Source organism: Edaphobacter modestus, from assembly GCF_004217555.1.
Lineage (GTDB): Bacteria > Acidobacteriota > Terriglobia > Terriglobales > Acidobacteriaceae > Edaphobacter > Edaphobacter modestus.
In genome coordinates this window covers 2,422,208-2,479,878 of sequence record NZ_SHKW01000001.1, presented here as the reverse complement: position 1 = coordinate 2,479,878, position 57,671 = coordinate 2,422,208, and the positions used below count along the sequence as shown (strand labels likewise).

General features: G+C 59.0%; 48 protein-coding genes (2 of these 48 running past the window's edge). 22 read left to right on the top strand and 26 right to left on the bottom strand.

Features of this window, described 5'->3' with window-relative positions:
* On the bottom strand, nt 1-1,977 hold the 5' portion of the coding sequence (locus BDD14_RS10465; protein WP_130418755.1) for a TonB-dependent receptor. The gene continues 1,335 nt to the left of window position 1, outside the view; only the first 1,977 of its 3,312 coding nucleotides appear in the window; the start codon lies at nt 1,975-1,977; its stop codon lies off the left edge, out of view.
* Nucleotides 1,978-2,191: 214 nt separating this feature from the next.
* On the opposite strand from BDD14_RS10465, the gene BDD14_RS10460 reads away from it, so the two are divergent.
* Nucleotides 2,192-3,034, top strand: coding sequence for a FadR/GntR family transcriptional regulator (locus tag BDD14_RS10460; RefSeq protein WP_130418754.1), 843 nt, complete (start codon nt 2,192-2,194; stop codon nt 3,032-3,034).
* A gap of 25 nt (nt 3,035-3,059) precedes the next feature.
* Nucleotides 3,060-3,275, top strand: a complete 216-nt coding sequence (locus BDD14_RS10455) for a hypothetical protein (RefSeq protein ID WP_130418753.1) — start codon at nt 3,060-3,062, stop codon at nt 3,273-3,275.
* 368 nt (nt 3,276-3,643) lie between these two features.
* On the opposite strand, the gene BDD14_RS10450 is transcribed toward BDD14_RS10455, so the two are convergent.
* Nucleotides 3,644-3,994: a transporter substrate-binding domain-containing protein gene (locus tag BDD14_RS10450; protein ID WP_130418752.1), complete on the bottom strand. Its 351-nt coding sequence runs from the start codon at nt 3,992-3,994 to the stop codon at nt 3,644-3,646.
* A gap of 121 nt (nt 3,995-4,115) precedes the next feature.
* Nucleotides 4,116-4,313, bottom strand: a complete 198-nt coding sequence (locus BDD14_RS10445) for an acyltransferase family protein (protein WP_130418751.1) — start codon at nt 4,311-4,313, stop codon at nt 4,116-4,118.
* 559 nt (nt 4,314-4,872) lie between these two features.
* Here BDD14_RS10445 and BDD14_RS10440 point away from each other — a divergent pair.
* Nucleotides 4,873-7,908 (top strand): TonB-dependent receptor, encoded by a 3,036-nt coding sequence (locus BDD14_RS10440; protein ID WP_242617872.1) that lies wholly within the window; start codon nt 4,873-4,875, stop codon nt 7,906-7,908.
* A gap of 294 nt (nt 7,909-8,202) precedes the next feature.
* On the opposite strand, the gene BDD14_RS10435 is transcribed toward BDD14_RS10440, so the two are convergent.
* Nucleotides 8,203-9,030 carry a hypothetical protein gene (locus BDD14_RS10435; protein WP_130418750.1) on the bottom strand — a complete coding sequence of 276 codons (828 nt, stop codon included), beginning with the start codon at nt 9,028-9,030 and terminating at the stop codon, nt 8,203-8,205.
* Nucleotides 9,031-9,592: 562 nt separating this feature from the next.
* Here BDD14_RS10435 and BDD14_RS10430 point away from each other — a divergent pair.
* The 4 genes from BDD14_RS10430 to BDD14_RS10415 all read left to right on the top strand — a co-directional run bounded on the left by BDD14_RS10430 (nt 9,593) and on the right by BDD14_RS10415 (nt 13,277).
* Nucleotides 9,593-10,483, top strand: coding sequence for a LysR substrate-binding domain-containing protein (locus BDD14_RS10430; RefSeq protein ID WP_130418749.1), 891 nt, complete (start codon nt 9,593-9,595; stop codon nt 10,481-10,483).
* 217 nt (nt 10,484-10,700) lie between these two features.
* Nucleotides 10,701-11,972: a cupin domain-containing protein gene (locus BDD14_RS10425; protein ID WP_130418748.1), complete on the top strand. Its 1,272-nt coding sequence runs from the start codon at nt 10,701-10,703 to the stop codon at nt 11,970-11,972.
* Between the two features lie 79 nt (nt 11,973-12,051).
* Complete coding sequence (locus tag BDD14_RS10420) at nt 12,052-12,888, top strand: sulfite exporter TauE/SafE family protein (protein ID WP_130418747.1); 837 nt, start codon at nt 12,052-12,054, stop codon at nt 12,886-12,888.
* On the top strand, nt 12,885-13,277 hold the full coding sequence (locus tag BDD14_RS10415) for a DUF1634 domain-containing protein (protein ID WP_130418746.1): 393 nt from the start codon (nt 12,885-12,887) through the stop codon (nt 13,275-13,277). Before BDD14_RS10420 ends, BDD14_RS10415 begins: the two co-directional genes overlap by 4 nt.
* 176 nt (nt 13,278-13,453) lie before the next feature.
* Here BDD14_RS10415 and BDD14_RS10410 read toward each other — a convergent pair whose 3' ends face one another.
* From BDD14_RS10410 to BDD14_RS33710, 3 genes are all read right to left on the bottom strand, one after another.
* Nucleotides 13,454-13,930 (bottom strand): DUF4188 domain-containing protein, encoded by a 477-nt coding sequence (locus BDD14_RS10410; protein ID WP_130418745.1) that lies wholly within the window; start codon nt 13,928-13,930, stop codon nt 13,454-13,456.
* Nucleotides 13,931-15,105: 1,175 nt separating this feature from the next.
* A complete protein-coding gene (locus tag BDD14_RS10405) occupies nt 15,106-15,513 on the bottom strand; it encodes a hypothetical protein (RefSeq protein WP_130418744.1) in 408 nt (135 codons plus the stop codon).
* Between the two features lie 69 nt (nt 15,514-15,582).
* Complete coding sequence (locus BDD14_RS33710; RefSeq protein ID WP_278045476.1) at nt 15,583-15,717, bottom strand: hypothetical protein; 135 nt, start codon at nt 15,715-15,717, stop codon at nt 15,583-15,585.
* A 235-nt stretch (nt 15,718-15,952) separates the two neighbouring features.
* Here BDD14_RS33710 and BDD14_RS10400 point away from each other — a divergent pair, with 235 nt between their 5' ends.
* Complete coding sequence (locus BDD14_RS10400) at nt 15,953-17,212, top strand: alanine racemase (protein ID WP_130418743.1); 1,260 nt, start codon at nt 15,953-15,955, stop codon at nt 17,210-17,212.
* A gap of 227 nt (nt 17,213-17,439) precedes the next feature.
* On the opposite strand, the gene BDD14_RS10395 is transcribed toward BDD14_RS10400, so the two are convergent.
* Both BDD14_RS10395 and BDD14_RS10390 read right to left on the bottom strand, forming a co-directional pair.
* Nucleotides 17,440-18,249, bottom strand: coding sequence for a glycoside hydrolase family 18 protein (locus BDD14_RS10395; protein ID WP_130418742.1), 810 nt, complete (start codon nt 18,247-18,249; stop codon nt 17,440-17,442).
* Between the two features lie 35 nt (nt 18,250-18,284).
* Nucleotides 18,285-18,581, bottom strand: coding sequence for a hypothetical protein (locus tag BDD14_RS10390; RefSeq protein WP_130418741.1), 297 nt, complete (start codon nt 18,579-18,581; stop codon nt 18,285-18,287).
* A gap of 509 nt (nt 18,582-19,090) precedes the next feature.
* Here BDD14_RS10390 and BDD14_RS10385 point away from each other — a divergent pair.
* Nucleotides 19,091-20,314, top strand: a complete 1,224-nt coding sequence (locus BDD14_RS10385) for a multidrug effflux MFS transporter (RefSeq protein WP_130418740.1) — start codon at nt 19,091-19,093, stop codon at nt 20,312-20,314.
* Between the two features lie 110 nt (nt 20,315-20,424).
* Here the strand turns inward: BDD14_RS10385 and BDD14_RS10380 are convergent, their stop codons facing one another.
* Nucleotides 20,425-21,141 carry an adenine nucleotide alpha hydrolase gene (locus BDD14_RS10380; protein ID WP_130418739.1) on the bottom strand — a complete coding sequence of 239 codons (717 nt, stop codon included), beginning with the start codon at nt 21,139-21,141 and terminating at the stop codon, nt 20,425-20,427.
* Between the two features lie 501 nt (nt 21,142-21,642).
* Between BDD14_RS10380 and BDD14_RS32995 the strand changes: the two genes are divergently transcribed.
* From BDD14_RS32995 to BDD14_RS32990, 4 genes are all read left to right on the top strand, one after another.
* The gene (locus BDD14_RS32995; protein ID WP_242617871.1) at nt 21,643-22,005 is read left to right on the top strand and encodes a hypothetical protein; all 363 of its coding nucleotides are present in this window, start codon (nt 21,643-21,645) and stop codon (nt 22,003-22,005) included.
* On the top strand, nt 22,002-22,583 hold the full coding sequence (locus tag BDD14_RS10370) for a KdsC family phosphatase (protein WP_130418738.1): 582 nt from the start codon (nt 22,002-22,004) through the stop codon (nt 22,581-22,583). The genes BDD14_RS32995 and BDD14_RS10370 overlap by 4 nt, the downstream gene beginning before the upstream one ends.
* An 88-nt stretch (nt 22,584-22,671) precedes the next feature.
* On the top strand, nt 22,672-27,102 hold the full coding sequence (locus BDD14_RS10365) for a DEAD/DEAH box helicase (RefSeq protein ID WP_130418737.1): 4,431 nt from the start codon (nt 22,672-22,674) through the stop codon (nt 27,100-27,102).
* Nucleotides 27,089-27,271: a C1orf53 family protein gene (locus BDD14_RS32990; protein ID WP_130418736.1), complete on the top strand. Its 183-nt coding sequence runs from the start codon at nt 27,089-27,091 to the stop codon at nt 27,269-27,271. The genes BDD14_RS10365 and BDD14_RS32990 overlap by 14 nt, the downstream gene beginning before the upstream one ends.
* Before the next feature lie 10 nt (nt 27,272-27,281).
* Here BDD14_RS32990 and BDD14_RS10355 read toward each other — a convergent pair whose 3' ends face one another.
* The 4 genes from BDD14_RS10355 to BDD14_RS10340 form a co-directional block, all read right to left on the bottom strand.
* On the bottom strand, nt 27,282-28,181 hold the full coding sequence (locus BDD14_RS10355) for a tetratricopeptide repeat protein (protein ID WP_130418735.1): 900 nt from the start codon (nt 28,179-28,181) through the stop codon (nt 27,282-27,284).
* A gap of 78 nt (nt 28,182-28,259) precedes the next feature.
* Nucleotides 28,260-30,413, bottom strand: coding sequence for a VWA domain-containing protein (locus BDD14_RS10350; RefSeq protein WP_130418734.1), 2,154 nt, complete (start codon nt 30,411-30,413; stop codon nt 28,260-28,262).
* A gap of 14 nt (nt 30,414-30,427) precedes the next feature.
* Nucleotides 30,428-33,886, bottom strand: a complete 3,459-nt coding sequence (locus tag BDD14_RS10345; RefSeq protein ID WP_242617870.1) for a TonB-dependent receptor — start codon at nt 33,884-33,886, stop codon at nt 30,428-30,430.
* A gap of 55 nt (nt 33,887-33,941) precedes the next feature.
* The gene (locus tag BDD14_RS10340; RefSeq protein WP_130418733.1) at nt 33,942-34,727 is read right to left on the bottom strand and encodes a hypothetical protein; all 786 of its coding nucleotides are present in this window, start codon (nt 34,725-34,727) and stop codon (nt 33,942-33,944) included.
* A gap of 64 nt (nt 34,728-34,791) precedes the next feature.
* On the opposite strand from BDD14_RS10340, the gene BDD14_RS10335 reads away from it, so the two are divergent.
* The 3 genes from BDD14_RS10335 (at nt 34,792) to BDD14_RS10325 (ending at nt 37,712) form a co-directional block, all read left to right on the top strand.
* Nucleotides 34,792-35,622, top strand: a complete 831-nt coding sequence (locus BDD14_RS10335) for a VIT1/CCC1 transporter family protein (RefSeq protein ID WP_242617869.1) — start codon at nt 34,792-34,794, stop codon at nt 35,620-35,622.
* A 135-nt stretch (nt 35,623-35,757) separates the two neighbouring features.
* A complete protein-coding gene (egtB, locus tag BDD14_RS10330) occupies nt 35,758-37,107 on the top strand; it encodes an ergothioneine biosynthesis protein EgtB (protein ID WP_130418732.1) in 1,350 nt (449 codons plus the stop codon).
* A 164-nt stretch (nt 37,108-37,271) separates the two neighbouring features.
* Nucleotides 37,272-37,712: a hypothetical protein gene (locus BDD14_RS10325; RefSeq protein ID WP_130418731.1), complete on the top strand. Its 441-nt coding sequence runs from the start codon at nt 37,272-37,274 to the stop codon at nt 37,710-37,712.
* A 63-nt stretch (nt 37,713-37,775) separates the two neighbouring features.
* Here BDD14_RS10325 and BDD14_RS10320 read toward each other — a convergent pair whose 3' ends face one another.
* Nucleotides 37,776-38,534, bottom strand: a complete 759-nt coding sequence (locus BDD14_RS10320; RefSeq protein WP_130418730.1) for a ThuA domain-containing protein — start codon at nt 38,532-38,534, stop codon at nt 37,776-37,778.
* Between the two features lie 155 nt (nt 38,535-38,689).
* On the opposite strand from BDD14_RS10320, the gene BDD14_RS10315 reads away from it, so the two are divergent.
* Entirely contained in the window at nt 38,690-39,742 is a 1,053-nt protein-coding gene (locus BDD14_RS10315; RefSeq protein ID WP_130418729.1) for a YncE family protein, read from the top strand.
* A gap of 113 nt (nt 39,743-39,855) precedes the next feature.
* Complete coding sequence (egtD, locus tag BDD14_RS10310) at nt 39,856-40,908, top strand: L-histidine N(alpha)-methyltransferase (RefSeq protein ID WP_242617868.1); 1,053 nt, start codon at nt 39,856-39,858, stop codon at nt 40,906-40,908.
* An 11-nt stretch (nt 40,909-40,919) separates the two neighbouring features.
* Here egtD and moaC read toward each other — a convergent pair whose 3' ends face one another.
* The 10 genes from moaC to BDD14_RS10260 all read right to left on the bottom strand — a co-directional run bounded on the left by moaC (nt 40,920) and on the right by BDD14_RS10260 (nt 50,110).
* Nucleotides 40,920-41,381, bottom strand: coding sequence for a cyclic pyranopterin monophosphate synthase MoaC (moaC, locus tag BDD14_RS10305; protein ID WP_130418728.1), 462 nt, complete (start codon nt 41,379-41,381; stop codon nt 40,920-40,922).
* A 93-nt stretch (nt 41,382-41,474) separates the two neighbouring features.
* The gene (locus BDD14_RS10300) at nt 41,475-42,749 is read right to left on the bottom strand and encodes a molybdopterin molybdotransferase MoeA (RefSeq protein WP_130418727.1); all 1,275 of its coding nucleotides are present in this window, start codon (nt 42,747-42,749) and stop codon (nt 41,475-41,477) included.
* Nucleotides 42,750-42,845: 96 nt separating this feature from the next.
* Nucleotides 42,846-44,033, bottom strand: a complete 1,188-nt coding sequence (locus BDD14_RS10295) for a tetratricopeptide repeat protein (protein WP_242617867.1) — start codon at nt 44,031-44,033, stop codon at nt 42,846-42,848.
* Between the two features lie 72 nt (nt 44,034-44,105).
* Nucleotides 44,106-44,828, bottom strand: coding sequence for a 7-cyano-7-deazaguanine synthase QueC (queC, locus tag BDD14_RS10290; RefSeq protein WP_130418726.1), 723 nt, complete (start codon nt 44,826-44,828; stop codon nt 44,106-44,108).
* Nucleotides 44,825-45,112 (bottom strand): putative signal transducing protein, encoded by a 288-nt coding sequence (locus BDD14_RS10285; protein ID WP_130418725.1) that lies wholly within the window; start codon nt 45,110-45,112, stop codon nt 44,825-44,827. The genes queC and BDD14_RS10285 overlap by 4 nt, the downstream gene beginning before the upstream one ends.
* 8 nt (nt 45,113-45,120) lie before the next feature.
* Nucleotides 45,121-45,858 carry a DUF3108 domain-containing protein gene (locus BDD14_RS10280; protein WP_242617866.1) on the bottom strand — a complete coding sequence of 246 codons (738 nt, stop codon included), beginning with the start codon at nt 45,856-45,858 and terminating at the stop codon, nt 45,121-45,123.
* Nucleotides 45,859-46,073: 215 nt separating this feature from the next.
* Nucleotides 46,074-46,631: a methyltransferase family protein gene (locus tag BDD14_RS10275; protein ID WP_242617865.1), complete on the bottom strand. Its 558-nt coding sequence runs from the start codon at nt 46,629-46,631 to the stop codon at nt 46,074-46,076.
* Nucleotides 46,628-47,752, bottom strand: coding sequence for a glycosyltransferase family 9 protein (locus tag BDD14_RS10270; RefSeq protein ID WP_242617864.1), 1,125 nt, complete (start codon nt 47,750-47,752; stop codon nt 46,628-46,630). Before BDD14_RS10270 ends, BDD14_RS10275 begins: the two co-directional genes overlap by 4 nt.
* A gap of 28 nt (nt 47,753-47,780) precedes the next feature.
* Nucleotides 47,781-48,818, bottom strand: a complete 1,038-nt coding sequence (gene lpxK / locus BDD14_RS10265) for a tetraacyldisaccharide 4'-kinase (protein ID WP_130418723.1) — start codon at nt 48,816-48,818, stop codon at nt 47,781-47,783.
* Nucleotides 48,815-50,110, bottom strand: a complete 1,296-nt coding sequence (locus tag BDD14_RS10260; protein ID WP_242617863.1) for a 3-deoxy-D-manno-octulosonic acid transferase — start codon at nt 50,108-50,110, stop codon at nt 48,815-48,817. The genes lpxK and BDD14_RS10260 overlap by 4 nt, the downstream gene beginning before the upstream one ends.
* Nucleotides 50,111-50,166: 56 nt before the next feature.
* Here BDD14_RS10260 and BDD14_RS10255 point away from each other — a divergent pair, with 56 nt between their 5' ends.
* The 3 genes from BDD14_RS10255 (at nt 50,167) to trmFO (ending at nt 53,313) form a co-directional block, all read left to right on the top strand.
* Nucleotides 50,167-50,871 (top strand): hypothetical protein, encoded by a 705-nt coding sequence (locus BDD14_RS10255; RefSeq protein ID WP_130418722.1) that lies wholly within the window; start codon nt 50,167-50,169, stop codon nt 50,869-50,871.
* A gap of 25 nt (nt 50,872-50,896) precedes the next feature.
* On the top strand, nt 50,897-51,430 hold the full coding sequence (locus BDD14_RS10250; protein WP_242617862.1) for a GNAT family N-acetyltransferase: 534 nt from the start codon (nt 50,897-50,899) through the stop codon (nt 51,428-51,430).
* A gap of 290 nt (nt 51,431-51,720) precedes the next feature.
* Nucleotides 51,721-53,313 carry a methylenetetrahydrofolate--tRNA-(uracil(54)-C(5))-methyltransferase (FADH(2)-oxidizing) TrmFO gene (gene trmFO, locus BDD14_RS32985; RefSeq protein WP_242617861.1) on the top strand — a complete coding sequence of 531 codons (1,593 nt, stop codon included), beginning with the start codon at nt 51,721-51,723 and terminating at the stop codon, nt 53,311-53,313.
* 765 nt (nt 53,314-54,078) lie between these two features.
* On the opposite strand, the gene der is transcribed toward trmFO, so the two are convergent.
* On the bottom strand, nt 54,079-55,869 hold the full coding sequence (gene der / locus BDD14_RS10235; protein ID WP_130418721.1) for a ribosome biogenesis GTPase Der: 1,791 nt from the start codon (nt 55,867-55,869) through the stop codon (nt 54,079-54,081).
* A 138-nt stretch (nt 55,870-56,007) separates the two neighbouring features.
* On the opposite strand from der, the gene yoaA reads away from it, so the two are divergent.
* Nucleotides 56,008-57,671 carry the 5' portion of a DNA repair helicase YoaA gene (gene yoaA / locus BDD14_RS10230; RefSeq protein ID WP_130418720.1) on the top strand. The gene runs 385 nt beyond the window's last position, so only the first 1,664 of its 2,049 coding nucleotides appear in the window; the start codon lies at nt 56,008-56,010; its stop codon lies off the right edge, out of view.

The following is a 57,671-nucleotide window of genomic DNA, read 5'->3' as shown; positions in this document are numbered from 1 at the left end:
GGTGGGATCGAAGGTCCCGATCTGGCCTTTGTAGCCGTCGAGCCAGGGGGAGTACTCGTAGCGCAGGCCCATGTTGATGGTTAGGCGGTCGTTGACGCGGTAGTCGTCCTGCACGAAGAACTGCTTGTAGAGGCCCTGGCCGCCGAAGTTTGTCCCCGGGTACGATCGGGCCACTGCGGAAGGATATCCCAGCAGGAAGTCGGCGTACGCGTCGCCGCTGCTCGAGTTATTGCCGGTAGCGTTTCCGTTGAAGGTAAACCCGCCGGAGGAGTTTCCGCTGTCATACCCGAGCCACTGGTAGTAGCGGAAGAGCACGCCGAACTTGATGGCATGGCGACCCTTGAGGATGGTGAAGTTGTCGGTGCCTTCGAGCGCCTTGCGGTCCTGGGACTTCGGCCGCTGATCGAAGCCGGAGCCCTGCAGCGGGCCGTAGCCGCTCCAGGCGTAGTCGGGGAAGACTCCGCCGACGCCGGGGCGAAGGAGATCGCTGAAGCCCGCGACGCCGAAGAGACCGTTCCAGTCCGGCCCCTGCAGAAAGCCCTGCAGCCGAACGTGGCTGGGAAGGAAGTGCACGCGGGCCTCGTTGACCATGGTGCTGCCGACGTTCGAGATGACGCCAACGGCGATGTCCTGCCCCCAGGAGGTGAGGTTTGCGGTGCCCAGCGCGGGCGAGGTGTTGGGGTCGACTTCTTTCTGTGTGATGTAGACCCAGCGGGCGAAGAGGCGGTGCTGCGGCGTGATCTGGTGGTCGATGCGGACGACGTACTGGTTCCAGTCAATAGCCTGTGATGGCGTGCCGCTGAAGGTCCCGGTGGCGTTGTTCTGCTGCGGGTAGTACTGCTGGATGGCGAGCGCCTGGGGAGTGAGGCGACTCTGCGGAATGATGTTGCCGGGGAAGGGCTGGGGCACGCCACCGACGACGTTGCTGCGATCGTAGATGAGGCGCGAGGGGAGAAGGTCGGAGAAGTTTCCGCCGCGGCGGGCGTTAGAGGGAACGATGATGTTGTTGACGAGGCCGGTGCGCAGGCGCTGGGCCTCGAAGTTGAAGAAGAAGAAGGTGCGGTCCTTGCCGTTGTAGAGACGCGGGAGGGAGAGCGGGCCGCCGATGTTTCCGCCGAACTGGTTTCGCTTGAGCTTCTGCCGGTTGAGGGCGAAGTAGTTGCGCGCGTCGAGGACCTCGTTGCGGAGGAACTCGAAGAGGACACCATGGTAGCGGTTGGTTCCGGACTTGGTGGTTGCGTTGAAGAAGGCTCCGCCGCGGTTGTACTCGGCCGAGTAGGGGCTCTGCTGGACGGAGAACTCCTGCAGGGCGTCGATGGAGGTCTGGATGAAGGTTCCGCCCTGGTGCTGCTCGCTGACGTCGACGCCGTCCATCAGGAAGGAGGTTGCGCTGCCGCGGATTCCGCTGATGACGTTGCCGTTGACGACCTCGGGGCGGATGGCGAGCGAGTTGCCGGTTGGGGGCAGCAGCGCGGCGCCGGGCGTGAGTTGCGCGAGGCGATAGAAGCCGCGGCCGTTCACGGGCAGCTCCGTGAGCTGCTTGTTGGTGATGACCTGTCCGGAGGTGGCCGAATCGGTCGAGAGCAGAGGGACGGTCGAGGTCACTTCTACCGTCGTAGTGGCCGTACCAACAGGCAAGATCAAGTCCTGCCTGACAATCTGGCCGACCTGGACCTCGATGACGCGGGTGGCCGCCTTCTGAAACCCCTGCGCCGTCACGGCGAGGATGTAGTTGCCAGCCTGCACGGGGGTGATGACGAAGTCGCCGCCGTCGTTGGTCTGGCCGCGCTGCACGATGTTGGTGGCGACGTTTGTGGCTTCAACCGTGGCGCCGACGATGACCGCGCCGGTGGGGTCCTGGACATGTCCGACGAACCTGCCCTGCTCGACCTGCGCGCCGGCGGCGACGGTGAAGAGCATCGTGCTCATCAGTAGCGTCGTGAGCCGGGTCCAGGCTGTTGTGATTTTGTGGAACATACGTGCGGCCTCCGAAGATTTCGCCCTGGGAAAACAGGAGTTTCTGAATTGCCGCGAAAGGTACTACCTTTGAGAAAATGCTGTCAAGGCTTTCTTTCGATCGATCGTTCGATCGGTCACGGTTGCGACTTGTGACGGTTGCAAACTTATGAGTGGCCTGCGTTACCGAGGGATAGCGATTGACGAACGGGAGCGGCTCGAGGAATATGCGTGTATGCGTCGCATGCAAAAGGTCGTCTTGAGAGACACGGAAGACACGCTCGCTTCGCCGGGGGGGAACGGCAAGGACAATGTGACGCAACTGCTGATCCTGCGCTTTCAGGATATGCTGCGCGAGGGCGTGCTGACGCAGGGAACGCGTCTGCCGTCGGAGCGCGATCTGGCGGCGCACTTCAACGTGGCGCGATCGTCGCTGCGGCAGGCGTTGAAGGTGCTCGAGATCATGGGCATCATCACGCAGAAGGTGGGTGACGGCAGCTATCTGAACACGGACACCTCGGCGGTGCTCTCGGTGCCGATGGAGTTTCTGTTTCTGCTGGACGACACCTCGGTGCAGGAGTTGACGGAGTTGCGGCTGTTAATGGAACCGGGACTGGCGCGGCTGGCGGCGCAGCGCGCTACCGCGGACGATATTGCGCTGCTGCGCAAGTCGGTCAAGGATTTGGAGTCGAGCTCGCAAGATCGTCTGAAACTTGTGTCCTCGGACTTGTTGTTTCATCGGGCGATCTTCCAGGCATCGAAGAACCGCACGGCGAGCAGTTTGTTCCAGACGATTCATCGTGCCATGGCGAAGATGATTCTGGTGACGTCGCAGTTGGTGGAACTTGAACACACGCTTTCGTTCCACAAGCCGATCATGCGCGCGATTGAGCAGCGTAAGGGAGATGAGGCCGCAGCGCTGATGCAGGACCACATCCTGGATGCGACGGCGCTGCTGATGAGTGAGCAGACCAAGCAGCAGGAAGTGTGGCTGCACGAGACGGTGATGCAGACGAAGAAGCCGATCCTAAAGAGGAAGAAGCAGAAGAAGGCGGCCACCAGAAAGAAGTGCCCCTGATTCTGGCTGTCGGGATCGAACTGGAATGGGTGTGGTTCGCCGAAATGCCATCCGGGTGGAAAGTCGGCTGTTGACGGCCACGCATGACAACGAAAGCGTTACGGCATGTCTCGCGATCGGCAAGCTGGCACCTCTATCTTCATTTGTCGTCATTTTTTTGCGGGAATACCAGAACACAGAGTTAGGCGGTCAAATCATAGCGGTGATGGAGGCCACCGAACTGTCTCCGGTTGGACAATGACCAGCGCGCGCTTCCACCCGGCAAGAACCGGCGCAACGTCACCCAAAAGACTCTGTCCGGAGCGGTGAGCCTTGGCCGGGAGTGTCCTGCCTTGAAGACATTGAGTTGTTGCCGCAAAGCCAGAATTTCCAGCAGTAATTCCCAGCGGGAACACAAACTACAAGCGATCAAGCCGATGAACAGTCTCAGCATACGAAGCATACATGGGTTGTATCAGAGAAGATGCCACGTAAATTGAGCCTGGATCCAATTTTGGCGAGCCATACCCATTGTCAGAATGTATGTGTTCTCCTAAGGAGTTATAACCAGGTAGCTGGGTATAACCGCGGATCGCTTCCGCGATACCGCCCGCTCGGTAACGACCTACTTCAATGTTGGTGGCGTGCCAGCCGTAAGCGGTCGAAAACCAGAACAGAGGCACCTGCGAGCTTCGAAACAGACTTCTTCACGCTTACATCCTTAATTTGCCAGTAAACCTTCTGCTTTTGCCGGATCCGCGACTGCTCCAGTGCCAGCTTGTAAGCGACGTAGTACTTATAAATATTGGCAACGTTGGTAACGGTCTCCTGAAAGGCAACTCGCTTTTCGCGGTCGGGTGTGATGATGACTTCGTAGGCGATAATGTCGCCTACTCCTCCTGTCAAGGCCGCCTCAATCTGGTCGATTCGCATAGGAATAAATGTGACGGTTAAGCCCGGCTTGCTTTTCTGCAGCTTCATGTTGACGAATTTCTAGAACTCCTCCAGTGCTTTGTACATCACGCCTCTGGTTTGACCTTTGTCGTAGAAGAAGCTGATGGGCTGAGTATGAGTAGTGCACGGATGTTGCGCCTCTTCACCATCACATCCAGATCGCCCGTGTCACGCCCGTATGACGTGTGATGAGGAAGCCGGAGAGGACGGAGAAGACGTCGACACCGGCGGTTCCGTATACGAAGATTCTGCGGAGGGCGAGGATGCCTCGGCTCCAGTTGTCCGTATAGATGGTGGAAGAGCAGAGGTGGTGGAAGAAGACGAGCAGGGCCGCGATACCCCTCATGCCGTCGAGTTCGCGGAGGTGGGGAAGGGCATGAGGCTTGGGTTAGTTTTGCTTTATGGCCTGCAGGCGTCGGTGGTTCTCGACGCGGAAAGCTGTACCTCAGCGGCTAAAGCCGTACTACAAGCACGGCACTTCCGATATCCTTCGGCTTGCTCAGGCTGTCCTTATGATTGAAACTGCAGCCCGCGAAGTAAATATACTTCGCAACGGCTGAGAATTCATGGTATGGTTCACTTCATTATTTCGCCAGAAACGTTGTAACTGATGCAATACTGAGCGACGCAGTATCCGCTGTAGCCCTGGGTCTGGCGTCTTACCGTAATTGCACGGATTGAGCGCGCACCTTGTTGCGTGAGTTGGGCCCGGAGCAAGCGACCGGCCGACCGATTGCATAGTTCGACGGCAAATAGAAGAAAGACAAACGAGTCTCAATCAGGGCCTTTTCGATACCTACGGTAGAACGGTCTCTTGCTTATCGGGCAAGTTTTACGCACTGTTTTTCTTTGGAGGTAGTGAGATGCGCAAAACAATGGGTTACATATGCTGTTTGGCGGCAGGCATGGCGATGATGTCACCTCTGGGCGGGTGGGCGCAGGTGCAAAGCACAACAGGAACGATTCAGGGAGAGGTGTCGGATCGATCCGGGGGAGTGGTTCCTGACGCGTCGATTGAAGTAAAGAGCCTGGATACAAATGCAACCCGCACTACCAAGTCGGACGGCAACGGCAGTTTTTCGTTTCTATCGATGCAAACGGGCAACTATGAACTTACGGCAACCAAGCCGGGTTATGCCACAACGGTGCAGAAGAACATTGTGCTCACGGTCGGCCAGGCGATCTCACTGAAGGTCGCGCTGACGATCTCTTCGGTGGCGGAGACGATCGTTGTGAATTCTGTGCCGCAGTTGGAGACAACGACGGTCTCCTCGTCTTCGACACTGAATGAGATAACGATCGCGACAACGCCGGTTCTGGGTCGTAAGTTTGAAGACATGCTGACGCTGACGCCGGGCGTAAGCATCTCGCAGGGACCGGATGGAGATGAGATCAACATCAACGGTCAACGTGGCATTTTCAATAACATCAGCCTGGATGGCGGCGACTATAACAACGGATTCTTTGGCGAGCAGATGGGCGGCCAGCGCGCGGCTATCGACATCACTCTTGAAGCCGTTAAAGAGTTTCAGGTTGTCGCGAGTGGTGCAAATGCAGAGTTCGGCCGTACCGCAGGCGGCGTTGTGAACGTGATCACGAAGTCGGGGACAAACAGTCTGCATGGAAGCTTGTTTGAGTATCAGCGACTGCAGGCATTGTCTGCGGACACCTCCAATGGCATGCCGTTGCAGGACTTTAGCCGAGAGCAGTTCGGGGGCAGCATCGGCGGTGCGATTGTGAAGAATAAGCTGTTCTTCTTTGCAGCGAGCGAAGGCATCCGCGAGAACCTCACGCGATCGAATTTGAGCGCGGTCATAGGGACGCCGTGCAGTGTGACGAACCCGGTGTTTCGCAGCAATATTACAGATGCACAGATCGATGCGAGCGGAGACTGCCAGCGTCAGACACTGCTGAATTTCTATAGGACAAACTTCAACCAGGAGGAAGGGTTGCCGGTAGATCGCAAGATCAACAACGTCTCGGTGTTTGGGCGGGTAGACTACAACGTGAATGCGAAGAATTTGATGTACAGCTCTTATACCTTCGACCGGTCGCGAAACCCAAACCAGACCTTCGACGTCGCTACCTATGGAAATTCCGCGAATGGGATTGAAGGGCCATCGAAGATTCAGACCGTCAACTATAACTGGATTGCTACGATCTCGGCGGAGAGATTGAACGAAGCTCACTATACGTATGCCAGAGAGCCTCGACCGCGCTTCCCGATCGACCCCACAGCCGTGGGAGATACGGGGATAGGATTTGCTCCCTCTTTCCGCTTTGGGCAACCGTTTTTTCTAGGAGCAGATGCTTCCGAAGTATTCACGCGCTCCGACGTGAAGGACAACTTTACGCTTGTACAAGGGCGACACACTATAAAAGCTGGCGGCGAGTATATGCATAGCAGGAATGTGCAGGTCTTTCCTGGGTTTTTCAACGGCCGCTATATCTTCGGGAGTGTAACCGGATTTCTGCATTATGCATCGCCGGCGTCATTTGGCAATGGGTATGGACCGAGCACGATTTCGTGCTCGAATGGCACGTTCAGCAGCACTGCTGTGGGTTGTGGGACGGCGACAGGCAGTAGTCCGTTGTTGCTGTATCTGCAGAACGGGCCGACGAAGGCGGGCGAGACCAACGAGCAGGCCGGTTACTCGAATATTGTGAACGATGAGTACTCGTTGTTTGCGCAGGATACATGGAAGCTCACTCAACGATTTACGTTGAACTACGGTTTGCGATGGGAGTCACAGCTGTTCCCGGACCCGGTGACGCCGCCGGCGCTGACAGCCTATGGGAAGTATCTGAACAACCCCGCATTTCCTTCCGACGGCTACCTTCGAAATCAGACAAAGCTGTTTCAGCCCAGGGTGGGGTTTGCCTGGGATTTAACTGGCAATGGCACCTCTGTACTTCGCGCGAGTTGGGGAATCTTCAATGCCAGGCAGAACATGCTGACGCAGGTGGGGGCGATAACGACGAATGGAGTGCAGAACCAGCAGATCACCCAGTTCGCCGGCGTTAATCCGACCTATCCCAACATCCTGCCGCTGCCCCCGCAGACCGGGTTTCCTCCGGGAATTGGCGTGACCGTCTTCGACCGGAACTATTCGAACCCGCGCATCTACACGACCAATGTGGGCTACCAGCAGCAACTGTTTAGCGAGTTTGTGGGCTATCTCGATTTCACGCTTTCCAAGGGCGTTTATCTGACGCGTTTTCTCAATCCCAATGTTGGACCAACGGCAGTGATTCCTCAGAACGCAGACACAGTGAGTTATACCGGGCCTGTACCCTTTCCTGATCTTGGCGCAGTTACGAACACAATCAGCAATGCAAAGTCTCTCTACAGGGGCTTCACTGTAGGTTTCAAGAAGCGGATGACACATCACTTCTTGTTCGATGGAAACTATGTGTACTCCGTTGACAAAGACGATGATTCGAACGAGCGCGATCCGTTTACCTTCCGTTACGGGAACCTCTACAACCTGGCGGCCGAGTATTCGAACTCGGATCGCGACGAACGGCACAAGTTCAACTTCTACCTGGTGAGTGATGGCCTTCCCTGGGGGTTTACGGGAAATATTCGAATGCAGGCTCACTCGGCACAACCTATTACGGATAATGTGAACGGCACTGGGACCGGTGCGCCGTGTAGCCCGAATAACTCGATTACCCGCTTCGTGAACGGGATCGATTGCGGTCGCAACCATCTGCGGAAGAATAACGAGTATTTCTCTTTGGATCTTGGAATCGCGCGCCCATTTCGCTTCCACGACCGGTTCGAACTTATTCCCAAAGCGGAGCTCTTCAACGCGTTCAACAATGCGAATAACGTCAATCCGTTGACGGCTCCTGCGCTATTCGATTTCAATGGATTTCTTCGCCTGGGCGTCGGTGATCCCTTGCAGGCGCAGTTGTCGCTCCGATTCACGTTCTGACACCACAACGAAAGACCGCGCCCACCAGCGCGGTCTTTCCAATCTTCACCTCCCAGTGGGACACGATAAGCGTCAGCGAAAACCACCAGCGGTTTATGAAGTAACCGCTGGTGGTCAGGTGTTATGTTGGAGTTCCACTATTCGCCTTCCGAGATGTGGTTCGTTCGAACAAACGCCAAGAGTGGAAGCAGACTCCGACTCTAGGCTCATCGAGCGCAATCCGTCTCGCCAGGTTTCTCCCCATTCAGTCTCAGGCAACGGCAAAAAATGCCCATTGCCGCAACCAAATCCCGATCACTGCGTTCCCCCGCCCGCGGCAGAGACGCCAAGCACCATCTGCGTACCGCCGTCCAACTGGATATCTTGTTTCGCACCGAGCAGGATGCTGGAAGCCTGAGCCATCCTGGGATCTTGTTGCCCCGGCGCGTTGTTCGCCAGCAGCACACCGGGAACCGACGTGGTGCGGATGGCTATCTTGCCGGTTGTGGCTACGATGGTCCCCGGCGCTGGGGCACCGTTTCCTGTTTGAGCTGCCCCGGAGGAGGTGCCCGCACCTTGCGGTGCGCCACTCGCTCTGCTACCGCCAGTGGCCCCACTCATGCTTGGGTTAGAAGGGGCGCCCGCCGAAGGTCCGCTCATGGCGCCGGACCCGCTGGTCGATGCCGCGCCGCCCGCTGGAGTGATCGACTGAATTTGCGAATGGACCGGCATGTTCTGACCGCCCTTCAATTCAAGGTGATCAAACTGGAGCACCAACTGAGAATTCTCTCCCGCCCCGCTCGGCTGCGCGGCGAGCACATGGCCCACCAGCTTCGACCCCTTGGGAATCTCGGTTCCGTCGGCAGTCTTTACCGACGCCTTGGTCTGAACCACCACGCTATCGCCATTCTTGGCGGTCTTTGAGTCGAGTTTCCCCACAAGTTCGCCGTTGATTGGACTCATCTGTATGGCGGATGTTTCCGGGCTGGCGGTCGGACTATTTGGCGACGCTGACTCCGTTGCCGGAGGATTCTGCTGGGTGGCGGGGCTGTCCGGCTGGTTGGCCGGGGGGGCCTGCTGCGCCAAGAGGGGGAAGCTTGCCATGGCGAATAGAGCCGTCACAATTGTTGTGCCTGTTTTCATGAATAATCCTCCTTCGGTTCCCACACTTCCACATCCGCACGACGGCGACGCGGTCACGAGGTTCCCAGATACCACGCAAGGGCAGGGCCAAACCAGGGATCTCCGCAAAGATTGGTCCAAGGGGTTGACTTTGAACGGATTGACGTTCGGCAGCGCACGATTAGGCGTAATTCAAAATCGGCGATGGACCGAATTCTTCCATAGATCACGTAGTTCTTCCCATGTCGAAAATTCCCGACTTTGGGATGTCCGTGCCTCGCTTGATGAGATGGATCGGAACCCCGGGCCCGCACTGTTGTCATCCCCGAGCGGGCGACAGGGCCTTTCCGAGGCTAGAAAGAAACCTTCGGATGGACGACAGGATCAAGTTTATTCAGAGACTTCCTGCCCGCGCCATCTCCGCTACTTTCAGAGGTTGGCCTGGTCCACCTGAGAGCCGCCATACTCCCTCTCATGCCAGTCTCCTATGTTCTGAGCTGGCAACAATTTGACCGGATCCAAGTTGTCATGCGGTCATCCAGGAGCACATGATAGCTGAACACACGCATTTCGAGGCTATTCCATGGAATTGAAACACTTGACCTCTTTTATCGCTGTGGCAGAGCAGCTAAGTTTCGTGCGGGCTGCAGACGGGCTATATCTATCTCAACCTGCGCTCACCGGTCAGATTCAAAGACTTGAAGAAGAACTCGGGGTCCAATTGCTCGTGAGAAACCGTCGCTCCGTCAAACTCACAGACGCGGGCAAGGTCTTCCTCACCGAAGCGCGCGCCACACTGTCGCGAGCACGCCAAGCTGCAGATCGCGCCCAGAAGGCCGCGCGCGGTGAAATCGGCAGATTGCGCATCGGCTTCGTATCATCCGCTGCTCTGGAAATAGTGCCGGGCATCGTCGTCGCGTTCAGGAAGCAGCATCCCGATGTCACCCTCGACCTAATGAATCTCCGCACAGTGAGTCAAGTAAAGAAACTCATCAGCAAGACCCTTGATATAGGTTTTCTGCGACTCCCTCTCTCGAATGAGCAATTACGCACAACCGTCATCCATCGTGAGCCCTTCCTTCTCGTCCTTCCGAAGGGCCATCCTCGCTCTCGAGACAAACAAGTTCACATCGCACATTTGCGGAATGAAAGGTTTGTTGCATACGGCCGGCGCTGGGCTCCCGGCTTCTTTGACTCTGTCATTCAGATGTGCCTGAAGGAGGGTTTCAGTCCAAATATCGTGCAAGAGACCGGCGAGATGTATACCGCGGTTGCGCTGATTGCAGCCGGCGCCGGCGTTGCTATCTTGCCGAAATCAGTAGTCCTTGCACAATCGAAGAACATCATCATGAAACCACTAGCGGGATCGGTTCCTGTATCGGAGATTGCAATCGCTACAAGAGCCGGGAACAGCTCACTGATCGTGCGCTCATTCATCGAACTCGCTGCAGAGAAATGCAACGGCCGCCTCTGAAGAAGTTTCTGCTCTCGCTTCCACAAGCCCAGATACCAATTGCCACTCCCAAAACACACCACCCTCGCAGGATTGTCCTCACTGATAAGACTTACCTATCACTGAATACAAATCATACGAATAAACGAATCAATGCTAGCCACCTCTAATGAATATGAGGGTGCGAGCTGCTGCTGCGAAGACTACGGCGCACTTCAGTGAATAAGGAGAGTGGACTATGAGCGATCAGAATGGTAACAACCCAACACTCGACGGTGTGTCGAGACGGAGCTTCTTAGGAGGAGTTGGATCTGCCGCGCTGGCGACTGTAGCGATGGCGGGACTGACCGCGCATGCACAAGAGCGCGAAGATACCCGAAAAGCGGAAGGGGATCATTCCTCGAGCGATCCGGGACCGGAAAATCAGGTGCTGCTCAAGCAGAACCGCAACACCAACACCCCTCCTCCCACGGACCACGGGGAGATCGGTCCCATTTGGTACTCCTTCGACCTCGCACGCAAACGCGTGGAAGAGGGTGGCTGGACTCATCAGGTTACGCAGCGCGAACTGCCTTCCTCGAAGGATCTTGCGGGCGTCAACATGCGATTGACGTCGGGAAGTTTCCGCGAACTGCACTGGCACACGGCCAACGAATGGGCCTTCATGGAGTACGGCAAAGCCCGCGTCACGGTGCTCAATCCGGACGGAACCATGTTCATCGACGACATCGGCGAAGGAGATCTTTGGTTCTTCCCAGCTGGATATCCCCACTCGATTCAGGGATTGGGGGCGGACGGCTGCCAGTTCCTCCTGGTCTTCGACGAAGGCAACTTCTCCGAGGACAACACCTTCCTCCTCTCCGAGTTCGTTGCACACACGCCGCCGGACGTGCTCATGAAGAACTCCAATCTTTCGGCGACCGACATTGCCAAGCTTCCCAAGGAGCAGCTCTACATCTTCCCGGCGGAACTGCCGCAGTCGCTGGCTGCGGATCGCGCAGCGATCGGAGGGAGCAGGGTTCAAGCACCCCAGCAATACACCTTCAAGATGGCTTCGATGGAGCCCACGAAGAAGACTGCGGGCGGCGAGGTTCGTATCGTCGATTCCCGCAACTTCCCGGTCAGCACCAGCGTCGCGGCAGGACTGGTCCGGCTCAAGCCTGGCGCCATACGTGAACTCCACTGGCACCCCAATGCCTCGGAATGGCAGTTTTGGCTGGCCGGTTCGGGACGGATGACCATCGTCATGCCGGACGGCAGAGCGCGCACCATGGACTTCAACGCAAACGATGTCGGTTTTGTTCCGGCCGTCGCAGGCCACTATATCGAGAACACCGGAGACACCGACGTTGTCTTCCTCGAGATGTTCAAGGCACCCCAGTTCCTGGATGTATCCTTGAATAACTGGATCAGGCGTATGCCGCCGGAGATGGCGACGGCGCACTTGAACCTCGACGCCGCAGCCTTGAAGAAGATCCCTTCCGAAAAGCAGGAAATCATCGCAGGATAACCCGCTCCACATTCAACCGGTGCTGGACGCCGCATCACACCGCGTCCAGCACTGTGCTTTCCGATCCGGAAGGGGTCAAATGAGCGCGCACGAATTCATTCTCATCGTCTTTCTCGTATCTATTGCCGCAGGCTTTCTCGGAGCGCTCACCGGCCTCGGCGGAGGTATCGTGGTTACCCCGGCACTCACGCTTCTTTTGGGCGTGGATTTGCGCTATGCAATCGGGGCAAGTCTTGTGTCGGTCATCGCTACCTCCTCTGGAGCAGCCTCCGCTTATGTACGGGATGGACTCTCCAATATTCGGATCGGAATGTTTTTGGAGATGGCGACAACCATCGGGGCAATTTGCGGAGCCTTTCTGGCCAGCAAAACGCCGACAAGTGCTCTGGCATTCTTATTTGGACTTGTGCTCCTTCATTCTGCGTGGCAAGTAGTCCAGGCAAAAAAACCGATAAGCCGCACGAACGAGGACGATCCGATCGCTGACAGGTTGAAGCTCAGCGGGGTTTATCGCGCACAGGAAGGAACGATCGATTACCACGTATCGCGTGCAAGAGCAGGCTTTGGCCTGATGTATGTAGCCGGTATCGTATCCGGCATGCTGGGCATTGGGTCCGGTGCACTCAAAGTCATCGCCATGGACCGGATTATGGGCATTCCGTTCAAGGTATCGACGGCGACAAGCAGCTTTATGATCGGTGTGACGGGAGTTGCGAGCGCGGCGATCTATCTCAAACGCGGATATATCCATCCACTTATCGCGCTGCCGGTAATGCTCGGAGTGCTCGGAGGCTCCATGGCAGGGGCGCGACTGCTGCCGCGCTTGCCGGTGAAGACATTGCGGCGCGTATTTGCAGCGGCCGTCGCTGTCATCGGAATACAAATGCTCACGCAGGGACTGAGGGGGAGACTATGAATGGCACTCCGACAATGGATACGAAGCTGCAGCATCTGATTGGGGCAACACTGCGCAGCGGAGTCATAGCAGCGAGCTTGACCGGGATAGTTGGTGGAGCGATCTTTCTGGCAGTCCATAGTGGACAACAGGTAACGTTCCACTCGTTTGAGGGCGCGAACTCTGCCTATGCCTCACCACGGCAAATTGTCCGCCAGGCGTTGGCCCCCATTGGAAATGCGGACCGGGGACTGGCCATTGCCCAACTGGGCATCATGATCCTCCTGCTCACGCCGATCATTCGAGTCGCCTTCTCCGTCATCGGTTTCGCAATGGAAAACGATCGCCTCTATGTCGCGATCACATGCATTGTGCTTGCGACTTTGATGGGAAGCCTTTTGTTGCATTGAATCTTGCATCGAAACCACCAGCCTTCCTCATCTGACGGCTTGGGTGTGAAGCATTCTGGAGGCACGACTCTCGCGCAGCACAGGCCATTCAGGTTGCGCTAGTTGGATCTCACGGGACCTCTTTCCAAATTCTGTAAATAGGCCGCTTGCTTTGACAGTTCTGCGCGCAAAGTACGTTACGACTGCATGCGGGTGCGGGCCTCGCGCAGGTGGCCGGTGGCAGGCTCGTGGGTTCCGGCGACGGCGAGTCCGTAGCGGGGCATGTTGGCGTAGATGCACTCGGAGTGGCCGGCGGCGACCTGGTAGGTCTCGTGCCAGACACCCACGGAGGCGTCTGCGTTCCCGGCGCTCTGGTTGAAAGCCTTCCACGCAGGCAGGTGTTGGGCGTCACGTGCCTGGGCGTAGTCAAGAAGCTGGTCGAAGCTGCGCCAGTACTGGATGAGGGTGACTCCGCGCCAGGCGAGGCAGTACTCGGCGGAGAGGAAGCCTAGGGAGGGGTTGGCGTAGAGCTCCCGGATCATCGGCGGCATGGCGCGGAGGGTGGGGAGCCACTTGTGCGGAGCAAGCAGACGGTTGATGCGCATGCCGATGAGGAAGACGACGAATGGGCCGTCGATACGGGAGGAATAACGCCCTGGGTAGATGGTGGCCATATGGGTGAAAGAATACCGCGGGATTCACGCTCACGTCAGGGTTGCATCCGCATCCATCGATGATTTCTGTGACGAAGCTCAGGGCTAGTCCGGAGTCCGTACAAGGCGGGAGCGATTTCAGCCTATCCGTTTGGGCTCATTGAGTGGCTTATCGCTCCTGCGAGTCCTTCTCCGACGGAGGAATGATTCGATTGCCAACTCGAGACGCCAAATCCGGTGATGATCTGCAGCCGCGGATTACTTGTGGAGCCTGGGACGAATCACCGAAGTTCCGCATGGACTACCTAAGCTATCTGGAATGATTGACGTCCGGAGAACCGATGAAAATCTACAGTGAAGAACCTCGGTCTCGCGGTCTCACGCCGTTCAACTAAGTTTCGCAGACGGCCGTGATCACGCATCCTAACCATTAGGTCGCTACTGAGACCACGCCCGCTTCTAGGGCTGACCCCAGCGCTTCCATCCGGAGGCCACAATGAAGATTCGATTACAAGTCCTGCTGTTAGTGCTCACTACACTCTCCGTTGCTTCTGCGGGTCAATGCCCGAAGCCTGGTATGAAACCAACCTGGGACTCGAACAAGGACCAGTTTCGCTGTACCGATCCGGCTGCGATGAGTGAATCTGCGCAAGGCGACATCGTACCGCCCACAGGCGACAAAGGTTATTGCAAGAGCATTCGCGAAAATCTGCAACAGGTATGTCCACCTTCCGACGAAGGTAAAACCTGCAAAAATGCCGCCAAGTCCATCTTCGAGACATGCTACAAGGGCTCTGACACTGGCAGCAGCGGATCGGCAACTCCTGCATCGCAATCAAACCGGACAGACGCGTCCGCTTGTATGGCGACCTATAGGCAACAGCAACAAACGTGCCAGTCTCGTATAACGCCTCCGCGGGCTCCAGGGCAGCCGTACGTGCCGGACACCTGCTTGTCCGATGCCCTCGCAGCGCAAAACAAATGCCTTGCAAACGCCCGGTGACCGAGAGGATAAGGAGCTTCTCACTCACCGATCAACGAGAAACGGTTAAGGCAAAATCAGGTATTGAAGGGCGTCCCACGATAAGTCGACTTATCGTGGGACGCGTGGAATGGCACACACGAGGCAGCTATCGAGAAAGGGTTTCGGCGATCTCTTGCTTATCGCTGCGTCGGTATTAGCGCCCGCACGGGATCTAACTACAGTAAAAGACAATTTCTTTGGGAGTAAATCGAACCTCTTTTGTGATTACTGCCTTCCCGCCGCCATGCAGTTGAACCTTTTGACCTCTATGAAGCAGGTGACACGTTGCGTCGGTGTAGGGAGTTCGAAGTATGTCGATTCTCCTGCCGGTAACGCAGTCAACGAACTCCACCATTGGCTTCTTATCCAGCGAAACTACCCTTCCGTAAGCCGAAATCGCAAGGATCCCTTCAAGAGTTACGGACTTATATATTCCCACGATCTCTATAAGAAAATCATCTCCCTCGATGTTCACCCATTCGAAGGCGCCCACTCGTGGAAGCTGATCGTCTTGATACAAAACCTGGGATCGGTACTCCCCTCCCACATCATAAATACTGAAATCGACGAAAATGTTCATGGCTTTCGCAACCTCTCGCAAGTTTTGGCTCCCTGGATCAGAACCAACTCTTTTATCTGGAACTGCGGTTCAGGTGTTTTCGCGGCGCTTCCGCATGCCACTGGGGCTTCCAACCTCCGATCGTATATTCGCGGCGACCGTACGCCCGTCGACGAGAGCTCTGGCAAGGCCGAGTTTGGCCCTTTCGACTTCGTCCATCGACATAACCAAACCCTCCAGGGATAAGTTGGATGCCCGCTTTGATCCGCAGGGCTGCATGAACGACTTGGTTCATACCGCCGGCTGGAGCCATCCAGTTTGGATTGTGCGTAACGATTGGTCTTTCCAGTAGTGGCGCATCACGTTCTGGGTAATACAGCCAGTGTTAAAGTAATATCGATTACGCCGCAGTCTTTGAGCAATCAAGAGAGGTACCACCGTCCATCCATAGGAGATTTCCATGAGGTCACGTCGCGAATTTCTGTCTGCCGGCATCGCTATGAGTTTTCTCGGTGCCACCCGCAGAGGAGCCGCCATGACGACTTCTTCGAAGTCCTGCAACGCCGATTGTTCTATCACGGAACTTAATAAGCGCTTCGCTCAGCGCGACTTCCGCGGTATCACGAAGGACATGTTGCCGACACCGTGCCTCGTCGTGGATCTAGACCTGCTGAATGCCAATGTGAAGCATCTGGCGGACACAGCGAATGCCAACGGCATTAAAGTGCGTCCGCATGTGAAGGTGCACAAGAGCGTGGAGGTCGCGAGACGCCAGATGTCTGCAGGGGCAATTGGGCTGACCTGTTCCACGATCGCCGAGGCAGAGCTGTTTTCAGATGCGGGTATGAAGGGAATGATCTGGACCAAGCAGCCGGTGGGTCGGAACAACACCCAGCGGGCCATTGCACTGTCGAAGAAAGATCCCACCTTCATGTTTGTCAGCGATGACGCGCAGGTAATCGATTGGGTCGAAGAGGCTGCGGCAGCTCATAACGTAAAGGTGAGAATTTTAGTCTCGGTATGCGCGGGGCTGGCACGGCAAGGCATTGAAGCAGGCAAGCCGGCGGTGGATCTGGCTAAGAGAGTCGCCGCGTCCAAACACATGCAGTTTGAAGGCTTCATGGCCTACTCCGGAAATGCGGCGCATGTTAAGGGTTTTGAGGCGCGCAGAAAGGCCTCCATGGAGGTGCTGGCTGGAGTCCGCGAGAGCAAGGTGTTTGCGCTCGAGGCCGGTTTGCCGGTGAATATCATGACGGGTGGTTCCACAGGCACCTACAACATCGATCACGAGACCGGATTGACCGAGTTGCAAGCCGCCACCTACGTCTTTATGGACACCGCCTACTTCCCAGTCGGAGGACAAGACGGTGACATGGAACGCTACAACGACTTCAAGCCAGCGCTGACGGTTCTGACCACGGTGGATAGCCAGTATCATCCCAATCTCATCTCCACCGATTACGGAGCTAAAGCCTTGGCAAGGTCTACAGATATTGTGAAAGAGATGCCCTGGTTGAAGGTAGGGAACGGCGGAGCAGAATATGGTGCTCTGACGTGGAGGGATGGCGAGCAGCATCCAAAGCTTGGGGATCTGCTCGAAATCTATCCCTCAAGTCTGGATATGAGCACCAACGCCTTCGATCGCTACTACGTGTCCCAAGGCGACAAGATTGTAGACGTGTGGCCTATTATGGGGCGGGCCGGCGCAGCACAACGCTAACAGGGTCAGATGCATGGAACTTGCTTCCTCAGCCGCATCTCCAGGCTCTTTTGAGGGGGCCGACGTTCATCGCCCACGCTTACGAGGACTATCTAGCGGGGAGATTTCGTACTCGACATCCTGCAATTCATACAGACTGCGATGGGGATAAGTTCTTTCGATGGATGCCCATCTTCGCACGGCTTTATGGCGCTGAGGTGAGCATTTGAACGAAGCTCGAAGCCAGCCTATCTTCGCTTCGCGAACCCCGTCACAATCGCATCGAGCAGCACATTCCCAGAATCCCCACCGTACTGCCAGAACATAACGCCACCCAATCCCATCTTCCGCACATACGCCGTCCGAGAGGCCTCTGCCTCTGCGTCGTTGTAGGTAATGAAGGTCTTCGTCTCTGCGTTGTACAGGTAGGGAGCCTCTGCCGTCGCATCCCAGTACCTTACATACCCCTGTGTGTTTACCAGCGGCGCAACGTCGCGATAGATGATGTCCGCTCCACCCGGCGCGATGATCGGCTGCCACAGACCATGGTTGGTCGACTCCACGCCCGTCCACTTGCGGCCATAAAAGGGAACCCCGACGATCAGCTTCCTTCTCGGAACGCCCGCCGCAAGATTCATCTTCACTGCGCTGTCGATTGAGATCTGCTTGGGGTCCGCGGCGCTGGAGTAAAGAGGAGAGTCGTGCCCCGTATTCTTCTCGACGGCGTTGTACCAGTCGTAGCACATCATGTTCACACTGCTCAGCCATCTCGATGCGGAGCGCATGTCCGTGTGGTCGAGCCATATCTGCGTCGCCCCCGTCGCCGACGAGGTCACGAGCGGCCGGCCCAGCCGCTTCTGCTCACGGTTGAAACGCAGCCGCAGCTCCTTCAGCAGCAGGGTGTACGTCTCCTTGTCCTCCGCTCGTACCGTTGTGTTCGTCGCGTGCGTATAACCCGGGTACTCCCAATCGACGTCGATGCCATCAAGCGAGTACTTCTCCACCATCGCTACTGCGCTGTCGACAAATCTCTTCCGGCCCTCCGCCGTAATCGCCATGTCCGAAAATCCTGCGGACCCATTGCCGCCTCCGCCTACCGAACCAGGATCTGTAGCGATGGATTCTCCTTTCGCAGTCCGGTCAGCGTTGCCAGGTTCGTGCCGTCGATCTCCCGGCGCTCCACAATCACGCCATCCTTCAATCCGAAGAAGGCATAGTTGATCCGCGTCATCTTCCCGCCCGCGATCGTGCTGGGATCGAGCACGCCACTTCGTGGCCCCAACACATAACCCACCACCTCATACCGCGGACGTTTCGCCGCCGTCCCCGCGTGTGCCACCGCGATGCCAACGCACAGCATCGCCATCCACTGCATCCACCGCTTCCGCATCAAACCTCCGCTTCCAATTGAAGCAGGATTCCATGGCGAAGCAGTTCTCTGCAAACACACAGAGAACGTGAGAGTGCGTCCGATCCGTTCTCTACGATTTTTCTGCTGTCATCACCAGCAACAGGCTCCCGATGGCTGAAATCTCAGGCCGAATCGGGCGCAGTGCAATCAGAACTCCGGATTCCCAACAATCATGCAGGCCGATCCGATGCGAGATCCGATAGGTCCCGTTCTCCTCCCGCCCGACGCGGTGCTCGGGAATCCAGCAAAAACGCGGCTGCAGCCAGGATTACAAAAAAATGTCCAATCCGAAGGTTGGATCATCTCATGGAAGGCAGACAAATCCAGCTGCTTGCTGTCTTCTGTCGTCGGTTATTCTTTAACCAAAGGCCAACCCGTTGGCCGGAACACACAACCTTACCAAGTCAATCGTTTCCCGCGACGACCTGCGTTCGCAAAACCCCGGCGACATTACGCTTTACGGAATCTCTGAGGAGTACCCCATTCGGATGGCGCATCTGAAACGCCACAATAACTGGATCATCGTGCTTTTGGGCGCGCTCTGCGTCGTCACACCTTTTGCGGTCGATATGTATCTTCCGGCGTTCTCCACGATCGCCGCGGAGTACAAGACGACCACGTCCGAGATCTCGCTGTCGCTCTCTACCTACTTCATAGGCTTCGCCCTGGGCCAGATGATCTATGGACCCCTGCTGGACCGCTTCGGAAGAAAACGGCCGCTCTACATCGGCCTGGCGGTTTACATCCTGTGTTCTCTCGGCTGTGCGTCCGCACACAGCCTCCATGCCTTTGTCGCCCTGCGGTTTATGGAGGCCCTGGGTGGCTGCGTCGCGCAGGTTGGAGCCATCGCGATGGTTCGAGACTTTTTCCCCGTGAAGGAAAGCGCGAAGATCTTTTCTCTCCTCTTTCTCATGATTGGAGTCTCTCCGCTGCTTGCGCCAACGATTGGAAGCCTGCTGATCGTTGCTCTGGGATGGCGATGGATCTTCGCAGTCCTGGCCGCGATTGCCTCGGCCATTCTTACGGTGACCTTTCTATTTCTTCCTGAAGGTCATCAGCCGGATCATTCGATCTCGCTTCGTCCCGGACCGTTGGTGAGCGGATTCTGGGCCATCTTCAAGGAGCCGCAGTTTCTCACCTATACGCTCGCGGGTGCGTTCTCATTTGCCGGACTGTTCGCCTTTGTCGCTGGATCTCCCATCCTGTTCATGGACGGATTTCATATGGGAACGAAGGCCTTTGGCATCGTCTTCGCTGTTCTGGTGATGGGCTTCATTGGGGGAAACCAGCTGAACGTCTTCCTTCTGCGGCGCTTCACCAGTCAGCAGATCTTCCTCGTCGCCCTGACAGTTCAGGTGATTACCGGCATCGTCTTTTTTGTTGGAATGCACAGCCACCTCGTTGGCCTGAAGGCGACCATGGTCCTGTTCTTCGTCTTTCTCTCCTGCATCGGATTGACTTATCCGAACTCGGCTGCGCTGGCTCTCGCTCCGTATTCCCGTCACGCAGGACGCGCCTCGGCTCTGCTTGGCTGTCTGCAGACAGGAACTGGAGCGCTGATCTCCATGGGAATCGGGATGCTCGGAGCCAGTTCCGTGGTTTCACTGCTCTCATCCTCGGCCCTGGTAGCGCTGGGGGTTCTCCTGGTGGGGCGGAGCTTTATCCAGCAGGTGGTCGAGACCGAAGATCAGGACATGGTCGTTCTGCACTAACCAGTGTTCCAGTGCGCAGTCGCGAGAAGTGGATATGCACCGAGGGAAAGCTGGAGGCCAAACCAAGAGGAAGGTCCTCGCGCTGCGCTCCTTCGCATCGAGGCCCTGCGTTAACGCAAGACATCGTTTCCAGTGTGAGGTAGCTCATGCCCGCGATCGGCGGAGAGGGCCGGCAGCAGGTCTGCATAGACGAAGCCATCGCGCTCCACGCGCTCGCCCGCCACAATGGGAATATCTTCGGAAAACATGGGTCCGGCGTGGGCAAAGGAGTGGAACTCGCCATTCTCTCCGCACGGATCTACCCCCGAGGGCAGCCTTTTCAAGAGCGATGCATTCCACTCCTCTCCGGCAAGCTCCGCTGGGACCTTTCGTGGATCGACGCAGGTCAGCCGGGCACGCAAGCCGCCCGCGATCATCTCCGCAGCCAAACTGTGTGTGGGGATACCCCACAGCGGAAACAGCGGTTCGAGGCCGGTGCCCTTCAGCTTGGCCTCGCGATAAGCGCGGATCTCCTCCAGAAACAGATCTCCGAAGACGATGCCCTGAACTCCCTCGCGCACTGCCCGCCGACACACTACGGCCATTCTTGTCTCGTACTCTTCATTCGAACAGGGGAATGGGAGCGGCACTCTCCATAAGGGAAGTCCAGTCGCGCTTGCCTGCCTCTCCAGCAACTCCTCACGAAAACCATGAATTGCAACCCGGCGGAACTCTTCGTTCACCGTCGTCAGTAAGCCACAGATCTCAAACTCCCGTGCCTGCCTGAGCACGTGCAGGCTCCACGCGGAGTCTTTTCCGCCGCTCCAACTCAGTAGAACTTTCCTCATCCTGCTATCAAACCACGACGAATCACCCAGGCACATCGGTTTCAACTTTGTCGGATACACTTGATGTAAAAATCTGGTCTCTTGCAGCGTGGCCCTGTTCGAGGGCATGGCTGTTATGCTAAAAATCTTTACCGAGACTTATCTCCATTTTTACCTCCCCCGGGGTTAGACCTGTAATGTCCACAGAAATCCCTTCTCTCGAAGGAACCGCTCCAGATGCCAACGTTCCGCTTCAAACTCGACGTCCCTCTCCTTTCTCTCCCGTAGTGTGTAAACATTGCGGAAACTACCGCACAGTGCGAGCCCATCGGAGAAGCCTGCTTCAGAGACTCTTCTGGGTTCGCTTTGGCTATTTCCCTTGGAAGTGTCTCGACTGTTCGCACCGGTTTATGTCGAAGGATCGCGGCCATCGCTGAGGAACGGGAGAATCTGCAACTCATGCGGATGTATCGCGTCCTATCTTCATGACGCGGGTTCGAGCCGTAGGAGACGATAGGCGCGATGGAGAAATTCTTGTCCGTTGCAGCCTGCGCTCTTGTTCTTGCCGTTGCTACCGCGCATGCTCAGCCTCCTCCACCTCGGATGGCGCCACCGCCTCCGCCCCCTGAGGCGATTCCTCCCGTACCTGCAGTGCACCCGAATTGGGCCTGGCGTGGTGGGTACTATCGCTGGCACGGGGCAGCTATGTCTGGGTTCCCGGAGCGTACTTGCGGCCTCTCCATGTGGGATATCGCTGGTATCCCGGCCACTGGCGGGAGACTGGGCACGGGTGGGTCTGGGGGGAAGGTCGCTGGCGGTGAGATTCCTGTGCAGGAAGCGACTCCGTCTCCCTGCACAGCCAGCCACGCTATCATCAGGGAATGACTGCTGAAGCACGTGCTCAAAAGATCAAAGTTCTCATCTTCGATGTAGACGGAGTTCTTACTGACGGACAGATCTTCGTCATTCCCGGTCCCGATGGAAAGGGCATCGAGTCGAAGGGATTTGCCGCGCACGATGGCCTGGGGATTACGCTGGGACGTCTCGGAGGCCTGCGAATCGGCATCATCACCAAGCGCAATTCGCAGACGGTAGCGATTCGCGCACGCGACCTGAAGCTCGAGTTCGTTTACCAGGGCCAGGCGCACAAGATGAACGCCATTCGAGAGATTCTGGAAAAGACTGGCTACTCCATCGACGAACTCGCCTATGTGGGGGACGACATCATTGATCTTCCCGTCATGCGCCAATGCGGCCTTTCCATCGCCACCGCGAATGCTCGTCAGCAGGTGAAGGATGTGGCGCACTACATCACGCCCAATGCTGGCGGCCAGGGAGCCGGACGCGACGCGATCGACTTCATCCTCTCCGTCCAGGGCAGCCTCGGCAGGGTTATCGAGCAGTATCTCGATGAGGATAATCAGGCGGCCGAAGTCGCCGATGTGGGCGTCGGGAATATGTAAGTCGCGCCGAATCTGGAATTTGGGCGACGCCCTTTGTGGCACAGGGCTGGGCGAACAAAGATCGAACAGGGTCGCGCTAAAATAACGCATGCCCGCGACCGACGAAGCCATTGAAATCCCGATCTCGCTTGCGTGGGCACACCCCGTTACGGCTGAGTGGTTCCTGCGCCGGTTCGGTTCACCGACCGAACCACAGGAGGAGGGCTGGCCTAGCATAGTCGCTGGCAATGCGACGCTGATCTCAGCTCCCACTGGCAGCGGAAAGACCCTCGCGGCGTTTCTGGTCTGCATCGATAAGCTGCTGCGCGAAGCCATTGCCGGATCGCTCGCTCCGGCGACGCAGGTCGTCTATGTCAGCCCTTTGAAGGCGCTTTCCAACGATGTGCAGAAGAACCTCGATCAACCGCTGCGTGAGATTCAGCAGCTTGCGCTAGAGCGCGGCTATCTATCGACGGAGATTCGCACCGGCGTTCGTACGGGAGATACGCTTCCCAAAGAGCGCGCTGCGATGCTGCGCAATCCACCGCATATCCTGGTCACCACGCCGGAGTCGCTCTATATCTTGCTCACCGCGGGCAAGTCGCGCGAGCACCTGCGTCGTGTCCGTACTGTCATCGTTGACGAGATTCACGCGGTGGCCGATGACAAGCGTGGCGCCCATCTGTCTCTGTCGATCGAGCGGCTCGATGCTCTCGTGCGTGGCGAGAATCGGCTTTCGCCTGGCGCATTCCTCACAGGGTTAGCGGAGGCGCCACAACGCATCGGACTGTCCGCCACGCAAAATCCTATCGAGCTGGTTGCGGATTTTCTTACCGGCGTTCACCCCGAACGACCGCGCGCAACGATCGTACAGGTCGGTCAGCGACGCGAGCTGGACCTTGCGATCGAGGTTCCCTCCGATGAGCTGAGCGCCGTTCTCACCACAAAGATGTGGGAAGAGATCTTCGACAAGCTCGCTGCCTACACCCACACGCATCGCTCCACGCTGGTCTTCGTCAACACCCGGCGCCTGGTGGAAAAGATCGCGTTCTCGCTGGCGGAACGGCTAGGACCGGAGAACGTCGCCGCGCACCACGGGTCGCTCTCGAGAACGCTTCGCCTCGATGCGGAGCAGCGGCTGAAGAGCGGTCAGATTAAGATCCTCATCGCGACGGCATCGCTGGAACTCGGCATCGACATCGGTGACGTCGATCTCGTCTGCCAGATCGCCACCACACGTTCGGTCGCCGTCGGCATGCAGCGCATCGGGCGCGCCGGCCACTGGCGTGGAGCGATTCCCAAGGGCCGCTTCTTCGCGACGACGCGCGACGATCTGATGGAGCAGGCGGCGCTCGTTCGCTCCATGCGCGCCGGTCTGCTCGATCAACTGGAGATCCCACCGCAGCCGATCGACGTGCTTATGCAGCAGATCGTTGCCGCCTGTGGAGCGGAGCCCTGGGACGAGAATGGTCTCTACACCATGCTTACGCGAGCATGGCCCTACCGCGATCTGACGCGTGCGCGCTTCGATGAGATTGTCGCCCTGCTTGCATCGGGAATCGAATCCAGCCGCGGACGCTATGGCGCCTATCTGTTGCGCGATGGCATTCATGGTCAGCTCCATCCACGTCGTGGGGCTCGCATGATCGCCATCTCGAACGGAGGTGCGATTCCCGAGACAAATCTCTACTCGGTTGTGCTTCAGCCCGAGGGTGTGCAAATCGCAACGCTTGACGAACATTTTGCCGTCGATTCTTCTCCCGGCGACGTCGTTCTTCTTGGAAATACGAGCTGGCGCATCCAGCGCATCGAAGCCGCCGGTCGCGTGCTCGTGGAGGATGCTCATGGCGCTCCGCCGAGCCTTCCTTTCTGGGAGGGTGAGGCGCCGCAGCGGACGGCAGTGCTCTCAACCGGAGTAGGCGAGCTGCGCGAACAGATCTCTGCCCTCACGGCGAAGGTTGTTCCCGGACACATCTCTCCTGTTGATCCTGAGGTTGCGGCCGCGACGGCATGGCTGATGGAGCACTGCGGTCTGTGCGCTGGCGGAGCCCAGCAACTGATCGAATACGTTGTGACCGGACGCGCTGTCCTGGGCTCTGTTCCGTCGAAGACGACGATCATCGCCGAGCGTTTCTTCGATGAAGGCGGCGGGATGCAGCTCATCCTGCACGCACCATTCGGCGGTCGCATCAACAAGGCCTGGGGCCTCGCATTGCGCAAGCGCTTCTGCCGCGGCTTCAACTTCGAGCTGCAAGCCGCCGCGACGGACAACGGCATCAACATCTCGCTCGCCGAGCAGCACAGCTTTCCGCTCGCCGATGTCTTCCAGTTCCTCACCGAGCACACGGCCAAGGAGCTGCTCGAGCAGGCTTCCCTGGCATCGCCGATCTTCAAGACGCGATGGCGCTGGGCGGCGAATCGCAGCCTGCAGCTTCTGCGTTTCTCGAAGGGGAAGCGAGTTGCTCCACAGATTCAGCGCATGCGTTCAGAGGACTTGCTCGCCAGCGTATTTCCTCAAGCCGCTGCGTGCTTTGAAAATATCGAAGGCGATATCCAGATTCCCGATCATCCGCTCGTCGATGAGGTGATGAAGGACGTTCTGGGCGAGGCCATGGACCTCGAAGGCCTGATTGAAGTCCTTCGCGGCATCAAGGATGGAAGCATCCGTTGCCTCGCAGTCGATACGCCGGTGCCGTCGCAGTTCGCGCACGAACTGCTCAATGCAAATCCTTATGCCTTTCTCGATGAGGCTGGCCTTGAAGAACGCCGCGCACGCGCCGTCTCTCTTTCGCGCACGCTGCCCGCGAGTGTGATGGAGGAGGCTGGTCGTTTGGATCCCGAAGCCATCGACGAGATTCGCCGTGAATGCTGGCCAGATATACGCGACGAGCATGAGCTTCACGACCTGCTGCATTCGCTCATTGCTCTGCCTCTGGATTTCTTCGTCGGCAGGAAGGAAGCGCGCGACTGGCCGGTCTTCTATGATCGCCTCCTTGGCGCCGGACGGGTCCAGGCAGTGGAATGCAACGGAATCGCCTGTTGGGCCTCAGCCGAACGAATGGCACATCTGGCCGCGCTCTGGAAGGATGAGACGGAATCCGTTACCAAAGATCAGGCCCTTCGCCAGTGCGTTCAGGGCTGGGTACAGCTATTGGGTCCGACGACCGCGAACGCCTTTGCGGAACGCCTCGGCCTTTGTGCCTCCGATGTCTTCCAGGTCTTTCTCGCGATGGAGATGCAGGGCCTGTTGATGCGCGGCATCTTCGAGCGCCACAAGCCTTCGCATGATCACGACATCGAATGGTGCGAGCGCCGCATCCTGCAGCGGATTCATCGCAGAACCCTTCATGCTCTGCGAAAGCAGATCGAGCCTGTCTCGCCCGCGGTCTTCATGCGCTGGCTTCTCGGTTGGCAACATCTCGCGCCGCAGACGCAGCTCAGCGGGGAAGAGGGCGTTCTCGAAGTGTTGCATCAGCTCGAAGGCTTTGAAGCACCGGCGATTGAGTGGGAACGCACGCTGCTTCCGGCTCGGGTGGCGAACTACGACGTTCGCTGGCTCGATTCGCTGTGTCTGTCGGGGGCTGTAGGGTGGGGCCGAATCTCTCCGCATCCGGCCTGGTCCAATGCGGAGAGCAGTGGTCCGCGTCGAGTCATCCCCACGAATGCAGCTCCGATCACCTTCTACATCCGCGAGTCGGCAGAGTGGCTTCCGCATGCTCTCGCCCGCGAGCGTGTCGAGGAGTCGCGCCTTAGCCAGGCACTCAGCGCCGAGGCACTGCAAGTGCGCGCCCTGCTCGAGCAGCGCGGGGCTTGTTTTGCAAACGATATCGGACGAATTCTCGGTCTCTCCCGCCAGGCCACCCAGTTGGCGCTGTGGGAGCTTGTAACCGCGGGGCTTGCCTCCGCTGACGGCTTCGATCAGCTTCGCGCCATGATGGACCCGCGCCGTAAGCCCGCTTCCACTTCTGTTTCGACACGTCGTCCAGTGCGATCCACCGCGGGCCGATGGTCTCTGCTCAACGAGGCCGTTCACGCCGCTCCCAGCGCCATCGAGCAGGCAAGACGCAACGACGAAGCGCTCGCATCCTATGCGCGCATGTTGCTCCTCCGCTACGGCGTCGTATTTCGCGATCTTCTGGTGCGTGAGTCCAACGCTCCGAAGTGGCGCGAGTTGGTTGGAATTCTTCGTCGTCTTGAAGCACGTGGGGAGATACGCGGCGGCCGCTTTGTCACAGGCTTCGGCGGGGAACAGTACGCGCTCCCCGAGGCGGCCGACTCTCTGCGTGCCTCGCGTTCCCGCGACTGCGAGGCCGTCATCACCGTTGCCGGGGCCGACCCCATCAACCTTGCGGGGATCGTGTTACCGGGAGAGCGCATTCCCTCGATCCCAGGCAAAGAGGTTCGTTACCGGAACGGAAGACTCGTTGGTGAAGATTCTTCGGCTGTTGAGACGATTTCGAGCGAATCTGTTGCGCCACCGTTTCTGGTATTAGAACCAGTCGCGGCGAACGCGTCACTTTTTAGCCATGTCGAATCGTAAAGCAGAACAAGGGAACGACCGACCTTCTGAAGATGCTTCAGATGAGAGGCAGTCTCTCGCTGAGGAAGACTTCTACTATGAAGGCCCTTACCTGGTCTTTACCGCCGCTTACCATCTCAAACGCGGTTATTGCTGCAACTCAAACTGTCGTCACTGTCCCTATAAATAGAGCGAGTCAATCAGTGTTTTTCCGATGGCAGCGGGGGTGGCGGAGTTGCCCCTTCCGCAATATTCGTAGCCTTGCTGCGTAGCTCCTTACCGTTCTTCACGATCAGGAGAATTCGCGGATCCTTGCGGTATTCCGCAAACACGGAGTCGGTATTCATCGCGCTCATGATGTCGAATCCCGCCTCGCTGGCGGTTGTCAGATAGTGCATCATCGTCGGTTCGTCGCCTCGCTGCGCATAAAGGCGCGCAAGTTCGAAGCAGTACCGCGCGTGATCTTCGGGTGAGAGCATCCGCGTGGTGACGCCCAGTGTGCCATGATGCTGCAACATCTCCGGGTCTAGCTTCAGCGCAATGTCATATTCTTTCCGGGCACGGGAGAAGTCCTTCTTCTCAAAGAGAGCTGTTCCCATATTGGAGTGATAGGTTGCCGAGGTTTTATCCAGTTTGCTCGCCCGCTTGTAGTAGCCGATGGCGCGATCGTACTGTCCATGGAGATATTCGATTACCCCAAGGTTGTTCCACCCTTCTGAGCTCTTCTTGTTAATCTTGACCGCGCGTTGGAAGTACCCTCGTGCCGCGACCATATTTCGAAGCTCCATCTGCGTTACGCCCATCTTGTTCAACAGGCGAACGGGCTCTCCGCCACGTTCCAGGGCGAATCCGTAAAAATCCATTGCGTCTTCGAGAAATCGTCGGGCGCGCAGAATGTCCGCCGCCGATTCCAGCTTTGCTGCAGAAGCGGAAACAGGATCGGGAAGATGAGACCTAATGGACTCCCATATTGGATTTTGATGATCGAGCGCGCGAGCCTCCTCGTGGCTCAGCGTCTTCTGCGCAAATCCGTTTGCGCTGAAAAGCAACAAAATAGCGAAGAGAATCGGAGTGAGAGAGGAGCGAGCCGGCTGACCCATGGCACACCTCCACGAGGTACGTCCAAATCATCCGCTTGAACCGCAGTACTGTCAACGTCCTTCGTCACGGCAGACGCCCTAATTACCACTCGCTGCGGTCGGCACCGGGGCGGGCCGCGTTGGTGCTTCCACACGCAGAGCCAGCCGCGGGAAGCTGAAGCTGCCGCCCGCGTCGTCGATAATGTTGACCTGGCAGACGTATGTGCCGGGTTTCAATTGGCTTAAGGGAACATCGAACTGGAAGGCGACTGCCCCGCGATCGGGCACGTTGACACTCTCCGCAGAAACCAGCGGGGTCTCGTAAACTTTCACCCCTCCGCTGAGAAACTCGATGCTGGTGAGCACCTTGACCGCGCCGGAAGGCCGCCGCGTCAGTCCTGGCGAAGCCTTCGGAGCGGCACCGTTTTCCTTTTGCCGCGTTGGATCGTAAACCTCATACAGAAAGTAGAGGTGCTGATCCTGCCGGAATACATGGGCAATGTTCGGAATCCATTCCACTCCATCCCGGACGAGGGGATTAGCCGTCTTCTTGGCCGTATTAGGAGTCTGTTGACTTGCCAGCACAATGGAGCTGAGCTTGAGCGGAGCCTTCTTCAGATCGGGAACCTGAAGATCCGTCTCAAAGCTTCCCATGCGTCCTGTCTGATTTTCGCGAATGACGAATTTCAGATGATACCGCCCCGGAGCAAGAGTGAAGCCGGTCGAATACTGAATATTCTTTCGCGCCACCTGCTGCGATGCATCGAGCGCCAGCTTCACGGTATCGCGAACATCTCCTACGGAGATGCCCTGCGCGTTCTTCACCTGTCCCAGCACGTCGAGGGTTGCTTTATCTCGGTCGCCATTCTTCAGGAACGGAATCTGTGAGCCCGGTACGATCAGCGAGACGGGAATAAAGAAGCGATTGTCCTCGATGCGGAAGTATAGCGCCTGCAGGTAGATCGCAACGTCGATTGCAGGAAGATCACTTCGCATCTGTTCGGTCAGTGCAAGCTCGCGGTCTCCGCTCTTCTGATGCTGGAAATCTGCCGGAGCATAGTACCCCGGTCTGTATTCGAGCTTCACGTCATTACGATTCAGCTTGATCGTCAGCCTTCGGTAGCCTCCATCGCGTGCTATATCGCTGGAGCGGAATCCAAGGATGTAATAGGCCTCGGTGTCATGCTGAATCTGCTGAAAGGCAGGAGCAAAGTCGTTGGAATCGAAGAAGGCTTTCCCGCCCGTATCCTTCGAAAGCGTTGCCAGAACCTCCTGCGAGCCGAAGTTCGCATCCAGCTGGCTCTGCATCGCGCCGCCGCTGTAAGCGGCAGTTCCGCGCAGGCTTCCCTTCGAGGCATCGCCCACTGGAGGCAGCGCCTGCAGGCCGCGGGAGTCAACGCTGTAGATCGCCATGTTTGCACGCACGGCGGCGTTGGTCGCGGCACGCATGCTTGCCTGGTTTTCGATGCCCTGTCGGGTGAGACCGCCGGAGAAGTAGAGAAGACTCTTGCGCTGATCGACTCGCTCCAGGCTCTGCGCGATCGTGCGAATTGCGTAGAGCTCGCGATCCGTGTTCAGTGCGTTGTACTCGGAATCGTCTGCAGTGAAGCTCGAGCCATCATCCGGGGTTCCGCCGGAGGTGCCTCCTTCGTTCCCGTTGGCAAACCCTGTGCCCTCGGTACCGTTATAGCGTCCCACGGCCCTCAGGAGCGCAGCCTTGTCGGTCGTGAAGTCCTGATCGAGACTCAATCCGGTGTCCATGCTGACCACTGACACCAGGTCTGCCGGCTGCATCTTCTTGTTGATGTAGTCCTGCGCTGCCTCGACCGCTCGATCGGTGTCTTCAGGCTGCATGCTGCTGAGGTCAAAGAACAGGACAATCAGCCGGTGATCCTTGAGCTGCGCGGGGTTTGCGGCGAAGTTGCCATTGACCATGTCCGCGATGGAGTTCTTACCGCTGACCGTCGTATTCTCATGCAGCGCAACTGCCTCATCGACGTTCTGAAAATCGAAGCTGGCGATCTTCTGCGGCTTGCCGTTCTCAAGAACGGTGAAGTCGGCGGGGGTAAGTCCCTTCACCACGGCGCCCGTCTTCTTGTCGCGCACTACGACATTCGTCAGCACGATGTTGCTCTGCACCTTCAACGTAAAGGTGCCGTCGGAGGCAGCCTGCTGGGCAGCTGCCGGCCGGATGTCATAGCCGGGTAGGCCCATCATCAATCCCGTCAGTACTGCTGCCGTGATTCGCCGCATGATCTTGCCCTTTCCTAAAACCTGTATCGAGCGGTGAAGGTCAGCTGTCGCATGTTCGCGGTGGAGGTAACCTGGCCAAAGGTGCGCGAGTTCAGGGTCGTGTCGATACCCGAGTACTGCACCGTATTGAAGACGTTGGTGGCGGTCATGCGAGCCTCAAAAGAACGCGTCTCGCCCAACGGAACGGTGCGGGAGAGTGAACCATCGACGGCGACTGTTCCCGGGCCCAGGATTGAGCCGCGAGAGGCGGTACCATAGACATTCGCGGGAGCTGTAAATGCTGCGGCGTTGAACCAGTCCAGGATCGTTCCCGATCCATGAATCGGTTGAGAGAAGATGCGGTCAGGACGCAGTGAGTTATTGGTTCCCGTCGCCGTCTCTGCGACTGTGGCAACATAGTGCGGCGTGTAATAGGTCCCGGTGGCAAAGGTGAAATCGCCCGAGAGTGAGAAGTTATCGAGCGCCTTCGACCAGAAGCCGCCCTTCGAGAAGTAAGCCCGGTTCGGTCCAAAAGGAAGCTCCAGCACCCAGTTGCCAGTTAACTTTTGACGAATGTCGAAGGAGCTGTTGCCCTCCTCGGCGTTCAGATTGAGGTCGTTCTGCGCAGGTACCGCAGTGGAGCCGCCAATCGACGAGGCGTTATCGATCGAGTGTCCGTACTGGTAGGTCGCCTGCAGGGAAATGCCCTTCTGCATCCGTTTCCTCGCATTGATGCTCAAGGCATGGAAGCGCGAAAATCCCAGGGAGTCTTCATAGTTGAAGGGCTGTGCGGTTGGATTGAGTACGTTCGCCACTGAGCGGTTAGGTGCTCGCACAATATCGAGATTGCCGCCGAGAGCGCCGTTATAGCCGATATTCAGGACGATATCCATGGGGAGTGTGCGCTGGATGTCGAGATTCCATACCTGTACGTGCCCCAGCCTGTAGTTCAGGTTGACACTGTAGTTATTCTGCACGGCTGCAGTGGAGCAGTTGAAGGCGTCGGCCAACGCAAGCACGCCGCAGCCTTGCTGCTGCGCGATGTTGGTCTGTGTCACCGCAAACGGAGGCTGGAACGCAAGCTGTCGTGCAAAGCTGCTGTACTGTTGCGTGTTGTAGTTGATTCCATAGCCCCCGCGAATCACCGTCTCCTTGAAGAAGCTGCCCTTGGGTCTGTAGGCGAAGCCGAAGCGTGGAGAGAACATCGTGTGATCGGGATTCACCAGGGAGCGCGGGAAGGGGCCGCTGAAAGGCCCGCTCTGGCCGGGCGTCACAGGAGCGACCTCGGTGAAGTTCGCGTTGTGATCGAGATTGACCAGGCGGTTGTACTTCTCGGCATAGGGAGAAAAATACTCGTAGCGAAGGCCGTAGTTCAGCGTCAGATTCGGCAGGATGCGCCAGTCATCCGTTGCGTACAGATCCCATACGTTCGCACGCAGGTAGCTCTTTGCGAGTCCTGCCTGCACCGCTGCCTGTTGAGGCAAGCCAAGCAGAAAGTCGGCAAAGCTGAATCCTCCCGTCTGCCCCGATGGAGCATTCGCATTCTGCGTCGCGTAGCCGGTAAAGGTGAAGGCTCCCAGCGGGCTGGCCCCGCTCTGCAGATTTCCAGGAGCCGTCAGGCTATCGGCGTGTACCCGGCGATAATCCCCGCCAAATCGAAAGTTGTGTTTCTTGTGATTCCAGCTCACAAAGTCGGAGAACGAGATGGTCTGATTGATCGCATCGCTGGGCGCCGTAGAGTTCAAACCGGTAAGCCCGGAGAACGTCAGGGAAGGAACGCCGTAGTAGAAACGGTTGGAAGCGATCGCCGCATTTCCCACCAGGATGCCTGCATCCGCAGCAGGGTTGTCGGTGCCGTTGGTGAAAAAGTTCAGCGTCGATGCATGCGAACGGTTCCAGGTGACCGTCGCATTGTTCGTAAGCCTGCCGTAACCGATGGTGTAGCCAGCCGAGAGATTGTAGCCGTCCGACGTCGACGATCCGCCGAGTGGAAGAAAGACATTGGGGAGATCCGAGGCTGAGTGGCTGTAACTGACTCCAAAGTTGATGTTCTGGCGCAGTGTCTTCGGACCATTGCCTTGTTGTTGCCTCATTCGAAAGCCGCCGCCCGAGTTTTGTCCGAAGTTCCGAACATAGCGCCCATTCGCACTGAGGCTGTTTTGCCCGGCGGCTGTGATGGTCTGGTAGTTGTATCCCTGTTGGCCCACCGCGGCGATGTTGGGTGCGGGATAATACTTCAGCAGCGAGCTGGCTTGGGATGAGATTCGGTTGCCGCAGATCACATTCAACACGCCGTTGCACTGGAACTGCTGTGTGGTCGAAGGGTCGAAGATGGGCGTGCTCAATTGCGAGAAGTCCCCGGCTCGCTCGGCCTCCGTCGGAACCGTTGCGTACAGATTTTGCGGGTTGGTATTGCGCTGGCCGGTGATGTTGAAGAATACGAACTGTTTCGTGCTCGGCTTGATCAATCCAGGGATGAAGGGAGATCCCGCAAAGGTCACGCCGAATCGATTCGAGCTGTAAGCAGGCTTTACGACCGGAGCTCCGGTCAGGGAGTAGTTCGTCGCGTTGAGTGCGCCGTTGCCTCCCTGGTAGAAGATTGCGCCGTGAGGTTGCGTCGGGTTGAATCCCCGTCCTCCGCGTCCACCGCCGCCCCGCACCGTAAAGGCTCCGCCTCCCGATCCGCCACCGAATCCCCCGCGGCCTCCACCTCCACCTGATGCAATGCCACCCAGCATTCCGGCCACTGCATTGGCAACATCGGCGTTGGCCCCGCCTTGTTGGCGAGCTCGCGACATCGCATCTTCCACGCGCTGCCGGATGTCGTCCTCACTCATATTGGCAAGACCGTTCGTCTGCCCCATCTGGCCGCTCACAGCGACAGAATCCGTTGACGCTGCGTCGCCGCCCAGCCCAGCCATCGTCGGCATCTGGGCTCCGGCATTGCCTGTGCCGGCGCTTGCGTCAGCCAGGTCGATTCCACCCCCCGTTACGCTGAGCGACTGCATGCCACGACCGATGGAGCTTGCAAGAGAGCTCGCTGCGGCGCTCTGCTGATTCTGTTGCTGCTCCTGCTGTTGTTGCACGCGCGACGCCAGTTGCATCGTGAAATCAGCAGCCTCCTCGGGTTTACCGCCGTTCTCTCCAGCCGCGTTGATCAGCACCTCTTTGGTTTCGTCAGCGAAGGCAGCAAGCTCCGCCCGCACGACATAACGGCCATTTCGGGGAATCGCCATCGCGAAGGCGCCCGTCATGTCCGTGGTCGTTGCATACTTCTTTCCCGTCAGCGTATTCGTGGCAGTGATGGCAACGCCTGGCAGAGGAACCGGACCCGTCTTCACCGTTCCCTTGATCGTGCCTCCCGACGCTGCCTGTGCCGTTGGAGCCGGAGCCTGCACAGGATTCGCATCCTGCGCCCTCCCCTCCGCCGATCCCAGGCATATCCCGCAAGACGCGAACATGCACAACACTGCCGTTCGAAACACTCTCTTCACAGAGACCTCGTTCCAATCCTTCAAGCCGAATCCCCTCATCCTCTGCCGGGTCAAATTACTGCCGTGTAGGGGCAGAGGATGGCGTTGCAGGACTGTTCGCTGGAGCGCCGTCATCGCCTCCGCGCCGTCCCCGCATTCCCATAGCGCCCTCCGCTCCCGCGGGAAGTATGGCAAGGTTCGTCGGAACGAACACGCCATGTTTTACCGCTCCCCGGCCGGCGATCATGTCGCCAACTTTGACATCGGCTAACGTTACAATCTCACCGCTTCCATCGGCTGCAGGTGCTGCTGCGCCACCTTCCGCAGCGGGGCTGCCTTCCGGCGTCGTCGCACCGCGCCGCCTTCCTCTTCCTTTACGGAAGGAGGTCGTCTCATCGACCTCGATCACCTGGCTAACATGGTCAGGCCGCATCACCGTCAGCTTTACATCGTCAATCGCCGTCACCTTGCCGGTAATGTAGACCTTCCCCAGGTCCTCGCGCATCTTCTTTACCTGTTCTGCGTCGGCTACCGCGACGAACAGCGCGTGCATGGTCTTCTTCGGGGCATCCAGTTCTCCCATTGCACCAACACCATCGCCCACCTTCACATCGGTAGCCTTGACGGGCTGCCGGTCCTTCATCAGGCGTGTGTTCGGAGTCAGCGCAATCTGGTAGATCTCGTCGGAATCGGTCTTGATTGTCAGGTGATCCGCAGCCGTTGCCGTGACGGTTCCGCGTACCATCGGGCCGCGAGCAAACGACGCGCCATCTCCCGTAGGACCATCCTGCGCCGCCGAGGTTCCAACCGCTGCCAAAATACCCACAGCGGTGAAAACATACCGCGCCAACCTCGTTCTCATCTGCGTCGTCCTCGTCGATCCGAACCCGTGCTGATACAGACGCTTTTTTGCGCTGAAAGACGCTGTGAGGCGACAAAAAACTGCGCTTCCGGCCGTATCGTCCGGGCCCTCGGTCTACACTACGGCCATGTCCGAACCCGCCGGCCCGTCCGAAAGCTTAGCCGTTTCAACCAGCCCCACTCCTCAGGGAGAGCACGACCAGTCCCATGTCGAAGGACACTTCGAATCCAGTGCAACCGTTCGCGATATCGTCATTGGCCTTGCCGATGGTCTTACCGTTCCTTTTGCGCTCGCGGCGGGGCTTTCAGGCGCGGTCGCCTCTTCGCGCATCGTCGTCGTTGCCGGCCTGGCAGAGATTGCCGCCGGCTCCATCGCCATGGGCCTTGGAGGATACCTTGCCGCGCGCGGCGATGCCGAGCACTACGCCTCAGAAAAAAGACGGGAAGAGTTGGAGATCGTGGAGCGCACACGGGATGAGGAAGAGGAGGTCTATGAGATCTTCGAACAGTATTCTGTTCCACGTGCCAATGCCGCTCCTGTCCTTGAAGCACTCAAGCAGAACCCCACGGCCTGGGTCGATTTCATGATGCGGTTCGAACTCGGTCTTGAGCAGCCCAAGCCTGGCCGTGCTCCTCGTTCCGCCCTTACCATCGCCACGTCGTACGTCGCCGGCGGAATGGTTCCTCTCTTTCCTTACATGCTCGCCTTTGAAAACAGATCCGCGCTTCAGCTTTCCATCGTCATCACTCTGGTGGCACTTGCCGTCTTTGGCGCCTTGAAGGGAAGGATCATGGGTACGGGCTGGCTTCGAAGCGCAACGCAAACCCTTCTTATCGGAGGGATCGCAGCGGCCGCCGCATACCTGCTGGCGCGGCTCCTCAACGGGTATGCCTGAGAACCATCCCTTGGACGCTCGAACAAAGATGCTCGAACAAAATAGTTTCAACAGTCCGTCGACCCAGCCTGGAAGCATGAAAAAGCAACAAAACCCGCCGTAAGCCCATCCCATAGAGGAGAAAAAAGGACGAATATGCCAGCCTTCACCGAAAACGCCGCCCCCGCTCTTCTCGATCGCTTCAAGGCCGTCCGAGGCGCCACAGCCTCACTTTGTAGACCGCTGTCTCCGGAAGACATGATGGTGCAATCGTCCCCGGAAGCCAGCCCCGTAAAGTGGCATCTTGCGCATACCAGCTGGTTCTTCGAGACCTTCGTCCTCTCCGAATTCCTCGCCGGCTACACTCCCTTCCATCCCGATTTTCGCTGGCTCTTTAACAGCTATTACAACGCGCTCGGCGATATGCCGGAAAAGAAGCTCCGCTCTTCCTTCTCGCGGCCACCCCTCGATCTCATCCTCGCCTATCGCGCACACATCGATGCTTCGATCGAGCAGTTGCTTCAGCATCCCATCGAAGACGAAGCGGCACGCCGTATCGCCCTGGGCATCGAGCATGAACAGCAGCATCAGGAGCTCATCGCCACCGACGTCAAACACGCTCTTTTCACCAACCCGCTCCATCCCGCCTACATCGAGCGCACCGAACTCCTCTCCGGGACCACAATCGCTCCTCCCCTCGAATGGGTCGACTTCGCTCCCGGCCTCACCGAGATTGGCATTACACCCGATCCTTCCTCCACCGACCTCTTTGCCTTCGACAACGAGACGCCGCGGCACCCGGTCTACATTGCTCCGTACCGGCTCGCATCCCGGTTGGTCACGTGTGCCGAGTACCTGGCGTTTCTCGATCAGAACGCCTACAACCGCCCCGAGCTCTGGCTCTCGGAGGGTTGGACCACCATACGTTCCGAGGGATGGCAGGCGCCGCTATATTGGCAGCGCGACTCGGAGACGAGGTCGGGCTGGTCCATCTACACGCTTCATGGACTTATTCCGCTCGAAGATCTCTCCGAGACTCCCGTATGCCACGTCAGCTTCTTCGAAGCGGATGCCTATGCACGCTGGGCGGGCCATCGTCTCCCCACGGAGTTCGAGTGGGAACATGCAGCGGCGCGGTTTGGAACGCAAGGGAATGGATCTTCACGCTCCGAATCGTCGAAGACGCCTGCATCTCCGCCCGCCAATCTGCTCGAAAGGGGAAACCTTCATCCCACTGCCGCCAGCCACCTCGCCGGCCTTCAACAGGTCTTCGGCGATGTGTGGGAGTGGACGGCCAGTCCTTACACAGGCTATCCCGGATATGCCTCCTTGCCCGGAGCGCTTGGCGAGTACAACGGAAAGTTCATGAGCTCGCAGATCGTGCTGCGAGGAGGTTCCTGCGTCACCCCCTCCTCTCACATCCGCGCCACGTATCGCAACTTCTTCGCGCCTGCCGCGCGGTGGCAGTTCTCCGGCCTTCGTCTCGCGCACGACGCAGGCCGGTAACACATCTCGCTTGCAATTGCGGCACCGAGCATCGCCTCGATGCCGCTTTTCTTCTATGCGTGCATGTCTCTCTTAAAAATTTCCTCTCATTTCTCATTTCATAGACATTGATCTTTTCTTCTTCAGCATCTAAATACGAGACATACCAATGTCATGAGGAAAAAATGGGCCATTCCACTGCACGAAAATTTTTTCAACGGGTATTTATTCCAGTTCTTGCTTTAGCGATGACAACCGGCGTAGCACGGGCTCAGAGCCATGATTCCGACCACGATCGTCACGACCAGCACGACCAGCACGACGATCATCACGGTCAGGACTTTCGTTTTCGCGATCAGGACCGGGGCCACTTCGCCCAGCACTACCAGAAGGACGTCAATCGCTGGCAACACAATCCTCACGGGCGTCCGCAGTTCGTTCGCGGTGAGCGGATTCCTGGAAACTATCACTTCCAGGCTGTACCCCGGGCGTACTATTCCGAAGTTCCTCCCCCTCCGCCTGGATATCAGTATGGGTACTATGACGGCTACGTCGTAGCGTACGATCCCACCACGCGCATCATCGCCGACGCGATCGATCTCGTTGGAGCCGCGGTCAGTCGCTGATCCCGCATCCTCGCCGCGCGGAGGGCCGCTACGAATGCCGGCTCTCCGTGCGCAAACCCCGGATCATCTGTGATTCGTCTCTCCAACCCATACCATCGCATCTTCCATCAACCGGTTCTGGATGTCGCTGGTGAAGATCCTGTCTCCATGTCCCATGTTCATGTAGAGCATGCGAAACCGTGTGTTGGTCCACATCACCGGAAGATCTCCGCTCCGAACCACGTCCTTCATGCCCAGCGGGTAGTTGGAAGGCGAGAGCGTAAGCAGAACCTTCACATCCTTATTCTCGCGGGGAGACGGCCGCCAGATATACCACTCGTTCGCAGGTGAAAGAAAACTGGACGGGAGTCGCCGTGTCACGGGATGCTCCGGATCGTCGACCGTAATCGTCACCGGCATCGGCGGCCAGTTGTTGCCATAGAAGACTCCGCCGCCGAGAAAGCTGACAAACCAGGGCCACTTGGTTCCACTGTCGTTATACGCGGCGATGTGAAAGCCCAGCCAGCCTCCTCCGTGCTCCATGTACTGCTCGAATGCGCTCCGTTGCTGTGGCGTGTGGGGGAAGTCGTCCAGCCAGGCAATCATCTGGTACCCCGCCAGCTTCTCGGAGTTCATATCGTCCCAGCGGGTGGTTGTCTCAAAGGAAAACTGATCTCGCTTCGCCGCCTCCGTGTAAAACTGGATCGCCTGATGTGCAAAGTCCACATGATCGTGCTCCACCGTCTCCGAGTAGAAGGCAAGCACGCGAAACTTCGACTGCTGCGCATACGCGGTCGCGCTAAAGGTCACGAGCGCAAGAAATATCTGTAAAAAACGTCTCATCTTCCGCCGCCAGAGAATGAAGTTGTGAAAAATATGCTTCCGCGGTTGACGCAGCAGCGACGAAAGGCAACGACTTGCTAAAATCGAATTCCATTGTAGACAAACGGTTGCTTGCTGGGACAATCTTTTCAAGAGCTTCCAGGAATGGAGTTAGGATGCGGCAGCGCCTTCTCGGTATTTTCCTCGGTCTTCCAGTGTTGTTCGTTCCAGTGTCGGTGCTCCGTGCACAGGGGCTCTCTCAGACAACGCTCATCAATCGCGATGCCGCCGTCTACAGCAAGGACACCGGAAAGATCTATCTCGTCGATACCGTTCACAACGCGGTGATCGTTCTGTCCTCCTCAAAGCCGCCGTCCAGTATCGAGGTCGGAGCCAGCCCGATCGCACTGGCTCTCAATCCTCGTACCGGAAGAATCTACGTGGTCGACTCCGGTAGCCGCTCCGTCTCCGTCATCGATGCAAGCACCGACAAGGTGGTCGCTACGGTCCCTACTGCGGCCCGCCCTTACGCGATCGCAATCGACGAGGCAGCAAACAAGGTTTACGTCTCGAATACCTTCAGCAACATGCTCTCCGTGATCGACGGGGCGAGCAATCATGTTGCAAATCTTCCTACCGGCTCGGCCGACGCCATCGTCGTCGATTCGGACCGCCATCGTGTCTACCTCTTCGGCTACGAAAGCGACACTCTCACCGAGCTTGATCCTGCCACGGAGAGAACCACGAAGATCCCTGCAGGCGCGATGCATCTGTGGGGAATCGCACGGGCAGGGAAGACCCTCTACGTCTCGCACGTACAGGATGCGAGCATCGCAGCCATCGACCTTGAGACCCATGCCCTCCGCAATCTCCCCACAGGCTCAATGCCATGTGCGATTGCCATAAACAAAACGACGGGCCAGGTCTATGTCGCCAACTATGCCGACGGAACGGTTACCATCCTTGAGAAGGAGGAGAGACCGACGACTGTGGCGGTCTCCCCTCATCCTCAGGCAGTTGCCCTGGACGAAGCAGCAGGTCTTCTGTACGTGGCAAGCCCCCAGCAAAATACCGTGACCGTTGTGGATACGCAGACCCGGAACGTTCGGCAAACTTACAGAAATCTTGATCATCCCTATGCGGTGGTCCTGATGGGCGAGACTCATGCGGCTTACACGGTAAATCTCGGTAACGCGCCATTCACACTTCTTACGACTCGAGATCCCTAGCTGCTGACACCGTGGCGTCAGCAGGGTTGAGATTTTCGGTTTCCGCCGGTGACAAACATGCATCCAATGGCAGAGCGGTTTCGACCGCGGATCTCACAAAGGGGTTTTTTATAGTGCCTACCTACCCCGCGGTCGCCGACTTGCTTTTACCAGCTAACGAGTCGTTGCTCGCATCATCGCCCACAGACGCTGTTGCCGCCGAGGTCCGTGCCGGTCTCACCAGCACTCCCAAAACCCTCTCTCCCTGGCTCTTCTACGATGAGAATGGCTCACGTCTCTTCGAGCAGATCACCGAGCTTCCCGAGTACTACCTCACTCGCGTCGAGCGTGATCTTTTCGCTCTGTATGCCGGCGAGATCATCGAACGCGCAGCAGAGCCGTTGGGAGATGACCTGTCCCCCATGCTCACCCTCATCGAGCTCGGGGCCGGTACTGCCACCAAGACTGGAATCCTTCTCGCTGCCGCTGTTCGTCGCCAGAAGGCCGTGGTCTATCAACCGGTAGATGTCTCCGAGACCGCGCTCGCCGAGGCCACCGAAAACATCCGCGCCAACGTCCCCGGCGTTACCGTACGATGTCAGGTCGCTGACTACACGACCCAGGCACTGCCGTTGAACCGCCTTACCGACACCCGTACTCTTGCCCTTTACATCGGCTCCAGCATCGGTAATTTCTCGCCTGAAGACGCCCGTGACGTGCTCCGCAATCTTCGCGCGCAGCTTCTACCCGGCGATAAGCTTTTACTCGGAACCGATCTTGCTCCCGGCAAATCGAAGAGCGTCGCTCAGCTCCTCGCTGCCTATAACGATGCGTCTGGAACGACCGCGGCTTTCAACCGCAACGTGCTCGTGCGTCTCAATCGAGAGTTGGGAGCCGACTTCAATCCGGAGGCCTTCGACCACGAAGCGCGCTGGAATCCCTCCGAGTCCCGTATCGAGATGCACCTCGTCTCCCGAATCAGCCAACAGGTGCATATCCCCGCCAACTCAGCCGGTCCTGCCCTGACCCTGCAATTCGCTCGTGGCGAAACCATCCACACCGAGAACAGTTACAAATTCACGCCTGTTCGTGTTCAACAGCTTCTCCAGTCCGCCGGCTTTGAACTTTCCTTCTCCTGGGAAAACTCCGAGCACGCCTTTGCGGTAAGTCTGGCCACCGCAATCTGATCCGTGGGTGGTCACGACCTTCGCCACTCTCCGCTCTTACCGCCACTCTTGCTCACCAGCTCGACCTCTCGGATGCGAATGCCTTTGTCGAGCGCCTTCGTCATGTCGTACACCGTAAGCGCTGCGATGGAGGCAGCGGTCATCGCCTCCATCTCTACCCCCGTGCCCGCCACCGTGGCTGCGGTGGCTCCAATTTCTACGCCGCCTTCAACGATCCTCGCCTCCACGTCGATAAAACTGAGTGCCAGAGGATGACACATGGGGATCAAGGAAGCAGTCTGTTTCGCAGCCTGAATACCCGCAAACCGCGCCACCTCCAGCGGGTTGCCCTTGGGATTCGTTGGGAGTGCGGCCAGCGCCGCAGGTGACAACTCTACGAAGGCTCTGGCCCTGGCCTCTCTTCGTGTCGCGGGCTTCGCGCCCACATCCACCATATGGGCCCGACCCTCGTCGTCATAGTGCGATAACTTCATCCGTGGAATGCCTCCGCGAGATTGAAAAGAACACAGCAGTCTCTACGATAACCGCGGGAGAGAAATACTGCTCAGAACGAACCTTGAGAGTGTTCACCGCAGAAGCACGGTAATAACTTCGCTCTTCCTGAATCCCTCGGTATTTGCTGGCAGGACTGCATAGCAATTGGCTCGCGCGTTGGCAGCCATATCTCCCGAACCCTGCCACACCACCAGCCTTACCTCGGGGTGCATCCGCTTCGAGGTCAATCTCGCCGGCAGCACGCGTGTCAGTCCTGGCCGTGCTGCAACGTCGTCGCCCAGTGTCGCCTGCACAAATCGCGGCCTTTCGGTCACGGCCCCGCGCATCGCTCGCAGCAACGGCTCCACAAAGCAGGCGAAGGTTACCTGGGTGGAGACCGGATTTCCTGGCAGCCCAAAAAAATACACAGCGGGCATGTCCTCTCGTTCCGGTAGCCGACCGAATACGGCCGGCTTGCCCGGCTGCATCCGCACGCCAGTGAAGAAAAACTCGGCGCCCAGAGACAGCAGCACCTCTTCCACAAGATCGTACTCGCCCATCGACACGCCGCCCGTCACCACCATCAGGTCAGCCGCACGGGCCTGTCCGATCGCCTGCTCGAGATCGTCGCGGCGATCCGGCGCGACCGGCTGCCGCAAGGGCTCGCCTCCAGCCAGCCTGACAAGTGCGGAAAGTCCATAGCTGTTGGAGTTCCGTATCTGCTCAGGGCCCGGAGTCTGCGTCACATCCACCAGCTCATCCCCTGTCGCCAGAATCGATACCCGAGGCTTCACGAACACTTCCACCGTCGCTGCCCCGCAGGCCGCGGCCAGCGCAACCGCGGCGGCGTCCATCTCTACGCCTGCCGCAAGCACCACATCGCCCTCCTGCGCCTCGCTTCCGCGAGCAACGATATTCTCGCCCGGAACAAGCTTGCGTCCGTCCGCCAGCCGAATGGACTCCTCTGCGCTTGAGCCGCTTCGTTCCACGTGCTCCAGCATCACCACGGCATTGGCTCCGGCTGGAACCGGCGCTCCCGTCATAATGCCGATTGCCTGGTCGGAGGAGAGATTTCCATCCCACCGTCGTCCTGCCTGGACCTGACCCACCACGGTGAGCCAGTCTCCATCCGCGGCATCCTCCGTCCGCACCGCAAATCCGTCCCGGGTCGAGCGATCAAACGGGGGCTGATCGCGATCGGCGGCGATCGGCGTTGCCAATACCCGTCCCACCGATTCGCTGATGTCGACGACCTCGACCGGTTGTCGCCCGGCCGTCGCCGCATGCGCCAGCACAATCTCCATTGCCTCGTCGAAGCTCACCACGCGCTCGTTGTCGACGCTGCCACGCACACTGGCCGATTTCATCCTCTACCTCTTTCTTCGTAAGCCCGGCCTATCCCGGAAAACAGAAGGCCCCGGCTCTGTGCCGAGGCCTTCCTTGTTTCTGCAGCGAGAGGCAGGTTACTTCTTGCCTTTGCCTGCCTTGTAGCTCGACTTCACCTCGGCTCCGATGCCAGCGAGGATACCTTTGACCTCCTCCGAACGCGGACCCTCAGGAACCAGCTCCAGGTACTCCTGGTAGGCCTCGACACATCCCGGAGGCGCCGTGATCTTCTGGGTCTTCGGATCGACCGAAGCCTTCGGAATCAGAGCCTGGGCCTTGATGTAGTACGCGTCAGCGCGCTTCGGATCGGCAGCGATCGCCTTGTCGGCAGCCGCAGCCGCTTCGTCCAGCTTGCCCGCGTTGTACAGCGTCGCAGCCTCGTTGTAGAAGTACATGCCCGCATTCGCTGGCAGGGCTTTGGCGGCTTCCTCGTATGCGCCCGAAGCTCCCGCACCATCGCCGCCCTTTGCCAGAGCCTGTCCCATCTGGTTGTAGGCAGCTGCTGCTGTCTCCACGTTAGGCTTCTTTGAAGCCGCATTGGCATCGATAGCTTTCTTGTACGACGCTGCCGCCTCGGTGTACTTGGCCTGAACCGTTGGATCTACCGGTTTGCCTGCAGCCTTGGCAGCCTTGGCGGCGGCATCGGCCGAGCCCAGCTGAGCATCGCCCAGCGCTACCCAGAGAATGCCTTCATCCGGCTTCTGCGTGGTCGCCTGCTGCATAGCGGTGATCGCCGGCTCGAAGTTGCCGGCCTTCGTATCCGCGCGGGCCTGCGTCAGAAGAGCGTTCAGATTAGAGATCTTCGCGTTAGCCTCCGTCGCCTCGGAGTTCTTCTTCTTGAACTCCTCCAGCTGCTTCTTCTCTTCCGGAGTCATCTTGTCGATGTACTCCTTCCGGGACATGTCGAAGTTGAGCGGATGATCTTCGCCGGCCGCGAAGGTAACGTTGTCGGTATAGTCAATGCTCTTGTCGTCCACGAACACGATCGCCACGTAAGTTCCCGGCGCGATTCCCGTGCCCTTGAAGTTGCCCGATGCGTCAATCTCAAAGGTGTTCGTATACTTGCGGCTCTTCTCGTCGGAGGACCGATCCTGGGTCAGCTTCACCTGGCCCTTGGTAAAGGGGGCGCCAATGGGGTTGTTCACATGCCCATGGACGCTGGCCGGTGCCGGCTGTGCCCATCCGTTCTGCGATGCCAGAGCGAGCACCAGCGCCAGGCAGGCTCCCAGGCCCACGCTCCACTTTCTTTCGATACGCTTCATCATTCTTTCTCCTGGTTTCAGTTCTCGTCTGACCCGCCTTCGGCTGGTCGATTCTCGAAACTTTGCAGCATCCTGCTACGAGTTAGATGCCGCTTTCAAGCCGGCATAAGGTATTGGATCCAAGGTGCCGATCTCGCGAAATGCTCTCAGGCGCAGGACGCAGCTCTCGCACACCCCACACGCCTCCCGCTCACCGGAATAGCATGACCAACTTACATGGAACGGAGCGCCCAGTTCAACTCCCAGCCGCACGATCTCGCTCTTCCGCATGGAAATCAGAGGTGTCTCCACCCGAATATCGCCCTCTTTCGTTCCCTGCCGAATCAGCTCATTAAACGCCTCATAATAGGACGGACGGCAGTCCGGGTACCCGGAACTATCCTGTTCTACCGCTCCGATAAAAATCTTTTTTGCCCCCACCACTTCAGCCCAGCTCACGGCTGCCGAAAGAAAATGCGCATTGCGGAAGGGGACATACGTTACAGGGATCTCCGCCCCGATTGCCTCCTCCGCCGGTGCATCCGGAACTGCGATCGTCTCGTCGGTCAGCGCCGATCCCCCGATCCTGCGAAACAGGTCCATCTTCAGCGGCAGAAACTCCTTTGCGCCCGTAAGCCGCGCAATCTCCTTCGCCGAGGCAAGTTCTTTCGCCTCCGTCCGTTGTCCATAGCTGAAGTGCAGGGCATACACGTCAAACTCCCTCGTCGCCAGCGAAGCGCATACCGTTGAATCCATACCTCCGGAGAGGCACAACACCGCCTTGGGCCGCTGGTGGGCCCCATCTGCCGGAGTAATCATGACTCGTCCTCCAATGCCTCTGGATCCTCGTCCACGGGGCCGCCTTCCTCCTCTGGAGCCGGGAGAAGTTCTCGCGCCGCGCTCTCGTCCCTCCGGTGTACCAGAAGTCTGGCCCGGAAGGCTGCGCCCAGCAGATGGTTGGCGTTCTCCCCCTGCAGGAAGCATTCCAGGCCCGCCGTCTCCAGCATGCCCTTCGCCATCTGTGCCTCCACCGGATCTTCGAAGCGTGCCACCGTCAGAAACTGCTCCGGGTCAAGCGCCCCTGCTGTCGTTAGATCGTCCATCGGAATCCTCACTTCGTCTCGTACGACTGCAGCCGTGCCGTGATCGTTCCCCAGAAAAGGCTGGCCCTCACCTGTACAGGAATATGGCGTCCGTCATCCGTGTACCAGATCCAGATCTTCCCCCGGTTCTTCACGACTCCTTCCTCTGCGGTCGGTTGCACTCGTACCGTCTGGAAGGTTCCAGCCGGGGTCTTGATCTCCTCCTTGGCCTCTACCTTCATCGTTACCGTCACCGTACGCATCGAATCGGCAAGCGGAAACCGAAGATCCTGTCCCACCACCAGTGGGTGCGACCCGACGTAGAAGATGGCCGAAAGCGAATCGGTAACGCATGCCGGAATCGAAGCGGTCAGTGTCTTGGACGTGCCCTTCACCAGGTTCCGTTCCATCAACGTCTGCTTGCCCTGACCATAGTTGAAGCCCAGATCGCTTGAAATCTTCCTCCGGCCCTCCACCGTCTGCTTCGAAAATCCCGTCGAGCACCCGGTCTTCGTATCGAAGGCAGACTCGAATTTGTCCACGACCGGGAACAGCATCGTGACCCCGCCGACCGTATCTGCCGTCGCCGTAATCTTCTGGGTCGTGCCCTGCTGTTCAATCTGGAAGGTGGCAACCGCAGCGGTAAACACCCGCCAGTCCACCGTATAGCTGAGCGTCTGCTTCGTCGGAAAGACATACCCGCCTGGAGGAGGCTCGAGGGTGGGAATGGTGACTGGCGGCGGGGGAGGGAAGAGCCGGTGCGCCAACGACTGCGCCGTGCAACCCGTGCACGCCAGCCAGAGAAGAATCGGGAGAAAAAATACCGGAAAACGTTTCGACAGAGCTAACTCTCAGAATTTGGAATGGAACGGAACGGCTAACGATACAACCCGTTACGCAATTCGTCTACCGGCATCACTTGCAAACTGAAACTCCAGCTCAGGACTGCTCTCCGGCAGTCTTTCGGCGTCCTGGTCTTCTTCTATCGCGGAAGCAGAAGACGCGCAGCCAGCGCCGCGTAAAGTGCGACAGCGCCCATAAGTGCATTGTACTCGCGATGGTGCAGATACCTCTCCCGGGAAAACCTTCCCTGCGGCAGATCGTTCTTCGCCGGCGTCAGCCGGGGAAGCAGCCTCGGAACCTGCCGGGCATACTCATCGAAGCCTGCAAAATGCGTCCGCAGGTACTCTTCCTCCGAGCGGATCGTCGGAAGATAAATCCCCAGGAATCCCGCCGCCAGCGCCACAAAGATCACCCAGCTTCCCGAGGCCCAGGCAAATCCGAATGCGATCATCATCGAACCCAGGTAAAGCGGATTGCGTGTATGCGCATAGGGTCCCGTGCGTGTCAGCTCCGCATTCTTCTTCACATAGCCCGCGGCGTAGCCGCGCAGCCACAGCCCCGGTATCACCAGCAGAAGGCTCAGCAGCATCAACGTACCCGTCGGCCGGGCCAACCAGAGAAACATCGCCGCAAAGAGAAATCCCAGCGGTACACGGATGCGCCGGGCGATGCGCTGCCACCTGCTTCGTTCACTCACTCGCTTACCTTACCTCGTCCGTCCCCGGTGGCGCCCGCAAGTAGCTCCATCGCAGCCTCCACCACTTCCTCTACTGTAATCGCCAGCAACCCTGCCTCCGGCTCTGCCAGTCGTCTGTGGTCGCTCCGCTCTCCGCCGTGGCGAAGAACCCGCGCCCGCGTCCCATACGGCCCGTTTCGCGCCGGATTCGTCGGCCCGAACAGCGCAACCACCGGCCTCTTCAGCGCCGCCGCCAGGTGCAGCGGTCCCGTATCTCCCGCGATCACCAGGCTCGCCCGCCGCGTCAACGCAATCAGGTCTCCCAGGTCGGTAGGCACGGTGATTCCATACCCTCCACTGGCACGGATGACTTCATTGCCTACGCGATCCATCTCATGGGCCGCGTTGACCAGCACCCGGATCCCCCGTCGTCCCAACTCCGCGGCAACCGCGCCAAACCTCTCCGCGGGCCATTGCTTCGCTCCCCAGCCTGCACTCGGAGCCATCAGGACAAAGTCCTCGCCCCCCGGCAGCAATCTCTCCAGCAGGTCATCGCATGCCTGCCCGTGAAACTCGTCTCTGGGCAACTCCACCTGAGCCGGTTCCAGACTCTCACCGACAGCAGCCCCCAGCAGCTCGCACCCCTGCTCGATCACGTGCGCAGCGGTCGCCTGTATCTTGCGGTCATACATCCACCGGGCAGGCTTTTCTCTGGGGTCGGCCATGCCTGTAAAACTCTTCGCCGAAGCCATCCTGCCGATGACGGCTGAGCGGATCGATCCCTGCATGTCCACGCACAGATCGAAGGCGTCGCTGCGCAGCCCTCTCCTCAGCGATCGAATATCCGCCAGAGTCTCCCACGCAAACGGCTTCTTCTTCCACGCCCGTGTGGAGGCGGAGAACGTGCGATCCACCAGCGGCATTGCCTCCCCGCGTTCCATTGTCCAGGAGCCGTCGCTCGTAGCCCGCAACAACGGCAGCCATCGCGGCTCGACCACCCACCCGATCCACCACTCCGGATGCGCCTTCCTGAGCGCCGCTACAGCGGGCATCGCGTGCAACACGTCGCCCATAGCGCCGATTCGAACGATCAGTACGCGCCGCGGCAGCCCCTCCGCCAGAGAATGGTCCTGTATCGCCAAGCGCTCATTTTCTCATGGCCGTTCCTTCTCATGGCCGCTCCGGGGCTTTTCTCCGATCCAGCTCCGCAACCATCTTTACCAGTTGCGCCATGGCGTCTTTCTCATCGACCAGCTCCACATTCAGCCGGGCCACGATCAGCGGACCAACCGTCTCCAGCCGCTCGCGCATCGTTGCCGTCAGCTTCACCGCGTCTTTTTCGGTCGTGACAAGCCCGTTTGCGCCGCGCTCGCGCGCCCGCTCCAGAATCCGCGCCATATCCCGTTCTTCGTAGCGGTGGTGATCCGGAAACGCGACTGTCTCCAGCGGCTCGTATCGCGACTCTTTCAGCATCCGCGTGAAATTATCCGGCCGTGCAATTCCGCAGAACGCCAGTGGAAACGTAGGCAGCCGCTCGTCCTCCTCCGCCAGTCCCAGGCTTCGTCGAATCGGCCACACCGCAAACCCGTTTCCCTCTCCCTGCAGGCGATCGAGCAGGGGTTTCATCCGCCCTGCCTCTTCCTCGCGCACCACCACCACGTCCGCTTCACTTGCCGCCGCGATCGGCTCCCGCAGGTCTCCCGCCGGCAACAGGCAGTCCTCCACGTCGGCAAGCGTCAGCAGAACGATGTCCACATTCCGCGCCAGCCGCAGATGCTGGAACCCATCATCGAGCAGATGCACTCCAACTCTGTCGCCACGTTTATCCTGTTCCGCCAGCAGACCTGCGCGATAACGATCGGCTCCCACATACACCAGAGATCCGGACCGCTGCGCCAGCAGCACCGGCTCATCTCCGTGCCAGGCCGGGTCGTCATACGCGTCCACCCGTTCAATCAGGTTGGAGACGCGACCGTACCCCCGCGTCAAAATGCTTACCCCATATCCTCGGCGCCGAAGAATTCCCGCCAGCATCGCAACCACGGGCGTCTTTCCCGCTCCTCCCGCCGAAACGCTCCCCACGCTGATCACCGGCGAAGGAAGATGCCTCTGCTTCCGCCACCCCAGCCGGTACAGTCTTCGCTTCGCGGTCACCACCGCGCCATACAGCGGAGACAGCGGAAGCAGCAATCTTCTTAGCGTTTTCATGCGGCTTTCCTGTTCAACAACCCCAGCAACAGCTCAACCGTTCGCGCCGTAGCCCCCGCCTGCGCTGCGAATACCTCGCCGCCGTGCCTGCCCATCTCCCGCGCTCTGGTCTCGTTCGTCAGCAGATCCGTCATCGCCTCCGCCAGCTGTGAAGATTCGACGATCCGGATCGCCCCTGCGATTCGCATTGCCTCGACGATCTCGCGAAAGTTCTCACTCGATCGGCCCATCACCACCGGAACTCCGAATCGAGCCGGCTCAAGAGGATTATGCCCCCCCGCGGCCACCAGGCTGCCTCCCACAAACGCGATCGTTCCCAACGAGTACACCGAAGCCAGGTCGCCGATCGTGTCCAGCAGGATAATCCTCTCCCGGCCCTTCAATCCTCCACCCGCGACCAGGTCACTCGCACGCACCACATCGAACCCCGCCGTCTCAATCAAGCCCGCCACCGCGCTGAACCTCTCCGGCCGCCGGGGTGCGATCACCAGCACCGTATCCGGCTCCGTCTCCAGTACCTGTGGCCACGCCTCCAGCAGAATCCTCTCCTCGCCTTCGAGCGTGCTTCCCGCCACCACCACCTTCGCGTCCGCCGGAAGCCGCTCCCGCAGAAGGGTCGTCATCGCGCTCTCACCCGCTGCTTTTACGTCGTATTTGAGATTCCCGCTCACCCTCACCCGTTCTGCGGGAGCGCCGATCCGCACCAGCCTCTCCCGATTCTCCCCGCTCTGCGCCAGAAACAGTGATACCCGCTGCAGCAGCGGCCTCCAGAGCGCTTTCAGCCGCAGGTAGCGTGGCAACGAGCGGTCCGAAACCCTCGCGTTCACCACCGCCACCGGCACGCCCTCACGCGCACAGAGATCCATCAGGTTCGGCCACAGTTCGCTCTCCATCAGCACCAGCATCTCCGGATGCAGCGTTCTCACATAGCGCCGCACGAGCACTGCAAAGTCCAGCGGCAGGTAAAACACCGGCGATTCGGCGCCAAATCGCTCACGCGCCAGTCGCTGGCCCGTCTCAGTCGTAGTGGAGACGGCAATTATCCAGCCAGGCAGCGCCCTGCGCAACTCACGCACCAGCTCCGTCGCCGCCATTACCTCGCCCACGGACACGGCATGCAGCCATATAACTCTACGCCCCGCTGCCGCCTCCCGCAGACCCTCGGGAACTCTCCCCAGTCGCCCGGCGAGCCCCGCACGATAACGCCCGCTGGTCGCCATTCGCGCCAGCCACCATGGAGCGCCCGCCACCAGCACCGCTGCCAGCAGCGCGCTATAAACCGCCAGAATCAACCGATCTATCCCCTCGCTTTACCAGGTATCTCAGCGAAGATGATAATCAATTACGCATGAAGTCCCACATCCGCTTTACGTTACGAACATTACTTGGGTTCGTTCTTTTCTCCGGCGCCCTGGCCGTTCCCAGCCTTGCGGGCAATAAAGCGGCCCCTCCTCCGCGTCCCGCTCGCGAATATCCCGCCTTCGATTTCCACCCCCAGGAGCACGTTACCGTCGCCATCGACCCCTGCACCGAGCCCCGGGACTGCGATTTCTTCCGCCTGCCCTACATCCGCCACTCCCTCATCCCCGTCCGCGTCATCATCACCAACGACTCCGACAGCCCCCTCAGCCTCGACGAAGCCCGCATGCAGTTCATCACCTCCGCCGGAGACAAATTTCCCGCCGCCAGCCTCGACGACATCAACCGCCGTCTCTTCTCCGCCGAAAAGGCCGCCGGACGGAAAATCCCTATCATCCCCATCCCCATCCCCGGCCGCCGCACTCCCATCGACAAAAAGATCACCCAGGACGACGACGACTTCGGCTTCAAATCCACCACGGTAACCCCTCATTCCACGATTGCCGGTTACGTGTTTTACGACGTCAAAGACCTCGAGGAGCCGCCCCTCAAGAACGCCGAGATCTACATCAAGATGATCCACACTTCCGGCGGCAAGGAGCTCTTCGCCTTCTCGCTGCCCTTCAACAAATGGCTCGCCGCACAGAAGGCCACGCCCGCTGCATCGAAGCCCGATGCAAAACCCGCACCCTGACGACCTTTTTGAATACTCCCGAACAATGATGAATACCCCAGAACAATCCACGGCCCATCCCTCCGCTGCCTCCGTCTCGCCGTTGCTGATCCGCGAAGCCACTCCCTCTGACGTCCCCGAGATGCTCGCCTTCATCCGCGAGCTCGCCGAGTACGAGCGCGCTCCCCACGCCGCCGTGGCCACTGCCGAAGATCTCCTCCGCGACGGCTTCGGCCCGCGCCCCGTCTTCCAGTGCCTCATGGCCGAATGGGAAGGCAAGCCCGCGGCCATGGCCCTCTACTTCCCCTTCTACTCCACGTGGCGCGGCAACGCCGGCATCCACCTCGAAGACCTCTTCGTCCGCCCCCAGTTCCGCCGCAACGGCATCGCGAAGGCCCTCTTCGCCCGACTCGCCGCCATCGCGCTCGAGCGCGGCGATCGCTTCCAGTGGCACGTCCTCGACTGGAACCAGATGGCCATCGATTTCTACAAGGAGATGGGAGCCCATATGCTCAACGAGTGGCGCATCATGCGCATCGACGGCGACGCACTCAAGGCTCTCGCCGATAAAGCAGAGTAGGGAAAACGAAGCCCTGGTTGAACAAATTTCTAAAGCATCCCCTCCCCTTCCCGTCATCCCCTCCCACTCCGTCATTCTGAGCAAGCGAAGAATCCCAGGATTCGCCGGAACCGCCACGCGCCCCGCTGAGGAAGATTCCCACCCCTTCACCCAAGGCCTCATGAATCTTTGTCATTTCAAAACGCCGGGTTCATGGCGCAGCCGGGTCCTCATCTCCAGCGGGAAACGTCTAATGTGGGATTTGCAGGATGCGGGCGGACGCAACCCTCTCTCGCGAGACAATAGAACCAATGAAGAAGATTAAAGTCATCGGCGGAGGCCTCGCCGGTCCTGAAGCCGCCCTGCAGGCCGCATCCCTTGGCTGCGAAGTCACCCTCTACGAGATGCGCCCTACCCGATCCACCGAGGCCCACCAGACCTCCGACTTCGCCGAGCTCGTCTGCTCCAACTCCCTCAAGTCCGAGAGCGAAAACTCCGCCCCCTGGCTCCTCAAGCAGGAGATGCGCCGCGCCCACTCCTTCCTCCTCACCGCCGCCGACGCCTCCGCCGTCCCCGCCGGCCACGCCCTCGCCGTTGATCGCATAGAATTCTCCCGCCGCGTCCAGGAGCTGATCGACCAGCACCCACGCATCACCGTCGTCCGCGAAGAGGTCATCCGCCTCGACGACGACCCCGACGAGATCACCATCCTCGCCACCGGCCCCCTCACCTCACCCGCCCTCACCGCCGAGCTGCAGCGCCTCACCGGCTCCCAGCACCTCGCCTTCTACGACTCCATCTCCCCCATCGTCGACGCCAGCACCATCGACATGGACAAGGTCTACTTCGCCGCCCGCTGGGACAAGGGAACCGCCGACTACATCAACTGCCCCTTCACCAAAGAGGAGTACGACCGCTTCATCGACGCGCTCTCCACCGCTGAGGCCGTCCCCGCCAAAGAGTGGGAGCAGATCCCTACCGCACTAGCCACCGCCGAGACCGTGGCCCCCAACACCCGTCATTCTGACCCTACGCAACACGAAGAAAACGATCGTCATTCTGAGCGAAGCGAAGAATCTCAGTATTTCTCGAATAAAGCCACCATCTCCAAGAGAGCCAACATCGCCATCGGAGATGGTGAGCCGCACTCTTCCCCACAAAAGTGTCATCCTGAGCGGAGTGGCGAAGCCACGCAGTCGAAGGACCTGCGGTTAACCGCCCCATCCGCTGAGGAAAAACTGAAGTACTTCGAAGGCTGCCTGCCCATCGAAGAGATCGCCCGCCGCGGCCGCGACACCCTCCGCTTCGGCCCCATGAAGCCCGCCGGCCTTACCAACCCCCGCACCGGCCGCTGGCCCTACGCCGCCGTCCAGCTCCGACAGGAGAACCTCCGAGCCGACTCCTACAACCTCGTCGGCTTCCAGAACCACCTCAAGTACAACGAGCAGGCCCGCATCCTCCGCCTCATCCCGGGGCTCGAAAACGCAAAATTCCTCCGTTACGGGCAGATCCACCGCAACACCTACCTCAACTCCCCGACGGTCCTCACCGATACCCTCCAGCTACGCGCCCACCCCCGCATCCTCATCGCCGGGCAGCTCAGCGGAGTCGAGGGCTACACGGAATCCATCGCCGGAGGCCTGCTCGCCGGACGCTTCGCCGCCACCCTCGCGCAAGGCCGAACGCCAACGCCTCCGCCGCGCCTGACCGCCCACGGTTCACTCGTTCACTACATCACCCACAGCGAGGCCAAGACCTTCCAACCCGCCAACATCACCTTCGACCTCCTGCTCCCGCTAGAAGAGGAGCTGCGAAAGAAGATCCGCGACAAAAAAGAGCGCCACCGCATCCAGTGCGACCGCGCCCTCGAAGCCTGGACCGCCTGGCTCACCCAGACCTCCTAGCCCGCAACTGCATCTCGATGGAAGGCACTCAGGATCCCAATCGAACCCTGAACGAGCGAAGCGGGGGGAAATGGAGGCCGCTGTGTGCCTCATCTTCGGCGCAGCTTCACCGCGCCTGTGGGCCAATCGCGGGGTGCCCCATTCATGCGGTCTGATCGCATGAGTGGGACAATCGAACCGGCGATAGGATCCCGCGAAGTCCTGCGATCAACACCCCGCGAGGGTTCTCCCATCAACCCGCCGCGAAGATCCTTCCATCACCACCGACGAAGGCCCTGCCATCAAAAACCCGAGTTCCTGCCACCAACCCCCCGCACTCGTCATTCTGAGCGCAGCGAAGAATCCCAGTATTTCGCGCGTACTGCCACGACCGCCAACCAAAGCCAACCAGCCAACCCGGCTACAACGTCGGCAGCTCACAGAGGTGTCATCCTGAGCGAAGCGCGCAGCGCGAAGTCGAAGGATCTGCGGTCGCCCCCTATGGCGATTGGACGTACACGAGGCTTAAGCCCACTTTCCTGAAAATCTGTCAAGCCCAATCCACCCCTAACCCAAACATAAACAAAGAGATAAATTTGCCGATCAGTTTCCCTCGATCCGCTAAACTGAAAGAGAAATCAAAAAGGGTTGCGGAACTCTCCAGTCCGCAACCCCTTTTAAATCAATATTTTTGGCATTAAACCCTTTGAATGCAATATTTTACCCTCAATGCCCGATGTAAAATATTGTAAATAAATAACTTACATCCGAAGTAGGGGGTACCCCTCACTCGGCCTTCTTCTTATTCCGCGCCCTCACCTTGAACCAGATCGGCGACCCGATAAATCCGAAGCTGTCTCGGATCTGATTCGCCAGAAACCGCTCGAAGCTGAAGTGCAGCTTCACGTCCTTGTCCGTGAACAGCACGAACGTCGGCGGAGCGACTGCAGCCTGCGTCATGTAATAGATCTTGACCCGCTTGGACATCGGAACCGAGGCCCTCTGGAAGTCCACGCGTTCCAGGAACCGATTCATCTGTCCCGTCGAGACGCGCTTGCGCCGCTCGCGAGCCACCAGTTCGACCTTTTTGAAGACCTGATCGACTCCCTTTCCTTCCGCCGCGGAGATAAACAGCAGCGGAGCGTAATCGAGATACTTCAGCGCATCGCGAACCTGCTCTTCGTAGACCTTTTTATCCGCCGGTGCTTTCCCGTCGGTTCGTCCCGTCGTGACCGCATCCCACTTGTTCACGACGATGATGACGGAGCGACCGCTCTCGTGCGCATAACCGCCGATGTTGGCATCGAGCGCGGTTACGCCCTCGACCGCATCGATCAGCAGCAGCGAGACATCCGCCGCTTCGAGATGCTTGCGCGCCATGATGACCGAGAGCTTCTCGGCCATCAGCTTGGTCTTGCCCTTACGGCGGATTCCAGCCGTATCGACGAAGCGGAAGCTGTGCCCGGACCGCTCGACCACCTCATCGACCGCATCGCGCGTCGTTCCTGCGATCGGTGAGACGATGGCACGCTTCGTTCCGGTCAGCGCATTCAGCAGGGTGGACTTGCCTACGTTCGGCCTGCCGATGATGGCGATCTTCGTCTCGGCCTGTTCGTACTCACCGTGCGTGCGCAGCTTGCGAACCGGCGCCGGACCGTCCTCGTCCTCTTCCATCTCGTCTTCGGCGGTCAGCATGACTTCGGTTGGCTCTTCGGCGACAGTCTCCACCGGAAGCGCCGAGAAGACCTCGTCCAGCAGGTCGCCCACGCCGGTTCCGTGCTCGGCGGAGACAGGAAGAACATTGCGGAAGCCAAGACTGCGGAAGTTCTCTGCGCCTGCAAGCAGCTCGACCGAGTCCATCTTGTTCACGGCAAGAAAGACCGGTTTTCCGCCACGGAGCAACAACCGCGCCAGCTCGATGTCGGGCGCAACCAGTTCGGTTCGGCCGTCCACGACCATCACGATCGCGTCGGCCTCGCCCAGCGCGACCTGAGCCTGGCGGAAGATCTCGCTAGGAATGAGTGCCTCGTCGTCCGGAACCACGCCGCCGGTATCGACGACGCGAACGTCGCGACCGGCCCACTCGATCTCGCCATAGATGCGGTCGCGTGTAATGCCCGGCTCGTCACCGACGATGGAGCGCCGCGACCCGGTAAGCCGATTGAAGAGCGTCGATTTGCCGACGTTGGGGCGGCCGCAGATCGCAATCAGCGGAGCCTTCACGTCGACTGCTTCCTTGTCCGTGCTGTAGCGAGTGGCTTCAAGCTCTGCTTCGCGCCAGTCGCGCTGCTCGTCTGCATCCTCGCTCGCAGCGGCTGGGCGCACAGCGACAGGCCTGACGCTCGACGGAGGACGCCGCTGGTCTCCGCGCAACGTCACGCGGGCCTCGCGGTCAGGCGACCGTTTCGGGACGCGCTTCAGCTTCTCCGCTGCGGCCTTCTTGGTTGCGAGCTGCTTTCGCTTGCGGGGATCGACAGCGCCCGTTGTCGGAGCAGCCTTCGGGGCGCGACCCTTCTTGGGCCGGGTGCTGGCCTGACGGTGTTTTTTGCCGAGCCGTTTCTGATCGTTTTTTGCCACCGTATCTATCCAGCTTTCTCTTCGCTCCGCTTCCGGGCGAGGTCACTCCAAAATGGCCACTTAGCAATCGGCTCAACCCAACCTGTCTATTATAGAAACCAGCGAGCCTTTTGCCGCTTCTTCGCCCCAACTTCATTCATGTCCGCGCCTTCGCCCATCACGATTCTTCCCCCGGCTCTCCAACCTGGAGAGCACCTGCCGTCGCTGCACGAGTTCTTCGCGCCGGGTGGGATTCTCTCGCGCTCCTCCCTCGCCTTCGAGCACCGCCGGGGACAGTACGAGATGGCGCGCGCGGTCGAAAAGGCCTTTCACGACAAGCGTCACCTGATCGTAGAGGCCGGCACAGGAACCGGAAAGACGCTTGCTTACCTTCTGCCCGCGCTGCGCAAGGCGCGGGAACAGCAGCAGCGCATCATCATCTCGACCGGGACGAAGAACCTGCAGGAACAGCTCTTCTTCAAGGACATTCCTTTCCTCGAGTCGCTGCTGGGACCGCTGAAGGTCTGCTACATGAAGGGCCGCGGGAACTACCTCTGCCGACACAAGCTCTATGCCCTGCGCGACAATCCGTTGCTCAATGGCCTCGAGGAGATCGAGCAGTTCCACCACATCGCGGCATGGGAGAAGACGACCGAGACCGGCGATCGCGCCGAGATCGACGCTCTGCCCGAAACGTCCGCGCTGTGGCACAAGATCGACGCACGCACCGAAGCGTGTCTCGGTCAGAGCTGTCCGGACTGGGAGCGGTGCTTCATCACGGCGATGCGGCGCAAGGCGCTCGAGTCCGACATTGTCATCGTCAATCACCACCTCTTCTTCGCCGACCTCGGCATCAAGCAGCAGGCAGCGAACGCGCCCGATGCGGGAATTCTGCCGGAGGCTGCGGCGGTCGTCTTCGATGAGGCGCACGAGCTCGAAGAGGTTGCGTCAAACTACTTCGGAATCGGACTCAGCACCCAGCGCGTCGATGAGCTGGTACGCGACGTTGAGATCATGCTGCGGGCGAAGCAGGCTTCGACTTCGGCGATCGAGAGCGCCTGTTCGACGTTACAGAATCGCTCGCGGATGTTCTTCTCGGCGTTGCCAGATGATCCGAACGGCGCAGGCCGCATGCCATTTTTGAATCGCCCCGATTTTCTTGAGGAAAGTGGAGACTATTACACCGCAACCCTGAACGCTCTGACGCGCCTTGAAGGCGAGCTCGAGCGTGTGAAGAACGTCGAAGAGTCCTCCGGTCTGCGCAAACGCGCCGCGGATATTCGTGCGCATCTCGCCTTCCTGCTTGAGTCGACCGATCAAAATACCGTCTTCTGGATTGAGCGCCGCGCCACGGGTGGAGTACGAAGTTTTGCGCGTGGCCACGGCCATACAGCCTTCAATACGCACCTGCAGGCGACGCCGATTGATGTCTCAGAGCTGCTTTCGACCGCTCTCTTCGACAACTACTCGAGCGTGGTGCTGACCTCTGCGACGCTGACGGTTTCAGGCGGTTTCGACCATATCCGCAAGCGTTTAGGCCTCATCACGGCCCGCGAGCTGATCGTACCCTCGCATTTTCAGTACGAGCGGCAGGCACTGCTGTACCTGCCGCCAAGCATGCCCGATCCGCGCGAGCCTGACTTTACTGAGCGCGCCGCAGAGCGCATCCGCCGCGTGCTCGAGATCACTCGAGGACGCGCCTTCTGCCTGTTCACGAGTTACAACCAGATGCGCATCATCTACGAGCGCATGCTGGCCGAACTGCCATATCCGCTGCTGCTGCATGGAACAGCGCCTCGGCATGTTCTGCTGCAGCAGTTCCG

Excerpts from the sequence above, each read along its gene's own strand:
- BDD14_RS10460 (WP_130418754.1), top strand. The coding sequence starts at position 2,192 with ATGCGTCGCATGCAAAAGGTCGTCTTGAGAGACACGGAAGACACGCTC.
- BDD14_RS10455 (WP_130418753.1), top strand. The coding sequence starts at position 3,060 with ATGGGTGTGGTTCGCCGAAATGCCATCCGGGTGGAAAGTCGGCTGTTG.
- BDD14_RS10450 (WP_130418752.1), bottom strand. The coding sequence starts at position 3,994 with ATGAAGCTGCAGAAAAGCAAGCCGGGCTTAACCGTCACATTTATTCCT.
- BDD14_RS10445 (WP_130418751.1), bottom strand. The coding sequence starts at position 4,313 with ATGAGGGGTATCGCGGCCCTGCTCGTCTTCTTCCACCACCTCTGCTCT.
- BDD14_RS10440 (WP_242617872.1), top strand. The coding sequence starts at position 4,873 with ATGGCGATGATGTCACCTCTGGGCGGGTGGGCGCAGGTGCAAAGCACA.
- BDD14_RS10435 (WP_130418750.1), bottom strand. The coding sequence starts at position 9,030 with ATGAAAACAGGCACAACAATTGTGACGGCTCTATTCGCCATGGCAAGC.
- BDD14_RS10430 (WP_130418749.1), top strand. The coding sequence starts at position 9,593 with ATGGAATTGAAACACTTGACCTCTTTTATCGCTGTGGCAGAGCAGCTA.
- BDD14_RS10425 (WP_130418748.1), top strand. The coding sequence starts at position 10,701 with ATGAGCGATCAGAATGGTAACAACCCAACACTCGACGGTGTGTCGAGA.
- BDD14_RS10420 (WP_130418747.1), top strand. The coding sequence starts at position 12,052 with ATGAGCGCGCACGAATTCATTCTCATCGTCTTTCTCGTATCTATTGCC.
- BDD14_RS10415 (WP_130418746.1), top strand. The coding sequence starts at position 12,885 with ATGAATGGCACTCCGACAATGGATACGAAGCTGCAGCATCTGATTGGG.
- BDD14_RS10410 (WP_130418745.1), bottom strand. The coding sequence starts at position 13,930 with ATGGCCACCATCTACCCAGGGCGTTATTCCTCCCGTATCGACGGCCCA.
- BDD14_RS10405 (WP_130418744.1), bottom strand. The coding sequence starts at position 15,513 with ATGAACATTTTCGTCGATTTCAGTATTTATGATGTGGGAGGGGAGTAC.
- BDD14_RS33710 (WP_278045476.1), bottom strand. The coding sequence starts at position 15,717 with ATGTCGATGGACGAAGTCGAAAGGGCCAAACTCGGCCTTGCCAGAGCT.
- BDD14_RS10400 (WP_130418743.1), top strand. The coding sequence starts at position 15,953 with ATGAGGTCACGTCGCGAATTTCTGTCTGCCGGCATCGCTATGAGTTTT.
- BDD14_RS10395 (WP_130418742.1), bottom strand. The coding sequence starts at position 18,249 with ATGGCGATTACGGCGGAGGGCCGGAAGAGATTTGTCGACAGCGCAGTA.
- BDD14_RS10390 (WP_130418741.1), bottom strand. The coding sequence starts at position 18,581 with ATGCGGAAGCGGTGGATGCAGTGGATGGCGATGCTGTGCGTTGGCATC.
- BDD14_RS10385 (WP_130418740.1), top strand. The coding sequence starts at position 19,091 with ATGGCGCATCTGAAACGCCACAATAACTGGATCATCGTGCTTTTGGGC.
- BDD14_RS10380 (WP_130418739.1), bottom strand. The coding sequence starts at position 21,141 with ATGAGGAAAGTTCTACTGAGTTGGAGCGGCGGAAAAGACTCCGCGTGG.
- BDD14_RS32995 (WP_242617871.1), top strand. The coding sequence starts at position 21,643 with ATGGAGAAATTCTTGTCCGTTGCAGCCTGCGCTCTTGTTCTTGCCGTT.
- BDD14_RS10370 (WP_130418738.1), top strand. The coding sequence starts at position 22,002 with ATGACTGCTGAAGCACGTGCTCAAAAGATCAAAGTTCTCATCTTCGAT.
- BDD14_RS10365 (WP_130418737.1), top strand. The coding sequence starts at position 22,672 with ATGCCCGCGACCGACGAAGCCATTGAAATCCCGATCTCGCTTGCGTGG.
- BDD14_RS32990 (WP_130418736.1), top strand. The coding sequence starts at position 27,089 with ATGTCGAATCGTAAAGCAGAACAAGGGAACGACCGACCTTCTGAAGAT.
- BDD14_RS10355 (WP_130418735.1), bottom strand. The coding sequence starts at position 28,181 with ATGGGTCAGCCGGCTCGCTCCTCTCTCACTCCGATTCTCTTCGCTATT.
- BDD14_RS10350 (WP_130418734.1), bottom strand. The coding sequence starts at position 30,413 with ATGCGGCGAATCACGGCAGCAGTACTGACGGGATTGATGATGGGCCTA.
- BDD14_RS10340 (WP_130418733.1), bottom strand. The coding sequence starts at position 34,727 with ATGAGAACGAGGTTGGCGCGGTATGTTTTCACCGCTGTGGGTATTTTG.
- egtB (WP_130418732.1), top strand. The coding sequence starts at position 35,758 with ATGCCAGCCTTCACCGAAAACGCCGCCCCCGCTCTTCTCGATCGCTTC.
- BDD14_RS10325 (WP_130418731.1), top strand. The coding sequence starts at position 37,272 with ATGGGCCATTCCACTGCACGAAAATTTTTTCAACGGGTATTTATTCCA.
- BDD14_RS10320 (WP_130418730.1), bottom strand. The coding sequence starts at position 38,534 with ATGAGACGTTTTTTACAGATATTTCTTGCGCTCGTGACCTTTAGCGCG.
- BDD14_RS10315 (WP_130418729.1), top strand. The coding sequence starts at position 38,690 with ATGCGGCAGCGCCTTCTCGGTATTTTCCTCGGTCTTCCAGTGTTGTTC.
- moaC (WP_130418728.1), bottom strand. The coding sequence starts at position 41,381 with ATGAAGTTATCGCACTATGACGACGAGGGTCGGGCCCATATGGTGGAT.
- BDD14_RS10300 (WP_130418727.1), bottom strand. The coding sequence starts at position 42,749 with ATGAAATCGGCCAGTGTGCGTGGCAGCGTCGACAACGAGCGCGTGGTG.
- BDD14_RS10295 (WP_242617867.1), bottom strand. The coding sequence starts at position 44,033 with ATGATGAAGCGTATCGAAAGAAAGTGGAGCGTGGGCCTGGGAGCCTGC.
- queC (WP_130418726.1), bottom strand. The coding sequence starts at position 44,828 with ATGATTACTCCGGCAGATGGGGCCCACCAGCGGCCCAAGGCGGTGTTG.
- BDD14_RS10285 (WP_130418725.1), bottom strand. The coding sequence starts at position 45,112 with ATGGACGATCTAACGACAGCAGGGGCGCTTGACCCGGAGCAGTTTCTG.
- lpxK (WP_130418723.1), bottom strand. The coding sequence starts at position 48,818 with ATGAAAACGCTAAGAAGATTGCTGCTTCCGCTGTCTCCGCTGTATGGC.
- BDD14_RS10255 (WP_130418722.1), top strand. The coding sequence starts at position 50,167 with ATGAAGTCCCACATCCGCTTTACGTTACGAACATTACTTGGGTTCGTT.
- BDD14_RS10250 (WP_242617862.1), top strand. The coding sequence starts at position 50,897 with ATGATGAATACCCCAGAACAATCCACGGCCCATCCCTCCGCTGCCTCC.
- trmFO (WP_242617861.1), top strand. The coding sequence starts at position 51,721 with ATGAAGAAGATTAAAGTCATCGGCGGAGGCCTCGCCGGTCCTGAAGCC.